Annotated in this window: 52 protein-coding genes (2 of these 52 running past the window's edge); 41 read left to right on the top strand and 11 right to left on the bottom strand. The window is 72.4% G+C overall.

Annotated elements, in window-relative coordinates; translation table 11 throughout:
* Positions 1-977, top strand: the 3' portion of a protein-coding gene (gene recN, locus IE134_RS30990) for a DNA repair protein RecN (protein ID WP_030721425.1). The gene continues 769 nt to the left of window position 1, outside the view; the window shows 977 of its 1,746 coding nt (coding positions 770-1,746); the start codon falls outside the window, past its left edge; the stop codon is at positions 975-977.
* 287 nt (positions 978-1,264) lie between these two features.
* Positions 1,265-2,362 carry a glycosyltransferase family 4 protein gene (locus IE134_RS30985; RefSeq protein ID WP_030721428.1) on the top strand — a complete coding sequence of 366 codons (1,098 nt, stop codon included), beginning with the start codon at positions 1,265-1,267 and terminating at the stop codon, positions 2,360-2,362.
* A gap of 22 nt (positions 2,363-2,384) precedes the next feature.
* Here the strand turns inward: IE134_RS30985 and IE134_RS30980 are convergent, their stop codons facing one another.
* Together IE134_RS30980 and IE134_RS30975 are read right to left on the bottom strand one after the other, a co-directional pair.
* Positions 2,385-4,010 (bottom strand): PucR family transcriptional regulator, encoded by a 1,626-nt coding sequence (locus IE134_RS30980; protein ID WP_030721430.1) that lies wholly within the window; start codon positions 4,008-4,010, stop codon positions 2,385-2,387.
* A 138-nt stretch (positions 4,011-4,148) separates the two neighbouring features.
* Positions 4,149-4,493 (bottom strand): MerR family transcriptional regulator, encoded by a 345-nt coding sequence (locus IE134_RS30975; RefSeq protein ID WP_098020261.1) that lies wholly within the window; start codon positions 4,491-4,493, stop codon positions 4,149-4,151.
* Positions 4,494-4,552: 59 nt separating this feature from the next.
* Here IE134_RS30975 and IE134_RS30970 point away from each other — a divergent pair, with 59 nt between their 5' ends.
* Positions 4,553-5,359 carry an aminotransferase class IV family protein gene (locus tag IE134_RS30970; protein ID WP_098020260.1) on the top strand — a complete coding sequence of 269 codons (807 nt, stop codon included), beginning with the start codon at positions 4,553-4,555 and terminating at the stop codon, positions 5,357-5,359.
* A 40-nt stretch (positions 5,360-5,399) separates the two neighbouring features.
* On the opposite strand, the gene IE134_RS30965 is transcribed toward IE134_RS30970, so the two are convergent.
* Positions 5,400-7,226 carry a glycoside hydrolase family 15 protein gene (locus tag IE134_RS30965; protein ID WP_030721439.1) on the bottom strand — a complete coding sequence of 609 codons (1,827 nt, stop codon included), beginning with the start codon at positions 7,224-7,226 and terminating at the stop codon, positions 5,400-5,402.
* A gap of 418 nt (positions 7,227-7,644) precedes the next feature.
* Between IE134_RS30965 and pyrG the strand changes: the two genes are divergently transcribed.
* From pyrG to IE134_RS30895, 14 genes are all read left to right on the top strand, one after another.
* Complete coding sequence (pyrG, locus tag IE134_RS30960) at positions 7,645-9,312, top strand: CTP synthase (RefSeq protein ID WP_006123524.1); 1,668 nt, start codon at positions 7,645-7,647, stop codon at positions 9,310-9,312.
* A gap of 87 nt (positions 9,313-9,399) precedes the next feature.
* Positions 9,400-10,026 carry an NUDIX domain-containing protein gene (locus IE134_RS30955; RefSeq protein WP_030721443.1) on the top strand — a complete coding sequence of 209 codons (627 nt, stop codon included), beginning with the start codon at positions 9,400-9,402 and terminating at the stop codon, positions 10,024-10,026.
* 179 nt (positions 10,027-10,205) lie between these two features.
* Positions 10,206-12,338 carry an ATP-binding protein gene (locus IE134_RS30950; RefSeq protein ID WP_098020259.1) on the top strand — a complete coding sequence of 711 codons (2,133 nt, stop codon included), beginning with the start codon at positions 10,206-10,208 and terminating at the stop codon, positions 12,336-12,338.
* Between the two features lie 148 nt (positions 12,339-12,486).
* On the top strand, positions 12,487-13,602 hold the full coding sequence (gene ald / locus IE134_RS30945) for an alanine dehydrogenase (RefSeq protein WP_030721450.1): 1,116 nt from the start codon (positions 12,487-12,489) through the stop codon (positions 13,600-13,602).
* Between the two features lie 368 nt (positions 13,603-13,970).
* Positions 13,971-15,089, top strand: coding sequence for a ParA family protein (locus IE134_RS30940; protein WP_010070292.1), 1,119 nt, complete (start codon positions 13,971-13,973; stop codon positions 15,087-15,089).
* Positions 15,086-15,643, top strand: coding sequence for a hypothetical protein (locus IE134_RS30935; protein ID WP_030721454.1), 558 nt, complete (start codon positions 15,086-15,088; stop codon positions 15,641-15,643). The genes IE134_RS30940 and IE134_RS30935 overlap by 4 nt, the downstream gene beginning before the upstream one ends.
* 77 nt (positions 15,644-15,720) lie before the next feature.
* Positions 15,721-16,794 (top strand): segregation and condensation protein A, encoded by a 1,074-nt coding sequence (locus IE134_RS30930; protein WP_189432395.1) that lies wholly within the window; start codon positions 15,721-15,723, stop codon positions 16,792-16,794.
* Positions 16,791-17,447 (top strand): SMC-Scp complex subunit ScpB, encoded by a 657-nt coding sequence (gene scpB, locus IE134_RS30925; RefSeq protein ID WP_030590389.1) that lies wholly within the window; start codon positions 16,791-16,793, stop codon positions 17,445-17,447. Before IE134_RS30930 ends, scpB begins: the two co-directional genes overlap by 4 nt.
* Complete coding sequence (locus IE134_RS30920) at positions 17,447-18,739, top strand: pseudouridine synthase (protein WP_030721459.1); 1,293 nt, start codon at positions 17,447-17,449, stop codon at positions 18,737-18,739. The genes scpB and IE134_RS30920 overlap by 1 nt, the downstream gene beginning before the upstream one ends.
* A 124-nt stretch (positions 18,740-18,863) precedes the next feature.
* Positions 18,864-19,520 carry a nicotinamide riboside transporter PnuC gene (gene pnuC / locus IE134_RS30915; RefSeq protein WP_030721462.1) on the top strand — a complete coding sequence of 219 codons (657 nt, stop codon included), beginning with the start codon at positions 18,864-18,866 and terminating at the stop codon, positions 19,518-19,520.
* Positions 19,517-20,596: an AAA family ATPase gene (locus IE134_RS30910; protein WP_189432393.1), complete on the top strand. Its 1,080-nt coding sequence runs from the start codon at positions 19,517-19,519 to the stop codon at positions 20,594-20,596. The genes pnuC and IE134_RS30910 overlap by 4 nt, the downstream gene beginning before the upstream one ends.
* On the top strand, positions 20,593-21,357 hold the full coding sequence (locus IE134_RS30905) for an NUDIX hydrolase (RefSeq protein WP_030721468.1): 765 nt from the start codon (positions 20,593-20,595) through the stop codon (positions 21,355-21,357). Before IE134_RS30910 ends, IE134_RS30905 begins: the two co-directional genes overlap by 4 nt.
* The gene (locus IE134_RS30900) at positions 21,354-22,379 is read left to right on the top strand and encodes an ADP-ribosylglycohydrolase family protein (RefSeq protein WP_189432391.1); all 1,026 of its coding nucleotides are present in this window, start codon (positions 21,354-21,356) and stop codon (positions 22,377-22,379) included. Before IE134_RS30905 ends, IE134_RS30900 begins: the two co-directional genes overlap by 4 nt.
* Before the next feature lie 62 nt (positions 22,380-22,441).
* On the top strand, positions 22,442-22,885 hold the full coding sequence (locus IE134_RS30895; protein WP_189432389.1) for an SRPBCC family protein: 444 nt from the start codon (positions 22,442-22,444) through the stop codon (positions 22,883-22,885).
* Here IE134_RS30895 and IE134_RS30890 read toward each other — a convergent pair.
* Positions 22,851-23,591 carry a nucleotidyltransferase domain-containing protein gene (locus IE134_RS30890; RefSeq protein ID WP_030721477.1) on the bottom strand — a complete coding sequence of 247 codons (741 nt, stop codon included), beginning with the start codon at positions 23,589-23,591 and terminating at the stop codon, positions 22,851-22,853. The genes IE134_RS30895 and IE134_RS30890 overlap by 35 nt on opposite strands.
* 55 nt (positions 23,592-23,646) lie before the next feature.
* Positions 23,647-24,072: a Rieske (2Fe-2S) protein gene (locus IE134_RS30885; RefSeq protein ID WP_030721480.1), complete on the bottom strand. Its 426-nt coding sequence runs from the start codon at positions 24,070-24,072 to the stop codon at positions 23,647-23,649.
* Positions 24,073-24,323: 251 nt separating this feature from the next.
* On the opposite strand from IE134_RS30885, the gene aroH reads away from it, so the two are divergent.
* The 5 genes from aroH (at position 24,324) to der (ending at position 28,798) form a co-directional block, all read left to right on the top strand.
* A complete protein-coding gene (gene aroH / locus IE134_RS30880; protein ID WP_030799581.1) occupies positions 24,324-24,686 on the top strand; it encodes a chorismate mutase in 363 nt (120 codons plus the stop codon).
* A complete protein-coding gene (locus IE134_RS30875; RefSeq protein ID WP_098020538.1) occupies positions 24,683-25,768 on the top strand; it encodes a prephenate dehydrogenase in 1,086 nt (361 codons plus the stop codon). Before aroH ends, IE134_RS30875 begins: the two co-directional genes overlap by 4 nt.
* Before the next feature lie 133 nt (positions 25,769-25,901).
* Positions 25,902-26,597, top strand: coding sequence for a (d)CMP kinase (gene cmk, locus IE134_RS30870; RefSeq protein ID WP_029181954.1), 696 nt, complete (start codon positions 25,902-25,904; stop codon positions 26,595-26,597).
* On the top strand, positions 26,594-27,250 hold the full coding sequence (locus IE134_RS30865; RefSeq protein WP_030721491.1) for a lysophospholipid acyltransferase family protein: 657 nt from the start codon (positions 26,594-26,596) through the stop codon (positions 27,248-27,250). The genes cmk and IE134_RS30865 overlap by 4 nt, the downstream gene beginning before the upstream one ends.
* Positions 27,251-27,328: 78 nt before the next feature.
* The gene (der, locus tag IE134_RS30860; protein WP_189432387.1) at positions 27,329-28,798 is read left to right on the top strand and encodes a ribosome biogenesis GTPase Der; all 1,470 of its coding nucleotides are present in this window, start codon (positions 27,329-27,331) and stop codon (positions 28,796-28,798) included.
* A gap of 70 nt (positions 28,799-28,868) precedes the next feature.
* On the opposite strand, the gene IE134_RS30855 is transcribed toward der, so the two are convergent.
* Positions 28,869-29,204, bottom strand: a complete 336-nt coding sequence (locus IE134_RS30855) for a hypothetical protein (RefSeq protein WP_030721494.1) — start codon at positions 29,202-29,204, stop codon at positions 28,869-28,871.
* A 137-nt stretch (positions 29,205-29,341) separates the two neighbouring features.
* Positions 29,342-30,124: a DUF8842 C-terminal domain-containing protein gene (locus IE134_RS30850; RefSeq protein ID WP_010056965.1), complete on the bottom strand. Its 783-nt coding sequence runs from the start codon at positions 30,122-30,124 to the stop codon at positions 29,342-29,344.
* Positions 30,125-30,652: 528 nt separating this feature from the next.
* Between IE134_RS30850 and IE134_RS30845 the strand changes: the two genes are divergently transcribed.
* From IE134_RS30845 to IE134_RS30830, 4 genes are all read left to right on the top strand, one after another.
* Positions 30,653-31,936, top strand: a complete 1,284-nt coding sequence (locus tag IE134_RS30845) for a glycosyltransferase family 4 protein (RefSeq protein WP_189432385.1) — start codon at positions 30,653-30,655, stop codon at positions 31,934-31,936.
* Positions 31,933-32,769 (top strand): hypothetical protein, encoded by an 837-nt coding sequence (locus tag IE134_RS30840; RefSeq protein WP_030721501.1) that lies wholly within the window; start codon positions 31,933-31,935, stop codon positions 32,767-32,769. The genes IE134_RS30845 and IE134_RS30840 overlap by 4 nt, the downstream gene beginning before the upstream one ends.
* Positions 32,770-32,823: 54 nt before the next feature.
* The gene (locus tag IE134_RS30835; protein WP_189432383.1) at positions 32,824-33,789 is read left to right on the top strand and encodes a helix-turn-helix transcriptional regulator; all 966 of its coding nucleotides are present in this window, start codon (positions 32,824-32,826) and stop codon (positions 33,787-33,789) included.
* Positions 33,790-34,061: 272 nt separating this feature from the next.
* Complete coding sequence (locus IE134_RS30830) at positions 34,062-34,277, top strand: I78 family peptidase inhibitor (RefSeq protein ID WP_010056972.1); 216 nt, start codon at positions 34,062-34,064, stop codon at positions 34,275-34,277.
* A gap of 80 nt (positions 34,278-34,357) precedes the next feature.
* On the opposite strand, the gene IE134_RS30825 is transcribed toward IE134_RS30830, so the two are convergent.
* Positions 34,358-35,374 (bottom strand): phosphatase PAP2 family protein, encoded by a 1,017-nt coding sequence (locus IE134_RS30825; RefSeq protein ID WP_030721504.1) that lies wholly within the window; start codon positions 35,372-35,374, stop codon positions 34,358-34,360.
* Between the two features lie 499 nt (positions 35,375-35,873).
* Here IE134_RS30825 and IE134_RS30820 point away from each other — a divergent pair, with 499 nt between their 5' ends.
* Together IE134_RS30820 and IE134_RS30815 are read left to right on the top strand one after the other, a co-directional pair.
* A complete protein-coding gene (locus IE134_RS30820; RefSeq protein WP_030721506.1) occupies positions 35,874-37,568 on the top strand; it encodes an MFS transporter in 1,695 nt (564 codons plus the stop codon).
* 102 nt (positions 37,569-37,670) lie between these two features.
* Positions 37,671-38,891 carry an acyl-CoA dehydrogenase family protein gene (locus tag IE134_RS30815; protein ID WP_189432380.1) on the top strand — a complete coding sequence of 407 codons (1,221 nt, stop codon included), beginning with the start codon at positions 37,671-37,673 and terminating at the stop codon, positions 38,889-38,891.
* A gap of 67 nt (positions 38,892-38,958) precedes the next feature.
* Here the strand turns inward: IE134_RS30815 and IE134_RS30810 are convergent, their stop codons facing one another.
* Positions 38,959-39,402 (bottom strand): cell division protein SepF, encoded by a 444-nt coding sequence (locus IE134_RS30810; protein WP_010056978.1) that lies wholly within the window; start codon positions 39,400-39,402, stop codon positions 38,959-38,961.
* A gap of 309 nt (positions 39,403-39,711) precedes the next feature.
* Between IE134_RS30810 and IE134_RS30805 the strand changes: the two genes are divergently transcribed.
* On the top strand, positions 39,712-40,926 hold the full coding sequence (locus IE134_RS30805) for a DUF5685 family protein (protein WP_126932228.1): 1,215 nt from the start codon (positions 39,712-39,714) through the stop codon (positions 40,924-40,926).
* Positions 40,927-40,960: 34 nt separating this feature from the next.
* On the opposite strand, the gene IE134_RS30800 is transcribed toward IE134_RS30805, so the two are convergent.
* Entirely contained in the window at positions 40,961-41,899 is a 939-nt protein-coding gene (locus IE134_RS30800) for an ABC transporter substrate-binding protein (protein ID WP_030721512.1), read from the bottom strand.
* Between the two features lie 501 nt (positions 41,900-42,400).
* Here IE134_RS30800 and IE134_RS30795 point away from each other — a divergent pair.
* From IE134_RS30795 to IE134_RS30750, 10 genes are all read left to right on the top strand, one after another.
* Entirely contained in the window at positions 42,401-43,279 is an 879-nt protein-coding gene (locus IE134_RS30795; protein ID WP_098894994.1) for an amino acid ABC transporter permease, read from the top strand.
* Positions 43,276-45,117 carry an FAD/NAD(P)-binding protein gene (locus IE134_RS30790; protein ID WP_098894995.1) on the top strand — a complete coding sequence of 614 codons (1,842 nt, stop codon included), beginning with the start codon at positions 43,276-43,278 and terminating at the stop codon, positions 45,115-45,117. The genes IE134_RS30795 and IE134_RS30790 overlap by 4 nt, the downstream gene beginning before the upstream one ends.
* 81 nt (positions 45,118-45,198) lie before the next feature.
* A complete protein-coding gene (locus IE134_RS30785) occupies positions 45,199-46,116 on the top strand; it encodes an amino acid ABC transporter permease (RefSeq protein ID WP_030721519.1) in 918 nt (305 codons plus the stop codon).
* Positions 46,117-46,133: 17 nt separating this feature from the next.
* Positions 46,134-46,886 carry an amino acid ABC transporter ATP-binding protein gene (locus tag IE134_RS30780; protein WP_010056984.1) on the top strand — a complete coding sequence of 251 codons (753 nt, stop codon included), beginning with the start codon at positions 46,134-46,136 and terminating at the stop codon, positions 46,884-46,886.
* Between the two features lie 35 nt (positions 46,887-46,921).
* The gene (locus IE134_RS30775) at positions 46,922-47,896 is read left to right on the top strand and encodes an ABC transporter substrate-binding protein (protein WP_030721521.1); all 975 of its coding nucleotides are present in this window, start codon (positions 46,922-46,924) and stop codon (positions 47,894-47,896) included.
* Positions 47,897-47,999: 103 nt separating this feature from the next.
* Positions 48,000-49,076: an LLM class flavin-dependent oxidoreductase gene (locus tag IE134_RS30770; protein WP_189432377.1), complete on the top strand. Its 1,077-nt coding sequence runs from the start codon at positions 48,000-48,002 to the stop codon at positions 49,074-49,076.
* A 14-nt stretch (positions 49,077-49,090) separates the two neighbouring features.
* Entirely contained in the window at positions 49,091-50,371 is a 1,281-nt protein-coding gene (locus IE134_RS30765; protein WP_030721526.1) for an NtaA/DmoA family FMN-dependent monooxygenase, read from the top strand.
* Positions 50,372-50,375: 4 nt separating this feature from the next.
* On the top strand, positions 50,376-51,197 hold the full coding sequence (locus IE134_RS30760) for a DUF1684 domain-containing protein (RefSeq protein ID WP_189432359.1): 822 nt from the start codon (positions 50,376-50,378) through the stop codon (positions 51,195-51,197).
* 230 nt (positions 51,198-51,427) lie between these two features.
* A complete protein-coding gene (locus tag IE134_RS30755; protein ID WP_030721531.1) occupies positions 51,428-52,327 on the top strand; it encodes a S1 family peptidase in 900 nt (299 codons plus the stop codon).
* 186 nt (positions 52,328-52,513) lie between these two features.
* Positions 52,514-52,993 (top strand): hypothetical protein, encoded by a 480-nt coding sequence (locus tag IE134_RS30750; RefSeq protein WP_030721533.1) that lies wholly within the window; start codon positions 52,514-52,516, stop codon positions 52,991-52,993.
* Positions 52,994-53,017: 24 nt separating this feature from the next.
* Here IE134_RS30750 and IE134_RS30745 read toward each other — a convergent pair whose 3' ends face one another.
* On the bottom strand, positions 53,018-53,914 hold the full coding sequence (locus tag IE134_RS30745; protein ID WP_030721535.1) for a DUF4231 domain-containing protein: 897 nt from the start codon (positions 53,912-53,914) through the stop codon (positions 53,018-53,020).
* A 317-nt stretch (positions 53,915-54,231) separates the two neighbouring features.
* Here IE134_RS30745 and IE134_RS30740 point away from each other — a divergent pair, with 317 nt between their 5' ends.
* Both IE134_RS30740 and fxsBH read left to right on the top strand, forming a co-directional pair.
* Positions 54,232-54,942: a hypothetical protein gene (locus tag IE134_RS30740; protein ID WP_189432357.1), complete on the top strand. Its 711-nt coding sequence runs from the start codon at positions 54,232-54,234 to the stop codon at positions 54,940-54,942.
* Positions 54,943-55,504: 562 nt separating this feature from the next.
* Positions 55,505-57,671: the 5' portion of a radical SAM/SPASM protein FxsBH, inactivated beta-hydroxylase extension form gene (gene fxsBH, locus IE134_RS30735; RefSeq protein WP_189432355.1), read on the top strand. It continues 197 nt past the right edge of the window; only the first 2,167 of its 2,364 coding nucleotides appear in the window; its start codon is at positions 55,505-55,507; the stop codon falls past the right edge of the window.

The raw sequence follows: 57,671 nt of genomic DNA, 5'->3' as shown, positions 1-57,671 counted from the left end.
CCGCCGGGCAGGCCCTGGACGGGGTCCGGGCCCACGACCCGGCACTGGCCGCGCTGGCGGACCGGGTCGGGGAGATCTCGATCCTGCTCGCCGATGTCTCCGGCGAGCTGGCCGGGTACGCCGACCAGCTCGACGCCGACCCGGTGCGGCTGGCCGTCGTGGAGGAGCGCCGGGCCGCGCTGACCGCCCTGACCCGTAAGTACGGCGAGGACATCGCGGCCGTGCTGGCCTGGGCCCAGGAGGGCGCCGGCCGGCTCACCGAGCTGGAGGGCGACGACGAGCGGATCGGCGAGCTGACCGCCGAGCGCGATGCGCTACGGGCCGAACTCTCCGTGCTCGGGCAGGCTTTGACCGACGCGCGTACGGAGGCCGCCGCCCGGTTCGCCGATGCGGTGACCGAGGAACTGGCCTCGCTCGCCATGCCGCACGCCCGGGTCTCCTTCGCCGTCCGGCAGACCGAGGCGGCGGACGAGGCGTCCGGCATCGACATCGGCGGGCGGAGCGTCCTCTACGGCCCTTCGGGCGCCGACGAGGTGGAACTGCTCCTCGCCCCGCACCCGGGCGCCCAGCCCCGGCCGATCGCCAAGGGCGCGTCGGGCGGTGAGCTGTCCCGGGTGATGCTCGCGGTCGAGGTCGTCTTCGCGGGCTCCGACCCCGTACCGACGTATCTCTTCGACGAGGTCGACGCGGGCGTCGGTGGCAAGGCGGCGGTCGAGGTCGGCCGCCGGCTCGCCAAGCTCGCCAAGTCCGCGCAGGTGGTCGTCGTGACCCACCTGCCGCAGGTCGCGGCCTTCGCCGACCGGCAGTTGCTGGTCGAGAAGACCGTGGACGGCTCGGTGACCCGCAGCGGCGTCACCGTCCTGGAGGGCGAGGACCGGGTCCGGGAGCTGTCCCGGATGCTGGCGGGCCAGGAGGACTCCGAGACGGCCCGCGCCCACGCCGAGGAGCTGCTGGCCACGGCGCGCGCCGACGGGTGAGGTCCGGGGGCGCGGTGCCGTCCGGCGCGGTGCGCTCGGGTTCGGTCCGGTGCGATGGTGCGGGTGCGGGCGGGGTTCCTTCGCCCGTGCCCGCCCCCTCCCAGGATGACGGCAACCCCGCGTCCCCTCATTCACCCGTGATTCACCCGTGAGGGTGATGCGGTGTGGTCGGTTGTCGCCGTGGAAGCGGCAGCAACGTTCCGCCAGTGCCGGAACGTGCGTACGGGCTGGCATCCTTGGCGCTGTCCTTGTTCCGCCGACTCCGGAGCCCCGGGGAGCCAATCAACGTGTCACAGCTGCGTACGGTCCAAGTCCTGGGCGGCGGCAGTGCGGGCAGCAGCGCGCACGTCGGTTCGCTGGCCGCCGGGCTGGTGGCGCGCGGGGTGCAGGTGACCGTCTGCGCGCCGGCCGCCGTGGACCGCGCCTACGACTTCACGGCGACCGGAGCCCGCTTCCTGCCGGTGCCCCGCCGTAGCGACCCGGCCGCCGTCGCCGCGTTGCGCGCCGCCTGCACGGGGGCGGACGTCGTCCACGCCCACGGACTCCACGCGGCCGCCCGCACCGCCCTCGCGCTGAGCGGACGCACCGTGCCCCTCGTGACGACCTGGCACACCCGCCGGTACGCGGAAGGCGCCCGCCGCCAGATCCTGCACCTGCTGGAACGGCGTGCCGCACGGGCGGCGGCCGTGGTCCTCGCCCCCTCCTCCGACCTGGTGGACCTGGCCCGGGAGCGGGGCGCCCGCGATGCCCGGCTCGCCCCCGCCGCCGTCCCGCCCGCGCACCCGGACGGGGCCGTCGACGCGGGCAAGGTGCGGGCCGAACTGGGAGCGGTGGACCGGCCGTTGCTGATGGCCGTCGGCAGTCTCGTACCGCATCACGGGTTCGACGCCCTGCTGGACGCGGCCCGTGCCTGGCGGCGGCTGGACCCCGTGCCGCTGCTCGTCATCGCGGGGGAGGGGCGTGATCGGGAGGCCCTGCAACGACGGATCAGGGAAGAGGAGTTGCCCGTCTCCCTCATCGGGTCGCGGGAGGGGGTGGGGGAGTTGGTCGCCGCCGCCGATCTGGCCCTGCTGCCGAGCCGGTGGGAGGGCCGCTCCCTGCTGGCGCAGGAGGCGCTGCGGTCCGGGGTGCCGCTGGTGGCCACCGCGGTCGGTGGTGTGCCGGAACTGGTCGGTGAGGCAGCTGAGTTGGTGCCGTACGGCAACGCCGAGGCCCTCGCCCGTACGGTCGTGCGGCTGCTCGGGGACCCGGCGGCCCGGACCCGGCTCGCCGAGGCCGGGCGGGTGCAGGCGGCGGGCTGGCCCACCGAGGACGACACGATCGCCCATGTGCTCAGCGTCTACGACGAGTTGGCGCAGCCGCTGGCGACGGGGCGGGGCCGCTGAGCCTGTGCGTACCCCGGCCCTTTCAGGTCGTGTGGCGGCGGGCCCGTAGCGCCAGGCTCAGCGCCAGCACCGTCTGCGGGTCGTCCAGGTCCGTGCCCAGCAGCTCGCCGATCCGGGCCAGCCGGTTGTAGAGGGTCTGGCGGTTGAGGTGCAGCTCGCGGGCGGTCTCCGCCTTGCGGCCCGCGTGCGCCAGATACGCCTGGAGCGTCGGCAGCAGCGGCGGGCGCGAGGTGCGGTCGTGCTCGCGCAGCGGGCCGATCGCCCGGTTCACGAACGCCGCCAGGTCCGGATGGTCCCGCAGCCGCCACAGCAGCAGATCGATGTCGAGCCGCCGGGCGTCGTACCAGGGCCGGTCGTCCAGGCCCTGCGCGGCCGTCGCCGTCTCCGACGCGTGCCGCAGCCCGGCGCCCGCCGCCGCCCAGCCGCCCGCGACGCCGACCACGACCACCGGGTGCTGGGCTCCGGCCCGGTCGAGACCGGCCCGCTCCACGCCCGCCCGCAGCGCCGCCGCCACCCGGTCCGCGACCGCCGTGCGCTCGCCCTCCGACCGCAGCCCCAGCAGCAGCGGAACCCGCCCCTCCACGGGCCGTACGCCGAGCAGCACCGGCACCCCGACCGAGGCCAGCTCCTCCAGCACCGCACGGGCCAGCAGCGCCCAGTTGCCCGACGGGGACAGCTCGGGCGCCAGCCGCATCACGACCGGGAGCAGCGGTGTCCCGCCGGGGCGGAAGCCGAGCACCCGGGCCTGGGCGGGGGCGTCCTCCGGGGCGATCCGGCCCTCCGCCAGGTCGGTCAGGAAGTCGCCCCGGCCCCGGGCGGCCAGCTCCTCCTCCTGCCGGGCCTGCATCAGCACGACCGCCAGGAGGCCCGCCGCACGCTCCGCCGCCATCCGGTGCACGGTCGCCAGCGGCCCGGCCACCGCGAGCAGCACCAGCCGCGCCCGCACCGAACCGGTCTCCGGCCCGCCGCCGGGCACGTCCACGAGCAGCGCACCGGTCGGCGGGGACTCCCGGGCCGCCCGGTCGCCGCGCATGCCCTCCCAGACCTGGAGCGGGTCCGCGCCGACCGGCCCTGTCCCGGTGGACGCCGCGTACAGGAGCTGGCCGTCGGGCGTCTCCAGGAAGACCGGGTTGGCGGTGAAGTCGGCGAGGATCCCGAGGACCTGCGGCACCCCGCCGCCGTCCAGGAGCGCCCGGGTGGCGCGCCGGTGCACCTCCTCCGCCTGCTGGAGCAGCGCGTAGTGCCCGTTGACGATCTCGGTGTGCACCTCCTCCGTCACCGCGACGAACGGCACCTCGCGGTGCAGCTGGACCAGCGGAAGACCGGCCGCGCGGGCGGCGTCCACGATGGAGGCGGGCAGTCGGCCGAAGCGCGGGCCCAGCTCCACCACCAGGGCCGCGATGCCCCGGTCGGCGAGACGGCGGACGAAGGCGCGCTGTTCGGCGGGGCGGGCACCCAGGCCGAGACCGGTCGTCAGGAGCAGCTCGCCGCCCTTGAGGAGCGAGGCGATGTTCGGGACCTCGCCCGCGTGCACCCAGCGCACCGTACGGTTCAGCCGGTCGGCGCCGGCCACCACCTCCGGGAGCCCGGCGCGCAGCCCCGGCAGCTCCAGCGCCCGCTGCACGGTGATTCCGCTGTGGCTTTCCACGTACCCGGCCCGCTTTCCCCTGGTGCCCTGCCCGCTTCCCGGGCGGTCGTCCTGATCCGGACTGTCCTGTTCAGGACGCTACCGCCCGGGAGGCCGGGTGCGCATGGCAGGGGAGGCGTGGATGCCGTGGTCGGGCCGTCACCGCTCGGCCAGCAACCCCACCAACGCCCCCCGGCTCCGCCGCAACGCCTCGATCTGCTCGTCCAGGTCCGCCAGCTCCCCGTCCAGGATCGCCCGCAGCTCCGCACACCAGTCGAAGTCCGCCTGCTCGCCCCTGGCACACGGCAGCACCTGACGGATCACCTCGGTGGAGAGCCCGGCCCGCAGCAGCGCCCGGATCTTCCGTACGGAGGCGACCGCGTCCTCGTCGTAGGCGCGATAGCCGTTCGTCCCGCGCCGCGCCTCCAGCAGCTCCTGCGCCTCGTAATACCGCAACGACCGTGCGCTGACGCCCGTCCGCCGCGACAACTCCCCGATCAGCATGCCTGCCCCGCCCTCGACGCTTGACCTTGACACCGGTGTCAAGCCCTAACGTCCGTGCCATGAACGAAGATTCCCCGCACATCGCGCACCTCGACGGCCGTCCGGCGACCACCGACGACCTGGGACCGCTCGCCTTCTCGGGCCATGCCCACTTCACCGCCGCACAGATCCGCGACGGGCGGATCCGGGGCCTGGACCTCCATCTGGAGCGGCTGCGGTCCGCGTCGGTGGAGCTGTTCGGCCGGGCCCTGCCCGAGGACGTGGTCCGCGCCCGTCTGCGTACGGCGCTTGACGAAGGACCGGCCGACATGTCGCTGACGGCCACGGTCTCCTCCACGGCCGGCGAGTTCTCCGCGGCCGAGGGGGAACCGACGCTGCTGGTGCGGACCGGCCCGCCGTCCTCCGGCCCCGACGGCCCGCTCGCCCTGGCAGCGATGGAACACGAACGGTTCCTGCCGCACATCAAGCACGTCGGCGAGGTGGCCAAGACGCACCTGCTCCGGCAGGCCGTCGCCGACGGCTTCGACGACGCCGCCTTCCTGGACCGGGAGGGCCGGTTCAGCGAGGCGACCATCTGGAACCTGGTGTTCTGGGACGGCGAGTCGGTGGTGTGGCCCGAGGCCCGGATCCTGACCGGTACGACCCTGGGCATCGTCCGCAGACAACTGGACGCACTCGGCATCGGCCAGCGGGTCGCCCCGGTCACCCCCGACGACCTGCCCGCCCTCGCCGGTGCGGCCGTCATGAACTCCTGGACCCCGGGGATCCCCGTCCACCGCATCGGCTCCACCGACCTGCCCGCGGCGCCCCGGTTCCTTCAGACGCTGCACCGGGCGTACACAGCCGAACCGCCCACCGCGCCCTGAGGAGCGCGATGGGCGGTTCGGTCACGCCTCAGCCTCAGCCTCAGCCCACGTACGCGCCGCTGGCCGTCAGCCGCAGGGCCGTGTCGATCAGCGGGACGTGGCTGAACGCCTGCGGGAAGTTCCCCACCTGGCGCTGGAGGTTCGAGTCCCACTCCTCGGCCAGCAGGCCCAGGTCGTTGCGGAGCGACAGCAGCTTCTCGAACAGCTGGCGCGCCTCGTCGACCCGGCCGATCATCGCGAGGTCGTCGGCCATCCAGAACGAGCAGGCCAGGAACGCGCCCTCGTCGCCCTCCAGACCGTCGACGCCCGCGTCCTCGCCCTCGGTCGGGTAGCGCAGGATGAAGCCGTCCTCCGTGGACAGCTCCCGCTGGATCGCCTCGATCGTGCCGATGACGCGCTTGTCGTCCGGCGGCAGGAAGCCCATCTGCGGGATGAGCAGCAGGGAGGCGTCCAGCTCCTTCGACCCGTAGGACTGGGTGAAGGTGTTGCGCTCCTTGTCGTAGCCGCGCTCGCAGACGTCCCGGTGGATGTCGTCGCGGAGCTCGTACCACCGCTCCAGCGGGCCCTCGACGTCACCGGACTCGACCAGCTTGATCGTCCGGTCGACCGCGACCCACGCCATCACCTTCGAGTGCACGAAGTGGCGGCGCGGGCCGCGCACCTCCCAGATGCCCTCGTCGGGCTCCTCCCAGTGCTTCTCCAGATACTCGATCAGCTTCAGCTGGAGGCCCATGGCGTAGTCGTTGCGGGTGAGACCCGTCATGTGCGCCAGGTGCAGTGCCTCGGTCACCTCGCCGTACACGTCCAGCTGGAGCTGGTTGGCGGCGCCGTTGCCGACGCGGACCGGGGTGGAGTTCTCGTAACCGGGCAGCCAGTCCAGCTCCGCCTCGCCGAGCTCACGCTCGCCGGCGATGCCGTACATGATCTGGAGGTTCTCCGGGTCGCCCGCCACCGCCCGCAGCAACCACTCACGCCACGCGCGGGCCTCTTCCCGGTAGCCGGTGCGCAGCAGCGAGGAGAGGGTGATCGCGGCGTCCCGCAGCCAGGTGTAGCGGTAGTCCCAGTTCCGTACGCCCCCGATCTCCTCGGGCAGCGACGTCGTCGGCGCTGCGACGATGCCGCCGGTCGGCGCGTACGTGAGGGCCTTGAGCGTGATCAGGGAGCGGACGACCGCCTCCCGGTAGGGCCCGTGGTACGTACACTGCTCGACCCATTCGCGCCAGAAGTTCTCCGTCGCCTCCAGCGAGTTCTCCGGCTCGGGGAGGGCGGGCGGCTCGTGGTGCGAGGGCTGCCAGCTGATCGTGAACGCCACCCGGTCGCCGGGGCCCACCGTGAAGTCGGAGTACGTGGTCAGATTCTGGCCATACGTTTCCGCTTCGGTGTCCAGCCAGACCGAGTCGGGCCCGGCGACCGCGACCGTACGGTTGTCGACCTTGTGCACCCACGGCGTCACCCGGCCGTAGCTGAACCGCATCCGCAGCTCCGAGCGCATCGGCACCCGGCCGCTGACACCCTCCACGATCCGGATGAGCTGGGGCGCGCCGTCACGCGGGGGCATGAAATCGGTCACCCGTACGGTGCCGCGCGGTGTGTCCCACTCCGATTCCAGGATGAGGGAGTCACCGCGGTAGCGCCGCCGGTCGGCGGAGGCTGGTTCCGTTCCCTCCGCTCTCGCGGGGCTCAGGCGCCAGAAGCCGTGCTCCTCGGTGCCCAGCAGCCCCGCGAAGACGGCGTGCGAGTCGAAGCGGGGGAGGCACAGCCAGTCCGCTGTGCCGTCCCGGCAGACCAGGGCTGCGGTCTGCATGTCTCCGATGAGTGCGTAATCCTCGATGCGCCCGGCCACGTGCGTCTCCAGTCGAACGGCCATGTCGCCCCGTCAAAGGGCGCTTACTGCGGGTCAAGGGGGTCGTAGGGTCTTTCACCCGGGAAGATCCGACGAGTTCCTGTACCGGTGGGCGGCCTGGGTGGTGCCGCCGCCCGGCCGTCTCGGCAGCGAGTGTTTGAGCAGGATACGACGCACCACGAAGATCCGCGCGACGGTGCCCGCAAGATCTCTGAGCTGATCGGGTGGGACGTGAAATGACTGGGGTGATGGTGTGACGCCTCTGTGCAGGGTGTGGCCGGAAGCAGCCTCCCGCCGTCGCTGTTACCCTGGTAGCCCGTGGACGGTGGTCGTCTCTGACAGCGGACGAGGCCCCCGAACCGCAGCGACGGCACCCCCCGGAATCCCCGGTTCGGCTGCCGTTCGCACCTCAGAATCGCGACCACGGGAGCCCCCTTTGGCTATGCAGCCCACATCCACGACGACCAAGCACATCTTCGTCACCGGGGGTGTCGCCTCCTCCCTCGGCAAGGGTCTGACTGCCTCCAGCCTGGGTGCCCTGCTCAAGGCACGGGGCCTGCGGGTCACCATGCAGAAGCTCGACCCCTACCTCAACGTCGACCCCGGCACGATGAACCCGTTCCAGCACGGTGAGGTGTTCGTCACCAACGACGGCGCCGAGACCGACCTGGACATCGGCCACTACGAGCGCTTCCTCGACGTCGACCTCGACGGCTCCGCCAACGTGACGACCGGCCAGGTCTACTCCCAGGTCATCGCCAAGGAGCGGCGCGGCGAGTACCTGGGCGACACCGTCCAGGTCATCCCGCACATCACCAACGAGATCAAGCACCGCATCCGCCGCATGGCCACCGACGACGTGGACGTCGTCATCACCGAGGTCGGCGGCACGGTCGGCGACATCGAGTCGCTGCCGTTCCTGGAGACCGTCCGCCAGGTCCGCCACGAGGTCGGCCGGGACAACGTCTTCGTCGTGCACATCTCGCTGCTGCCCTACATCGGCCCCTCCGGCGAGCTGAAGACCAAGCCCACCCAGCACTCGGTCGCCGCCCTGCGCAACATCGGTATCCAGCCGGACGCCATCGTGCTGCGCGCCGACCGCGAGGTCCCCACCGCCATCAAGCGCAAGATCTCGCTGATGTGCGACGTCGACGAGGCCGCCGTGGTCGCCGCCATCGACGCCAAGTCGATCTACGACATCCCCAAGGTGCTGCACACCGAGGGCCTGGACGCCTACGTCGTGCGCAAGCTCGACCTGCCCTTCCGCGACGTCGACTGGACCACCTGGGACGACCTGCTGGACCGGGTCCACAACCCCGACCACGAGGTCACCGTCGCCCTGGTCGGCAAGTACATCGACCTGCCCGACGCCTACCTCTCCGTCACCGAGGCGATCCGCGCCGGCGGCTTCGCCAACAAGGCCCGGGTCAAGGTCAAGTGGGTCACCTCCGACGACTGCCGCACCGCCGCCGGAGCGGCCGAGCACCTCGGTGACGTGGACGCGATCTGCATCCCGGGCGGCTTCGGCGAGCGCGGCGTCGACGGCAAGGTCGGCGCCATCCGCTACGCCCGTGAGAACAAGGTCCCGCTGCTCGGCCTCTGCCTCGGCCTCCAGTGCATCGTGATCGAGGCGGCGCGCAACCTCGCCGAGATCCCCGACGCCAACTCCACCGAGTTCGACGCCGCCACCTCCCACCCCGTCATCTCGACGATGGAGGAGCAGCTCGCCTACGTCGAGGGCGCGGGCGACCTCGGCGGCACCATGCGGCTCGGCCTCTACCCGGCCAAGCTCGCCGAGGGCTCCGTCGTGCGGGAGGCCTACGCGGGCGAGCCGTACGTCGAGGAGCGGCACCGCCACCGCTACGAGGTCAACAACGGCTACCGCGCCGAGCTGGAGAAGAAGGCCGGACTGGTCTTCTCCGGCACCTCCCCGGACAACAAGCTCGTCGAGTACGTCGAGTACCCGCGCGAGGTCCACCCCTACCTGGTCGCCACCCAGGCGCACCCGGAGCTGCGCTCGCGCCCGACCCGCCCGCACCCGCTCTTCGCGGGTCTGGTGAAGGCCGCCGTCGCGCGCCAGGTCGCCGCCGCGAAGGGCGCGGACGCGTAACACCGAGGCATTACGGTTGACCGGGGTACGGATCCGCTACGGATCGGTGCCCCGGTTTCCTTTTGGTTCGTGGGAGGACGTAGGCACATGGGTATCCAGGACACGCCCGAGGAGTGGCAGGTCACCGCGACGGTGACCCCCTTCACCGGCAACAAGACCAGCGTCCGCACCGACCAGGTGGTGATGCCCGACGGCTCCGTCCACGGCCGTGACTACCAGGTCCACCCGGGCTCCGTCGCCGTCCTCGCGATCGACGACGAGGACCGGGTCCTCGTACTGCGCCAGTACCGCCACCCGGTACGCCACCGGCTCTGGGAGATCCCGGCCGGACTGCTCGACATCCCCGGCGAGAACCCCCTGCACGCCGCCCAGCGCGAGCTGTACGAGGAGGCGCACGTCAAGGCCGAGAACTGGCGGGTGCTGACCGACGTCTACACCACGCCCGGCGGCTGCGACGAGGCCGTGCGGATCTTCCTGGCCCGCGATCTCTCCGAGGCGGAGGGCGAGCGGTACGCGGTCGCCGAGGAGGAGGCCGACATGGAGCAGGCCCGGGTGCCGCTGGACGAGCTGGTCCGCTCGGTCGTCGCGGGGGACCTGCACAACAACTGCCTGGTCGTCGGGGTGCTCGCGCTCACCGCCGTCCGCGCGGGCGACGGCGTCGACTCGCTGCGCCCGGCCGAAGCGCCGTGGCCGGCCCGGCCCTTCGAGGCCTGACAGTCCGTCCGGCCGCGCTCCGCCCCTGATCGGTCATACGAGATGCTGATCCGATCGGGGGATATCGGGGGCGGTCCCGCCTCGCTCCGCAGTGATCGTCCCCGCCGCTGAACTACGCTCGAACCGCGCCCGACCGGAGTTCCGGCGGGCATCGCGTGCAGCGAAGTGGAGCGTGGCTCGTGACCGATCAGGCGGTGGACACCAGCGGTCCGGCGAAGGCCCCGGGGGCCGAGGAGCAGTCCGGCGCCGCCCCACCCCGATTCTTCGGCCGCGAACGGGAGTTGAAGGATCTGCGCGCGGACATCGAGCGCGCGGGACTGGACACCCTGGCCGGCCGCAAGGCCCCCCGCGCCCGGGTCCTGCTCATCGCGGGCCGCCCCGGCTCCGGCCGCAGCGCGCTCGCCGAGGAGCTGGCCGGGGCGCTCACCGGAACCGACGCCGCCGGGGCCGCCCGGGCCGCCACGGGCGCCCTGCCCTGGGCCGTCGCGGGCACGGGCTCCGGCGACTATCCCGACGGGGTGCTCCGGGTCGGCCTCACCGACCCCGACGGCGAGCGGGTCCCCACCGAACGCACCGCAGGCGAGATCCTCGGCCTCCTCGGGATCGCGGTCCCGCCCGGCGCCGACGAGGACGAACTGTCCGAGCTGGTCCGCGAGGCCCTGGCCGGGCGCCGCCCGGTCCTGGTCCTCGACGACGCGGCCGACGCCGAACAGGTCGACCCGCTGCTCCCGGAGAACCCCGACTGTCTGGTCCTCGCCACCGCGACCGGGCCGCTGACCGGTATCCCCGACGTACGGCCCTGCACCCTCGGCGGACTGGAGAAGGGGGCGGCGGTGCGGCTGCTGGCCCGCGCCATCGGGCAGGTCCGCATCACCGTCGACCCCCGCACCGCGGAGCGGCTGGCCGAGGAGTGCGGGGGGCAGCCCGCGGCGCTCGCCCTGGTGGGCGGCCTGCTCGCCGCGAACCCCATGGCCTCGGTCGCCGATGTCGCGGGGCAGTTGCACGAGCTGCCCGACCCCGATGAGCAGCAGCCCGTCGGCGCCCGTCCGCTGGCCCGCGCCTTCCGGCTCGTCCACGACTCGCTGCCGCAGACCGCCGCCCGGATACTGCGTCTGCTGGCCCTCGCCCCCGCCGGACTCGCCGACGCCCACACCGCCTCCGCGCTGGCCGGCTGCTCGGTCTCCGCCGCCCGCGCCACCCTCGACGACTTCGTGAAGCTCGGGCTGCTGCGGACGGACGGCGCGGCCCACCCCCAGTACGCGGTGCCCGGCTGCCTCGCCCCGATGCTGCGGGCGCTGTTGGAGGACCGGGACCGCCCGGCCGAGATCCAGCTCGCCCGCGCCCGGATGCTGGAGCGGACCGTGCGCCGGCTCCAGGCCTGCCGTGCGATCGCCGAGCCCGAGGGGTCCGCCGCCCGCGGCAAGGTCGCCGGACTGCCCCGCTCGCTGCGCTTCCCGAACGCCGAGGAGGCGGGCGCCTGGCTGCGGGTCCGCCAGCCCGCCCTGCTCGCATCGGCCCGGCTCGCCGTGGCCGACGGCGAGCTGGACACCCTGGCGCGACGCCTGGTGGCGGCCCTGGTGCGGGCGCTGGCCGCGCACCGGGGGACGGAGGAGGCCGCCCCCGAGCTGTACGGGCTGCACGGTCTCGTCCTGGACGTGGCGCTCCGCCGCGAGCTGCCCCGCGAACAGGCGGCCGCCCTGCTCAACCTCGCCGACCTGGACGCCCGCACCGGCCGCACCCGGGAGGCGCTGACCCGCTACCGGGCCGCGCTGGACGCCGGAAAGGCCGCGAAGGACCTGTACGCCACCGGCCGCGCCATGGAATCCGTGGGCGGCGCGTACGAGGAGCTGGGGGACTACCACCGGGCCGCCGACTGGTACGGCCGGGCGCTCTCCCAGCGGCTCACCCAGGGGGAGCGGGCCGACGAGGCCCGGCTCTACGGACGGCTCGGAGCGGTCCACACGTACGCCGGGAGGTACGGCGAAGCCCTGCGGAACTGGCGCGCCGCCGCCTCCGGCCACCGCAGGCTCGGCGATCCGGCGGCCCAGGCGCGCTCGCTCAGTGAGGCCGCTCGGGTCCAGGAGTACGCGGGCCGGCCGCACGACTCGCTCCAGACCTGCCGGGAGGCCGTCGAGCTGGCCCGGAGCGCCGGTGACGTGCGGCTTCAGGCCGCGCTCCAGCTGCGGCTGGCGGACACGCTGGACCGGCTCGGGGATCCCGCGGCGGCCCGGTTGCACCGGGGCGCTGCCGACAGATTGCTGGGCGAGGAGGCCTCAGCCTACGAAATCCGTAGTGCTTCGACAGAAAATTAAGGCTTTGTAAGGCTAGACAGCGCGAAGTCCTTCATTAGACTGGCTCTGCCGCGTTCCTTCGTGGCGTCTCCATTTATGCTGTATATGTCCGGGTGTGCACCGCTGTGCCCGGATAACCCTCCGAGCCAAGCCAAGGACCGTGATCGACGTGAAGGTCGGCATCCCCCGCGAAGTCAAGAACAACGAGTTCCGGGTGGCGATCACCCCCGCCGGAGTGCATGAGCTCGTCCGCCACGGCCACCAGGTCGTCATCGAGCACGACGCCGGCGTCGGCTCGTCCATCCCCGACGCGGAGTACGTCGCCGCCGGTGCGCAGATCCTGGCCACCGCCGACGAGGTCTGGGCCGCCGCCGACCTGCTGCTCAAGGTCAAGGAGCCGGTCGCCGAGGAGTACCACCGCCTCCGCAAGGACCAGACGCTCTTCACCTACCTGCACCTCGCCGCCTCCCGCGAGTGCACCGACGCGCTGCTGGCCTCCGGCACCACCGCCATCGCCTACGAGACGGTCGAGACCGCCAACCGCGCGCTCCCGCTGCTCGCCCCGATGTCCGAGGTCGCGGGCCGCCTCGCCCCGCAGGTCGGCGCGTACCACCTGATGCGCTCGGTCGGCGGCCGCGGCGTGCTCCCCGGCGGTGTCCCCGGCACCCACGCCGGCGAGGCCGTCGTCATCGGCGGCGGCGTCTCCGGCTGGAACGCCACCCAGATCGCCGTGGGCCTCGGCTTCCACGTCACGTTGCTCGACCGCGACATCAACAAGCTCCGCGAGGCCGACAAGATCTTCGGCACCAAGGTGAAGACCGTCGTCTCCAACGCCTTCGAACTGGAGAAGGCCGTCGTCGAGGCCGACCTCGTCATCGGCGCCGTGCTGATCCCCGGAGCCAAGGCCCCGAAGCTGGTCACCAACGAGCTCGTCGCCAAGATGAAGCCCGGAAGTGTACTTGTCGACATTGCAATCGATCAGGGCGGCTGCTTCGAGGACTCGCGTCCGACGACCCACGCGGAGCCGACCTTCCTGGTCCACGACTCGGTCTTCTACTGCGTCGCCAACATGCCCGGCGCGGTCCCGAACACCTCCACCTACGCGCTCACCAACGCGACGCTTCCCTACATCGTGGAGCTCGCCAACCGTGGCTGGGCCGACGCCCTGCGCCGCGACGCCGCGCTGGCCAAGGGCCTCAACACCCATGAGGGACAGGTGGTTTACCGCGAGGTGGCCGAGGCGCACGGTCTCCCGCACGTCGAGCTGAGCACGCTCCTCGGCTGACGGGTCAACCGACTTCGTCAACATCGGGACTCCGGCCGGACCTTGCCGCGCAAGGTCCGGCCGGACGTGTATCGGGACTTGTGAGGCCCTTGCGCAACTCGCGCCGAACGTAACCCTTTACCCGTTTCGTGCAGCGGTGAAATGTGCGGCTTGGTCGCTGTGCACCCTTGACAGCGAGGCGTTCGATTGCCGACACATCGGGCCGGGTCCGGCGGATTGTGTTGCTGCGGACCGGTGACACGCCATAGAGTCGCCAATCGTCGGCATGGTGCCACGCTGACCTATCGATAAGTTTCCTGGTCACGTCCAAGGAGGTAAGACGACTTGTGAATGAGTCGACAATTACTCCTGGGGGTGGTCAACCAGGGATGCCTGTACGGGGTCTGAGCCCGATCGGGCTCGAAGCTGTCGGCTCCGTCGCGGTCCGCACCTTCGCCACCCAACAGCACATGACGACAGCCCCCCAGATGATGGACGGCCCACACGTGAACGCCACGGCCGGCAACGAGAGCAGCCGGGACACCGACCGCTTCGCCGACTTCGCCGAGGTGCCCGAGGGGCACTTCTACGACCCCGACGCCGAGTACGAGCCCGATCCGGAGTACGCGGCCACCCTCGCGCCCGACGCCGCGCGTCAGCGCCGCGAGCGCATCGGCCCGACCGGACGGCCCCTGCCGTACTTCCCGATCCCGGGTCCCCTGACCGACCACGGCCCCGCGAAGATCATCGCGATGTGCAACCAGAAGGGCGGCGTCGGCAAGACCACGTCGACCATCAATCTGGGTGCCGCCCTCGCGGAGTACGGACGCCGGGTCCTGCTCGTCGACTTCGACCCGCAGGGCGCGCTCTCCGTCGGCCTCGGGGTCAACCCGATGGAGCTGGACCTCACCGTCTACAACCTGCTCATGGAGCGGGGCATGGCGGCCGACGACGTCCTGCTCAAGACCGCGGTCCCCAACATGGACCTGCTGCCCAGCAACATCGACCTCTCCGCGGCCGAGGTGCAGCTCGTCAGCGAGGTGGCCCGCGAGTCCACGCTCCAGCGCGCCCTGAAGCCGCTGATGGCCGACTACGACTACATCGTGATCGACTGTCAGCCCTCGCTCGGTCTGCTCACCGTGAACGCCCTGACGGCCGCTCACAAGGTCATAGTGCCGCTGGAGTGCGAGTTCTTCGCGCTGCGCGGGGTGGCGCTGCTCACCGAGACCATCGAGAAGGTCCAGGAGCGGCTCAACCCGGAGCTGGAGCTCGACGGCATCCTCGCCACCATGTACGACTCCCGTACGGTGCACAGCCGCGAGGTCCTGGCGCGCGTCGTCGAGGCCTTCGACGAGCACGTCTACCACACGGTCATCGGGCGCACGGTCCGCTTCCCGGAGACCACGGTCGCCGGTGAGCCCATCACCACCTACGCCTCCAACTCGGTCGGCGCCGCCGCCTATCGCCAGCTCGCCAGGGAGGTGCTCGCCCGGTGTCACGCCGAGTGAGTCTGCCGGGGGCCGACGAACTGTTCCGTACCACCGGAGGCGGGATGGGCCTCCAGCCGTCCTCCCCCGCGGAGCGGCGGCGCAAGGCGAACGGCGAACCGCGGGTGCCCGCGCCCGCCGGGGAGAGCGATCCCTCCGGCCAGGTACCGTCGTCCGCCGACCGTGAGGAGCACACCGCGGCCGACGCCGACGGCGGCGACTCGCGCGGCCGCGGCGGCGAGGGCGAGCGAGCCCCCTCAGCCAAGGCCACCGGTGAGCGTCCCTCCGCCCCGGCCGAGCAGCAGCCGGCGGTCCAGCCCCAGCGCCGGCGCGGCGGCGCACGCGGCGCGAACCGCCGCCCCAGCGGCCGGGAACGCCACGACGAGAAGATCACGGTCTACGTCTCCGCCGAGGAGCTGATGGACCTCGAACACGCCCGGCTCGTCCTGCGCGGCGAACACGGCCTCGCCGTCGACCGGGGCCGTATCGTCCGCGAGGCGGTGGCGGTGGTCCTCGCCGACCTGGAGTCCCGGGGCGACGCGAGCATCCTCGTACGGCGGCTGCGCGGCCGCTGAACGGCACGGCGCGGGTAGCCTGCCCTAGGGCCTGTCGCCCTGGACCCCGACCGCCGCCGCCCCACCCCTGGACCCCCATGCCCACGCCCGACGACCCCGCCGCCCCGCGCCGCCGCGCCCTGGGCCGGGGACCGGGCGTGGCGGCGTTCCCGGAGCCGGAGGCCGTACGGGAACCCGTACCCGAGCCGGAGCCCGTACCGGACGCTGAGCCCGAGCCCGAGCCCGAGCCGGAGCCCGTACCGGAGGCCGAGCCGGAGCCCGTACCCGAGCCGGAGGCCGCGGCCGAGCCGGAGCCCACGGAAACGGCCGCGCCGGAGCGCGCGCCCGAGCCCGACGACAAGCGGTTCACCGTCCGCCTCGTGAACTTCGAGGGCCCCTTCGACCTCCTCCTCCAGCTCATCTCCAAGCACAAGCTGGACGTGACCGAGGTCGCCCTCTCCAAGGTCACCGACGAGTTCATGGCGTACATCCGCGCCATGGGCCCCGACTGGGACCTCGACCAGACCACCGAGTTCCTCGTCGTCGCCGCCACCCTCCTCGACCTGAAGGCCGCCCGGCTGCTGCCCGCCGCTGAGGTCGAGGACGAGGCGGACCTCGCGCTCCTGGAGGCGCGGGACCTGCTCTTCGCGCGGCTGCTCCAGTACCGCGCGTACAAGCAGATCGCCGAGATCTTCCAGGGCCGCCTGGAGTCGGAGGCCCGCCGCCACCCGCGTACGGTCGGCCTGGAGGACCAGCACGCCGAGCTGCTGCCCGAGGTGGTCATCAGCATCGGGCCCGAGGGCTTCGCGAAGCTCGCGGTGAAGGCGATGCAGCCGAAGCCGAAGCCCCAGGTGTACGTGGACCACATCCACGCCCCCCTGGTCAGCGTCCGGGAGCAGGCGGGCCTGGTGGTGGAGCGGCTGCGCGCGGCCGGGGCGGCGGTCAGCTTCAGGACGCTGACCGAGGACGCCCCGGACACCCTGACGGTGGTGGCCCGGTTCCTGGCCCTGCTGGAGCTGTACCGCGAGAAGGCCGTCACCCTGGACCAGGACGAGGCGCTGGGCGACCTGCTGGTGGCCTGGTGCGGCGGGGAGGGCGCGGAGCCGGTGGTGACGGACGAGTTCGACCAGGAGCTGAACGGCGGCACGGACGAGGAGGGCGTACGGGAATGAGCGAGCAGCCGGATCAGGAGCGGGACGAGGGCGCGGTCGCCTCGCTCGACCTCAAGCCCGCCCTGGAGGCGGTCCTCATGGTCGTCGACGAGCCCGCGACCGTCGACCACCTCGCCAAGGTGCTCCAGCGCCCCCGCAGGGCCGTGGCGGACGCGCTGCGGGAGCTGGCCGACGAGTACACCGTGCAGCGCCGGGGCTTCGACCTGCGGCTCGTCGCGGGCGGCTGGCGGTTCTACACCCGGCCCGAGTACGCGGCGGCCGTGGAGGGCTTCGTCCTGGACGGCCAGCACGCCCGGCTCACCCAGGCCGCGCTGGAGACCCTGGCGGTCGTCGCGTACCGGCAGCCGGTGAGCCGCTCGCGGGTCTCGGCGGTGCGCGGAGTGAACTGCGACGGGGTCATGCGGACCCTCCTCCAGAGGGGCCTGGTGGCCGAGGCGGGCGCGGAACCCGAAACAGGTGCGATCCTGTACAGGACGACGAACTACTTTCTGGAGCGAATGGGCCTGCGCGGCCTGGACGAGCTCCCGGAGCTCGCGCCCTTCCTCCCGGAGGCGGACGCGATCGAGGCTGAGACGCTAGAGGGTGTGCCGTCGTTCGATCCGGACGCACCGGACACCCCGGATACTCACGCAGACGACAAGACGGAATTTTGATGCGAAGCAGTGGCAGGAACAGCGGAAGCGGCAGTGGCGGTCAGGGCGGCCGGAGCGGCGGCCAGGGCGGTCGCCCCGGCGGTCAGGGCGGCGGCGGTCGCGGCCAGGGCGGCCGCAGCGGCGGCGGATCCTTCCGCCAGGGCCAGGGCCAGGGCGGCGGCCAGGGCGGACGCTCCGGCGGTCAGGGTGGCGGCGGTCGCGGCGGCAGCGGCCAGGGCGGGCGTTCCGGCGGCCAGGGCGGCCGTCAGGGCTTCCAGGGCGGGCGTGACGAGCAGCAGGACCAGCGCCCCCGCCGTCCCCGCCCGGAGGAGCGCCGCTACGACGTCGGCAACGACGCCCCCGGCGCCCGGGGCGGCCAGGACGGCCCCCGCAAGGGGCGTGGCACGGCGGCCCGCGGCGGCGCCAAGGGCGGCCCGAAGCCCGCGCAGGGCGGCAGCGGCGGCGGCTTCCGGCGCGGCGGCTCCCCCTCGCGCCCCCGTGAGCTGGACGCCAAGATCGAGCAGCGCAACCGCGACCGGTACGCGAACAAGCCCGACATCAAGCTGCCCAAGACCCACCCGGGCGCCGAGCAGGAGGGTGAGCGGCTGCAGAAGGTCCTCGCCCGGGCCGGCATGGGCTCGCGCCGCGCGTGCGAGGAGCTGATCGAGCAGTCCCGCGTCGAGGTCAACGGCGAGATCGTCGTCGAGCAGGGCATGCGCGTCGACGTGCACAAGGACGAGATCAAGGTCGACGGCCTCACCGTCGCCGCCCAGTCGTATCTCTTCTTCGCGCTGAACAAGCCCGCCGGGGTCGTCTCCTCGATGGAGGACCCGGACGGCCGCCAGTGCCTCGGCGACTACGTGACCAACCGCGAGACGCGGCTGTTCCACGTCGGCCGGCTCGACACCGAGACGGAGGGCATCATCATGCTCACCAACCACGGTGAGCTGGCCCACCGCCTCACGCACCCGAAGTACGGCGTGAAGAAGACCTACCTGGCCGCGATCCAGGGCCCGCTGCCGCGCGACCTCGGCAAGCGGCTGAAGGACGGCATTCAGCTGGAGGACGGCTACGCCCGCGCCGACCACTTCCGCGTCGTCGAGAACACCGGCAAGAACTACCTCGTCGAGGTGACCCTCCACGAGGGCCGCAAGCACATCGTGCGCCGGATGCTGGCCGAGGCCGGCTTCCCGGTCGAGCGGCTCGTGCGGACGTCCTTCGGGCCGATCCCGCTGGGCGACCAGAAGTCCGGCTGGCTGCGCCGCCTCACCAACACCGAGGTCGGCATGCTGATGCGCGAGGTCGGTCTCTAGAGCTCCCCGTCAAGGCCCGCGGCCGGTAGCTGTTCGGAAAGTTCGAACAGAACCGGCCGCGGGCCTTTTGCTGCCCCCGCCCAGCCTTTATAGTCAGAGTGACCATAAAGAAGGAGGCGGGCCCGTGAGCCTCGCGGAGATACTCGATCCCCTGCAGCAGCCCCTGGTGACGGTCCTGGACACCCCGGTCAGCTGGACCGAGGTGCTGGGCTTCGGCAGCGGGGCGCTCTGCGTCTGGCTCGTGGCCCGCCAGCACCTCGCCAACTGGCCGATCGGCATCGCCAACAACCTCTTCTTCATCCTGCTGTTCACCCAGGCCGGCCTGTACGCCGACGCCGGCCTCCAGATCGTCTTCATCACCCTCGCCGCGTACGGCTGGTGGACCTGGACCCACGGGGGTGGACCAGGGACCTCGGTCCTGCCGGTGCGCAGGACGACCCGCACCGAATGGGCCTGGCTGCTCGCGGCGGGGGTGGTGGGGACCGCAGCGATCACGCTGCTGCTGTCCCGGGCCACCGACTCCACCGTCCCGTTCTGGGACGCCCTGACAACCTCGCTCTCGCTGATGGCGACGTACGGGCAGTGCCGGAAGCGGCTGGAGTCCTGGTGGCTGTGGATCGCCGCCGACGTGGTCTACATCCCGCTCTACGCCCACAAGGGGCTGTATCTGACCTCGCTGCTGTACGCCGGGTTCCTCGCGCTCTGCATCCTCGGCCTGCGCAACTGGCACCGCGACCTGACCGCACGCACCGCACGGACCCCGGAGGCGGCCGTCGTATGAAGCGCTACGAACACGGCCTGGTCCTCGGCAAGTTCTACCCGCCGCACGCCGGCCACCACCACCTCGTCCGGACCGCCCAGGACCGCTGCGAGCGGCTGACCGTGCTCGTCTGCGCCGCCTCCGTCGAGTCCGTCCCCCTCGCCGACCGGGTCGCCTGGATGCGCGAGATCCACCCGGACGTCACGGTGGTCGGCGCGGTCGACGACACGCACATGGACGTGCACGATCCGGCGGTCTGGGACGCGCACATGGCCGTCTTCAGGGCGGCCGTGCCCGAGCGCGTGGACGCGGTCTTCACCTCGGAGGCGTACGGGGAGGAGCTGGGCCGCCGCTTCGGTGCGGACTCCGTGCTCGTCGACCCCGACCGCACCCTCTTCCCGGTCTCCGGCACCGCCGTGCGCAAGGACCCCGTCGGCTGCTGGGACTTCCTCCGGCCGCCCGTACGGGCTGCCCTCGCCCGCCGCGTCGTCGTCCTCGGCGCGGAGTCCACCGGTACCACCACCCTCGCCCGGGCGCTCGCCGCCCACTACCGGGCGCGCGGCGGGGTGTGGGCGCGTACGGGGTACGTCGCCGAGTACGGGCGCGAGTACAGCGAGGACAAGCTCGCCGACCTGCGCGGACGGTGGCCCGGGGCCGCCTGGGAGGACGTCACCTTCACCACCGACGACTTCCCGCTCATCGCGAAGACCCAGAACAACCGCGAGGAGGCCGCCGCCCGCGCCGGGTCCCCGGTGCTCTTCTGCGACACCGACTCCTTCGCCACCACCGTCTGGCACGAGCGGTACGTCGGCGGCCGCAACCCCCTCGTCGAGGAGATCGCCGACCGGGCCGGCCACCACCTGTGGCTGCTCACCGACCACGAGGGCGTCGCCTTCGAGGACGACGGACTGCGCGACGGCGAGGAGCTGCGCCCCTGGATGACCGACCGCTTCCGCGCCGAACTCACCCGTACCGGAAGGCGGTTCATCGAGATGACCGGACCGCCCGAGACGCGGCTCGCCGCAGCCGTCGCCGCCGTCGACGAACTCCTCGCCACCGGCTGGGACTTCGCCGCACCCCTCCCGGAGAAACGATGACCACCCCCGCCCCCGAGGGCTACGACCCGCACGCCTACGCCCCGTTCGCGGTCACCGTCGACCTCGCCGTCTTCACCGTCCGCGAGGCCCGGCTGCACGTCCTGCTCGTCGAACGCGGCCAGGAGCCCTTCCGGGGCCGATGGGCGCTGCCCGGCGGCTTCCTGCTGCCCCGCGAGTCCGCGGGCGACGCCGCCCGCCGCGAACTGGCCGAGGAGACCGGCCTCGGTCCGGACACGGTCGGCGCCCTCCACCTCGAACAGCTGCGCACCTACACCGACCCGGACCGCGACCCGAGGATGCGGGTCGTCTCCGTCGCCTACGCCGCCCTCCTGCCGGACCTCCCCGAACCGCGCGGCGGCGGCGACGCGGCGAGCGCCCGGTGGTGGGACGCGGATGCGGCCGGGCCCCTCGCCTTCGACCACGACACAATCCTTACCGACGCCCGCGACCGGATCGGCGCCAAGCTCGAATACAGCTGCCTGGCCACCGCGTTCTGCCCCGCCGAGTTCACCCTCGGCGAGCTCCAGCAGGTCTACGAGACCGTCTGGGGCGTCGAGCTGGACCGCCCCAACTTCCGGCGCAAGGTGCTGAGCGCGCCGGGCTTCGTCCAGCCGGTCGACGGCCCGCCGCGCCGCACCGGCGGCCGGGGCAAACCCGCCGCCCTCTACCGGGCGGGCGACGCCACCGCCCTGCACCCGCCGCTCCTGCGCCCGCCGCGCACCGACGCCTCCCCCTCCGCCACGGAAGGACACGACCGATGACTCTCGCCATCCCGCCCCTCACCAAGCAGGCCGCGACCGGCGTCCTGACCGGGCTCGCCCTCGGCGACGCGCTCGGCTTCCCCACCGAGTTCAACGACGTGCCCTCCATCCTCGCCAAATTCGGCCCCTGGCGGCAGATGCCCCTCCTGGATCCCGCCGTCGTCTCCGACGACACCCAGATGACGATCGCGCTGGGCCGGGGCATCCGTACCGCCATGGACAGCGGACTGCTCACCCCCGAACGGATGGTGGGCCCGGTCAGCGCCGAGTTCATCGCCTGGTACCACGCGCCGGACAACAACCGCGCCCCCGGCAACACCTGCCTCACCGCCTGCCGCCTGCTCGAACACACCCGGATCTGGCAGGAGGCCAGCCAGACGCACTCCAAGGGCTGCGGCGCCAACATGCGGGTCGCCCCCGTCGGCCTGGTCCCCGGCCTCAGCGAGGAGCAGCGGGCCGGCGCCGCCCAGCTCCAGGCCGCCCTCACCCACGGCCACCCCACCGCCCTGGCCGCCTCCGACCTGCTGGCCCGCGCGGTGTTCCTGCTCGCCCAGGGCGCCGAACCCCTCGGGCTGATCGGCCAGTTGCGCAGCTACGCCCTGGAGAACCGGGGCCGCTACCACACCCGCTGGCTCGGCAACCTCTGGCACCACGCGGGCGACGCCACCCCGCAGGCGTACATCCAGCGCGGCTGGGACGAGTGCCTGGCGGCCCTGGAGACCGTCCGGGACGCGCTGCGCGACCCGTCGCCGGAGACCGACCCGTGCGAGCGGACCGGCGACGGCTGGATCGCCGAGGAGGCCCTCGCCACCGCCCTGCACTGCTTCCTGCTCTTCCCCGAGGAGCCCGTCACCGCCCTGCGCCGGGCCGCCTGCACCCGGGGCGACTCCGACTCCATCGCCTGCCTGACCGGCGCGCTGGCCGGGGCCCGCCTGGGCGCGGCGGCCTGGCCCAAGGAGTGGTCCGAGCGCATCGAGTACCGCAGCGACCTGCTGTCCCTGGCGGCACTCTGGGACGCCTGACCGGCGGGGGAGGGGGTACGAGAGGGCGGAACCCGTTCCCGTACGAAGGCCTGGTGGTATCCGTGTCCTCCTCACTCGTCGAGACCGTCGACATCAAGGCTCCGGTGGCCGTCACCTGGTCCCTGTGGAGCGACGTCACCCAGTGGCCGCGGTTCCTCAGCCACGTCCAGCGCGTCGATCCGATCGACGAGCGGCGTTTCGCCTGGCAGCTCTCGCTGCCCGGCGCGGACAAGAACTTCGTCGCCGAACTCACCGAAGTGGTCCGCGAGGACCGCATCGCCTGGAAGACGGTCGAAGGCGTCCACCACGCGGGGGTGGTCACCTTCCACCGGCTCGACGACACGTCGAGCCGCGTCGCCCTGCAGATCGAGTACGACCCCCAGGGCTTCATCGAGCGCCTCGGGGCGCTGACCAACCTCGACTCCACGCTGGCCAACTACGACCTGGGCGAGTTCCAGAAGCTGGCCGAGCTCACGGCCGGGGCGGGCGGTCCCCGGACGCTCTGAGCCCATCGGGGGCCTCGGCGCGCGCCGAGGCCCGCCGGGTCCGGACGAGGAAGTCCTCCACGGCCGCCCGGTCCGGCTCCGCCGGCAGCGGGGACCGGGCCGCCGCCTCGTCGTTCTCCTCGCCGAGCCGGTCCATCCGGCGCTCCACCTCCGCCCAGGACACCTCGCCCCGCTTCACCGCCAGCAGCTCCTCCCGGGCATCGCCGACGTCGATGCGCAGCTCGCCCGTACGCAGCAGGTTCCGGCTGCTCGCCAGCAGCCGCAGCAGATGCATCGCGTGCTTCCAGCGCGGCGCGCCGTGCACCCGTACGTCGGCCTCCAGCTTTCGCCGCTGGCCCAGCGCGTACCGGACGAACGTGCCGTGCGCGAGCCGCGACAGGAACGCCCCGCGCAGCGCCAGCAGCTCCCGCCCGGTGCCGTCCACGGACTCCACCAGCGGGGAGTGCAGGCACTCCAGCACGTTCGGGTTGGCCCGGAGCGCCAGCTCGCAGAAGCGCTCCAGCTCCCAGGAGAACTGCTCCGGCGCGGGCCCGTCGACATGCGTCGGTGGCTTCTCGAACCGCCAGAACAGCTCCGTGGGCGCGAGGAACACGCCGCGCCGGTCCGTGTCGCTGTCCTCCGTGGCCAGTCCGAACGCGCGCGAACCCATCACGCAGGCGTAGACCGTGTGGTCGCGTACGAGTGCCTCGCCGGTGGCGGTGATCATGGCCGCGAGCGTACGGGGGAGCGGGCCGCGGCGCCCCGGGATTTCGGGTCCGCCCTCAGCCCAGGCGGATCGCCCCGCCCGAGACACTGATCTGCTCGGCGGGCAGCGGCCGGGTCGCCGGGCCTGCCTCGACCGCCGCGTCCGTGATGCTGAACTTGCTTCCGTGGCATGGGCAGTTGATGGTGCCGTCGCTCACCGTCGAGACGAGACAGCTCGCATGGGTGCAGACGGCGGAGAACGCCTTGAAGTCGCCCTCCGTCGGCTGCGTCACCACGATCTTCTGCTCCTTGAAGATCGTGCCGCCGCCGACCGGGATGTCCCCGGTCCGGGCCAGCTCCGCCCCGCCCGTGGCGTCCCCCGGCGCGCTCGGCGTCGGGCTCGTGTCGTCGCCGCCGTCCCCGTCCGAGGATCCGCAGCCGGTGGCCAGGGCGGCGGCGCCCGCCGCACCCGCGGCCAGCACCGTCCTTCGCCGTGCGTTCATCGGGGCTCTCCTTCGGTGACGGTGGGTGGGGGCCATCGTGGCGGCGGCGGGCCCCCGGGCGAAGCAACCGGGCGGGCCGTGCCCCCGACCGGGTGGCGGACGGTGCTCCGACGGCTGCGGTCCGCCCGTCTCACGGACGGAACACCGTGATCACGTCCGGCGCGGCCGATCTAGGCTGAGGGGAGCAGCGGGCCGCGCCGGAAGGCGCCGGGCCCGGGCACCGAAGAGCAGCGAAGAACGAGGAGTGCGACGTGGCGGTACGAGCGGTCCGGGGCGCCGTCCAGCTGGAGCGGGACGAGGCCGGGCACATGGACGAGCGGGTCGGCGAGCTGCTGACGGCCGTCCTGGAACGCAACGAGCTCGTCGCCGACGACCTGATCAGCATCTGGTTCACCGCCACCCCGGACCTGCACAGCGACTTCCCGGCCGCCGCCGCGCGCGGCCTCGGGATCGTCGACGTACCCCTGATCTGCGCCCAGGAGCTGGACATCGACGGGGCGATGCCCCGCGTCGTCCGTATCCTCGTGCATGTCGAGACCTACCTCTCGCGCGCCGAGATCAGCCACGTCTACCTCGGCGCCACCGCCGCCCTGCGCAAGGACATCGCCCAGTGAGAACCGCCCTCGTCATCGGAACCGGGCTCGTCGGCACCTCCGCCGCCCTCGCACTGGCCGGCCGCGGCATCCAGGTGCACCTCGTCGACCACGACCCCGAGTCGGCCCGCACCGCCGCGGCGCTCGGCGCCGGGACCGTGGAGTCACCCGACGGCCCGGTCGACCTCGCCGTCGTCGCCGTGCCGCCCGCGCACACCGCCGCCGTCCTCGCCACCGCCATGCGCGACGGGGTGGCCCGCGGCTACCTGGACGTCGCCAGCGTCAAGGGCGGCCCGCGCCGCGAGCTGGAGGCGCTCGGCCTCGACCTCACCCCGTACATCGGTACGCATCCGATGGCGGGCAAGGAGCGGTCCGGTCCGCTGGCCGCCACCGCCGACCTCTTCGAGGGGCGCCCCTGGGTCCTCACCCCGACCCGGGAGACCGACACCGAGGTGCTCAACCTCGCGCTGGAGCTGGTCGCCCTATGCCGGGCCGTCCCCGTCGTCATGGACGCCGACGCCCACGACCGGGCCGTCGCCCTGGTCTCGCACACCCCGCAGCTGATCTCCTCGATGGTCGCCGCCCGGCTGGAGGAGGCCGACGAGACCGCCGTACGCCTGTGCGGCCAGGGCATCCGCGACGTCACCCGGATCGCCGCCTCCGACCCCCGGATGTGGGTGGAGATCCTCTCCGCCAACCCCGGCCCGGTCGCCGACGTGCTCGCCGGGGTCGCCGCCGACCTGGAGGAGACCGTGACCGCGCTGCGCGGGCTCGGCTCCGCCGACGCGGACCGGCGGAGCGCGGGCACCCACGCCATCGAGGACGTCCTGCGGCGCGGCAACGCCGGCCGCGTCCGGGTCCCCGGCAAGCACGGCGCCGCCCCCACCGCGTACGAGACCGTCGCCGTCCTCATCGGCGACAAGCCGGGCGAGCTGGCCGCGATCTTCGCCGACGCCGGGCGGGCCGGGGTCAACATCGAGGACGTCCGCATCGAGCACGCCACCGGCCAGCAGGCGGGCCTCGTCCAGATCATGGTCGAACCCAGCGCCGCCCCGGTCCTCGGCGCGGCCCTCCAGGAACGGGGCTGGTCGATCCGCGGCTGAGCCCGGCGCCCGCGGCCCGTGCGAGGGTGGCGGGCGCCTCCCCCGTACGGGGTACAAGGGCACGCCCCGCACTCGGTAACCTGGTACGAGGCCGTTCCCTGGCCCGTCCGTCCCCACCCCGTGTACCAGGAAGGTGTCCACCACCGTGGAAACCGCACGCTCCTCCGTGATCGTCGCCATCGACGGGCCCTCGGGCACCGGCAAGTCGAGCACCTCCAAGGCCGTCGCCGCCGCGCTCGGCCTGAGCTACCTGGACACGGGCGCGCAGTACCGGGCCATCACCTGGTGGATGCTGACCAACGGCATCGACGTGAGCAACCCGGAGGAGATCGCCACCGCCGCCGCCAAGCCCGTGATCGTCTCCGGCACCGACCCCGCCGCCCCGACGATCACCGTCGACGGCGAGGACGCCTCCGGGCCGATCCGCACCCAGGAGGTCACCTCCAAGGTCAGTGCCGTCAGCGCGGTCCCCGAGGTGCGCACGCTCATCACCGCGCTCCAGCGCTCCATCGCCGCGGCCGCCACCGGCGGCATCGTCGTCGAGGGCCGGGACATCGGCACCACCGTGCTGCCCGACGCCGACCTCAAGATCTTCCTCACCGCCTCCCCGGAGGCCCGTGCCGCCCGCCGCAGCGGTGAGGTCAAGGGCTCCGACCTGACCGCCACGCGTGAGGCCCTGATCAAGCGGGACGCGGCCGACTCCGGCCGTAAGACCTCCCCGCTCGCCAAGGCGGACGACGCCGTCGAGGTGGACACCACCGAGCTGACCCTCCAGCAGGTCATCGAGTGCGTCGTCACCCTCGTCGAGGGGAAGCGGGTCGCCGCGTGAGCGATGCCACCGGCGCGCCCACGCTGCGCGGAGCGGCCGTCGGGCGCACCATCGGCATCGGCCTGATGTACGGGCTGTGGAAGCCCCGGGTCCTCGGCGCCTGGCGCGTGCCCGCCGCCGGACCCGTCATCCTGGCGGTGAACCACTCCCACAACATCGACGGGCCGATGCTGATGGGTACCGCACCCCGGCCGGTGCACTTCCTGATCAAGAAGGAGGCGTTCGTCGGCCCCCTCGACCCGTTCCTGCACGGAATCGGGCAGATCGAGGTGGACCGTACGACCGTCGACCGCACCGCGATCGGCCACGCCCTCGGCGTACTGGCGGACGGCGGCGCCCTCGGGATCTTCCCGGAGGGCACCCGGGGCGAAGGAGACTTCGCCTCGCTCCGCGCCGGGCTCGCCTATTTCGCGGTACGGGGCGGGGCCCCGATCGTCCCCGTGGCGGTCCTGGGAAGCACGGAGCGCCGCGGACGGTTGATACGGGGGCTGCCCCCGCTGCGCAGCCGGGTCGACGTCGTCTTCGGCGACGCGTTCGACGCGAGCGCTGGCGACGGGCGGCGTACGCGCAAGGCGCTGGACGAGGCGACCCTGCGGATCCAGGCGAAGCTGACCGCCCACCTGGAAAGCGCCAAGCGCCTCACGGGGCGATAGGCGAGACTTGACCTGACTTGAGTAGTGGACCGCGCTGATCGTGGTCCATCGATGATGATGCAAAGAGGAACGGACTTCATGAACGACCAGATTCACTCCGAGGGCTCGGGCCACGAGCACGGAGAACTTGGCGATGCCGAGTACGCGGAGTTCATGGAGCTCGCCGCGCAGGAGGGCTTCGACCCCGAGGAGGTCGAGGGCGCCCTCGGCGAGGCCGGTCACGGCCCGCTCCCCGTGCTCGCCGTCGTCGGCCGCCCCAATGTCGGCAAGTCGACCCTGGTGAACCGGATCATCGGCCGCCGCGAGGCCGTCGTGCAGGACAAGCCCGGCGTCACCCGCGACCGCGTCAGCTACGAGGCCGAATGGGCCGGCCGCCGCTTCAAGGTCGTCGACACCGGCGGCTGGGAGCAGGACGTGCTGGGCCTCGACGCCTCCGTCGCCGCCCAGGCCGAGTACGCCATCGAGACGGCCGACGCGGTCGTCTTCGTCGTCGACTCCACCGTCGGCGCCACCGACACCGACGAGGCCGTCGTCAAGCTGCTGCGCCGGGCCGGCAAGCCCGTCGTCCTCTGCGCCAACAAGGTCGACGGCCAGAGCGGCGAGGCCGACGCCACCGCCCTGTGGTCCCTCGGTCTCGGTGAGCCCTACCCGGTCTCCTCGCTGCACGGCCGCGGCACCGGCGACATGCTCGACGCGGTCCTGGAGGCCCTGCCGGACGCCCCGGCCCAGAAGTTCGGCACCGCGCTCGGCGGGCCCCGCCGGATCGCCCTGATCGGCCGCCCGAACGTCGGCAAGTCCTCCCTGCTGAACAAGGTCGCGGGCGAGGACCGGGTCGTCGTCAACGAGCTGGCGGGCACCACCCGCGACCCGGTCGACGAGCTGATCAACCTCGGCGGCATCACCTGGAAGTTCATCGACACGGCCGGTATCCGCCGCCGCGTCCACCTCCAGGAAGGCGCGGACTACTACGCCTCGCTGCGGACGGCCGCCGCCGTCGAGAAGGCCGAGGTCGCCGTCGTCCTGATCGACTCCAGCGAGTCCATCAGCGTCCAGGACCAGCGCATCATCACCATGGCCGTGGAGGCCGGACGCGCCATCGTCATCGCCTTCAACAAGTGGGACACCCTCGACGAGGAGCGCCGCTACTACCTGGAGCGCGAGATCGAGACGGAGCTCGCGCAGATCGCCTGGGCCCCGCGCGTCAACGTCTCCGCCGTCACCGGCCGCCACATGGAGAAGCTGGTCCCGGCCATCGAGACCGCGCTGGAGGGCTGGGAGACCCGCGTCCCCACCGGCCGGCTCAACGCCTTCCTCGGTGAGATCGTCGCCTCCAACCCGCACCCGATCCGCGGCGGCAAGCAGCCGCGCATCCTCTTCGGCACCCAGGCTGGCACCAAGCCCCCGCGCTTCGTGCTCTTCGCCTCCGGCTTCCTGGAGCACGGCTACCGCCGCTTCGTCGAGCGCCGGCTGCGTGAGGAGTTCGGATTCGAGGGCACCCCGATCCACATCTCCGTCCGGGTCCGCGAGAAGCGCGGCCGCAACAAGTAACACCTGGTGTACGACGAAGCCCTGGGCCGCACTCGCGAGTGCGGCCCAGGGCTTCGTCGTACACCAGATTTCAGGAGTCCCGTGACCCCGGCGGCAGCGCCGCGGGACGGGGGCGTCCCGCATGCCGCCCGACCCGCTGCCAGGAGCCGAGACCGCCGGTCGTGTGCTGGCTCTGCCCGCCGCTCCCGCCGTGGCCGTGGTGTCCGCCGTGCGAGCCGGGGGCGGAGTGACCGCTCAGCGGGGCCCTGGAGGCGAAGAGGCCGGCGCCGAAGGCCGAGAAGGAGAGATTCTCCTCGCCGCTCCGGTCGCCCGGCAACGCCCGGAACGAGCGCCGGTACTCGGAGTACAGCGCGTCGTAGATCGGGGTGGGGGACAGGCCCCCCGACGGATCCTGCGAAGGACGCATGGCAGGGATCTGACTCTGATGCTGGCGGGGGGAGTCGTATGAGTGCACGTAGGTGCCAACGACCTCACGGCCCGTCGGATGCGGCCCCGCCGGAGAAATCGCTGTTCGGCGGGGGTGGCCGGGCCGGCCGGACATGATCAGGTCCCGGCCAGCGGCATCGAGGCGGCGACCAGCAGCCCGTTGACCGCGGCCTTCTCCAGGGCGTCCCGCAGCAGGTCCTCGCGCGGCTGCTGGCCGATGGTGCCGGCCGGGGCGGCGAAGACGAGGACCGTCTGCGACTTGTTGACCGCCGCCCGCCAGCCCTCGGTCACCTGGAGCGGCTGGTGGGCCTGCCACCAGGCGACCGGGTTTCCGCCGCCGGCGCTCGGCTGCAGCACGGCGTGCAGCTGACCCACCGCCAGCAGCACGGACCAGCCCGCGAGGACCTCCGGCAGCCGGTTCATGTCGGGGGCCGGGCGGAAACCCTGCTCCAGCAGCAGCTGGAGGAACTCGTCGCCCCCGCTGCCGTCGGTGCCGGGCCGGGCGACCGGGCCGGTCGGTTCGACGACCAGGGCCGGGCGCAGATCGTCCTCGATGAGGACGAGTCCGCTGGTGATGCCGAGGACGGCCTGTTCGGGCATGAGCCCCTCCGTGTCCTTCTGCTCGCTTCCGGTGATACTGCGCACCGCGCCCTGGAGCTGGTCCTCCGCGACCCTGACGACCTGCGAGGGGATGCACGTCGCGTGGGCGAACGCGAGGACGGCGGTCTCGTCGCCGATGAACAGCACCGTGCTGGTGCGTTCCTGGTCGGAGTCGCCGGGGGTCCGGCAGGAGGTGCAGTCGTAACTGCCCGGGGCGTTGTCGCCGACGAGCAGCCGGTCGGCTTCGTCGTCGCCGATCTCGGCGCGTACGTCCTGGCTGACGTCGAGCATGCGCGGCACGGGGGCTCCTCGAACTCGGTGCGTGGGCCGGGTGGTTCCCGGCTCATGAAGAGACAACGCGGGATCCGTGGCCGGGGTCACGCACCTGGGCGGACGGAAGTGCGGCCAGGTCGACACATCGGTACATCGACTGTTCGGCGTACGGCCCCCGCGTGTCCGGTGAACGGCTCCCATGCGATCGGCGAACGACTTCCGCGCCCCGCCCGGAATGTTTTGCCGGGACACGGGCAACCTCCCGGCATTTTCCTTCGTCAGGCTGGGAGGAAAGCATCGGCGAACGGGTGGCGGGTAGGCGCCGGTTTACCGCACCGGTGGGCCCGCGGTCATGGTCCCGTCACTTCCGGGCCCGCAGGAAAACGGATGGACAGCTTCCGGAAGCAGCAGGTCAGCGGGGGTCCGGTGGCGGAACCGGGGACCCCGTGCGCCATGTCGCGGATGCTCCGGGATTTCCCGGCGTATTTCGGGCAGAAATCCGCCGGGAAGTTACAGTCTTGACAAGGTCGGGTCGACAGGGGAAACAGCGACACCATGCATATTTCTTTTCTTCTGCACAATGCCTACGGAATCGGAGGAACGATCCGGACGACGTTCACGCTCGCCCGTACGCTCGCCGAGCAGCACGACGTCGAGATCGTGTCCGTCTTCCGGCACCGTGACGCCCCCGTCCTCGGCGCACCCGAGGGCGTGACGCTGCGCCACCTCGTCGACCTGCGGAAGAAGAGCGCGACCTACGACGGCGAGAGCGCCGAACACGCCCGGCCCGCCACCGTGTTCCCGCGCGGCGACAGCCGGCACAAGCAGTACAGCCGCCTCACCGACGCCCGGATCGCCGCCCACCTCCAGGGCATCGAGGCGGACGTCGTCGTCGGCACCCGACCCGGACTCAACGTGCACCTCAGCCGGCAGGCCCGCCGAGGACCGGTGCGCGTCGGGCAGGAGCACCTGACGCTCGACAGCCACGGCTACCGGCTGCGCCGCGAGATCGCCCACCGCTACACGCTGCTCGACGCGCTCACCACCGTCACCCGCGCCGACGCGGACGACTACCGCAGCCGGCTGAAGCTCCCGGGCGTACGGATCGAGGCCATCCCCAACGCCGTCCCCGAGCCCTCCTGCCCGCCCGCGGACGGCGACCTGAAGTGGGTCGTCGCGGCGGGCCGGCTGCACCGGGTCAAGCGCTACGACCACCTGGTGCGGGCCTTCGCCCAGGTGTCCGAGGCCCGCCCCGACTGGCGGCTGCGCATCTACGGCGGCGGCGACGCTACCGGGAACGAGGAGGCGGCGCTGCGCGCCCTCGTCGACGAACTCGGCCTGCACAACCATGTGTTCCTGATGGGCTCGGCCAACCCGATGGAGGCCGAGTGGCCCAAGGGGTCGATCGCCGCCGTCACATCGGAGCGCGAGTCCTTCGGCATGACGATCGTCGAGGCGATGCGCGGCGGACTGCCGGTCGTCGCCACCGACTGCCCGCACGGACCGGCCGAGATCATCGAGGACGGCGTCGACGGCCGCCTGGTGCCGGTCGGCGACCCGGACGCGATCGCCGCGGCGCTGCTCCAGCTGATCGAGGACGACGGACTGCGCCACCGGATGGGCGGGGCCGCGCTGAAGGCATCGGCCCGCTTCGACCCCGCCCGGATCGCCGAACAGCACGAGAGCCTGTTCACCGAACTCGTCGCGCGCGGCTCCCAGGGGCACGGGCACGGCGCCCTGCGCACCGCGCTGCACCGCACCCGGGGCAGCGTTCTCGACGGGGCCTACGCCCTGCGCTACAAGGCCGCCGACGTGCTCCGCAAGGGGAGGACCTCATGAACTCCACCGCCGTACGGGCCGACTGCGCCGCCGATCGCGCCGGAACGCTCACCTTCGACCTGACCGCCCCGGCCCCCGCCCCCGACTCCGTGCTGCTCCTGCGACGCCGGGGCGCGGCGGGCGGAAAGCCCGGCGGCACGGTGCGCATACCGCTCAGCAGGCCGGGGCCCGGGCGGCTGCGCGCGGTCCTCCCGGCCGCCGCCGAACTGGCCGAGGGACGGTGGGACGCGTATGTCGAGGAGCCCGGGGACGAGCCCGCCGAGGCGGTCGTCGAACCGGGGCTGCGCGATCTGCGGGCCCTCCTCGACCGCTGCCCGGACACCGGAGCCGCGAGCGTCAGCGCCCGGGTCCCGTACCCCACCCTCGACGGCCGGCTCGCCGTGCGCTCCTGGGTCCGCGCCCCGCACGCCGAGGCGGGCCACGTCCTCGCGGGCCCGGCCGGCATGACCGTCCGGGGCGTGCTGTACGGCGTCGAGGCGGGGGAGGGGGCCGCGGTGGAGGCCCGGCTGCCGGGGGAGCCGGACCGGACGCACAGCGTCCCGCTCACCGCCCCGGACCCGGACGGACCTGCCGGATCCTTCGCCTTCACCCTGCCCTACGCCCCGCCGGCCGCAGGACCGGTGCCCGAGGCGCAGCTCTGGCAGCTGTGGCTGGTCCCGGCGGCGGGCGCGGACGGGGTCAGGATCTCCCGGATCCTCGACGACGTCTGGTCCCGGAACAAGTCCTTCGTCTACCCGGGCCACCCGGCGGCCCCCGGGGTGCTCGCCACCCCCTGCTACACCGCCGACAACGACCTCTGCCTGCGCCTGGAGCCGGCACCGGCCGACCGCTGAGGCAGGGGGAGATTGCGGACGGGGGCTGTCCGCAAGCCCTGGCAGACTCGCCCCATGTTGGAGACCTCGGCACGACTGCTGCGCCTGCTCTCACTGCTCCAGACCCACCGCGACTGGTCCGGCGCCGATCTGGCCGACCGGCTCGGCGTCACCCCGCGCACCGTCCGCCGGGACGTCGACAAGCTGCGCGAACTGGGCTACCCGGTGAACGCCGCCCGGGGCACCGGCGGCGGCTACCAGCTCGGGGCGGGCGCCGAGCTGCCGCCGCTGCTGCTGGACGACGAGGAGGCCGTCGCGGTCGCCGTCGGCCTGCGCACGGCCGCCGGAAACGGCGTCGAGGGCATCGGCGAGTCCTCCGTACGCGCGCTGGCCAAGCTGGAACAGGTGCTGCCGAACCGGCTGCGCCGCAGGGTGGGCGCGCTCGGCGCGTTCACGGTGCCGATGCTGCGCGGCCAGGACGCCTCCGCGGTCGACCCCGCTCTGCTCACCGAGCTGGCCGGGGCCTGCCGGGACGCCGAACGGCTCCGGTTCGCCTACCGGACCCACGGCGGGGAGGTCTCGCGCCGTACGGTCGAGCCGCACCGGCTGGTCTGCGCCGAGCGCCGCTGGTATCTGGTGGCCTGGGACCTGGAGCGGGAGGACTGGCGCACTTTCCGGGCGGACCGGATCACCCCCACCCCGCCCCACGGCCCCCGCTTCGTCCCGCGCCCCCCGCCCGCCGGGGATCTGGCGGCGTACGTCTCACGGGGCGTCGCGGTCTCCGTCTACGCGCGACGCGCCGTGGTCCGGCTGAAGGCGCCCCTGGCGGAGGCGGCGCGGCTGGTCCCGCCCTCGGCCGGGGTCCTGGAGGCCGAGAGCGCGGAATCCTGCCGGCTCACCGCGGGGGCGTCGAGCCTCGACGAGTTGTCGGTGCACGTCCTGATGATGGGGATCGATTTCGAGGTGATCGAACCGCCCGGGCTGACCGAGGTCCTGAGGGAAGCGAGGGACCGGCTCACACGGGCGCTCGACGGACCGTGAGTCCGCGGGGTGATAAGGAAATGAAGGTTTACGGGGGAGGGAAATTCCGGTGCCCCGGACATTCTGAAGATCTGCCGCTCCGATCGTAAAAGAAGCAGGTCACCCCATGATTTCGCGATGCTTCCCACCGGTCCGTTCGGGTGAATGGAAGCGTGTATAAGCGTGTGGGGATCTTGTGACACAAGCGTGACCGCCCCGGCATGTGGAGATGCGACGGAACGCCCTGGCGGCCCCGCCTTCCGTCACGGTCCGGGGCCGCCTACGGTGAGGGCATGGCATCTCTACCGACCCCTCCAGCACAGCCGGACGACGACGCCGACGCGTATGTCGGCCTCGACTCCGACGCGGCCGATCGGCAGGCCAGAAGCCGTGGCTGGGACACCGTCCGGGCCGTTCCCCCGGGCACGTTCCTGACCATGGAGTTCCGCCACGGCCGCATCAACTTCCAGGTCGAGGACGGCACCGTGACGCGCTGCTGGGTGGGCTGACCCGCTCGCCCCGCCCGACACTCCGCAACGTCGAAGGCCCCGACCGTGGTCGGGGCCTTCGACATCTCCACGGGCTTGTGTCAGCCGCCGGTCATCGGGCGGGCCGGGCTGCCCGCGCGCGGGCCCCGCTCCGTGTGCGGCGGCGGGCGGCGGACGCCCGCCGGGGCCACCGGCATGCCGCCCGGGCGCGCGGGGTGCCCGCCGTGGGCCCGCGCCCTGGCGGCCGCCGCCGGATGCCCGGCGGGAAGCACCGGTTCGGCCGGGGCCGTCACGGCCTCGGCGGTGAGGCCGTCGGTGGCCATCGACTGCGGCAGCAGCACCGGCTGCGGCCCGGCATCGGCCACGGGCGCCGGACGGGCCCCGCCGCGACGCTCCCGCCACCGCTCGCGCATCGCGAAGATCCACTCCTCGGTCCGGGCGATCAGCGGCTCGAACCACGGCAGCGCCAGCAGGATGAGCAGCCCGGCCGCCCACCCCAGCAGGACATCGCTGAGCCAGTGCGTACCGATGTAGACGGTGGTGAGGCCGACCCCCAGCGAGACCGTCGCGGAGACCGCCGACAGATAGCGCCTGGCCCGTGGCGTGGTGGCCAGATAGGCGAGGATTCCCCAGGTCACGACGGCGTTCGCGGTGTGCCCGGAAGGAAATATATCGCCGCCGGCGAACATCTCGGCCGAGCCGATCTGCGTCGCGTAGTGCGGGCCCAGCCGCCCGAGCCCCAGCTTGACCGCGCCCACCGTCACATTGAGCAGCAGCAGGGACGTGCCGAGGACCAGCAGTGGCCGGAGCGTGTGCTGACGCCAGGAGCGCCAGCCCAGCCAGCAGGCGACCATCACCGCCGTGGGGCCGCGCTGGCCGAGCACGACGTAGTAGTCCAGGAAGGGGTGCAGCTCGGGCCACTGCTGGTAGGGCCGGAACAGCATGACCTTCCAGTCCAGGGCCACGAGCCAGGACGTGATCAGCACCGCCCAGACGATGGCGAGATAGAACGCCAACGTCCCGCCGAAGAGGGCGATGCGGTGACGACTCATCCGCGGTGCCTCTATCTTCGGCGGTTCCGGCTCCCGGTCCAGCCGGGCAAAGATGTCGGTACGCACCCAATCGACGTTACAGCGAGTGAGTGTGTGAGCAGGCCAATCCGGCCGCTTTGTGATGACGATGTGATGTGGACTTTGTCTCGGAGCGGCGTCTTTTCCGGACGTCGGGAAGAATCCTCGTGATCTTGGCCCCAAAAGCGCGCGCGTTCCGTTCGTAAACGTGTTTGATCTCTCGCAAAATGCTGCCCACCGGAATCAGCGGTATTCGATCCCGCCATTCGGGGGAGCCGCGCGCCGCCCCGCCGCCTCCGCGCCGGCCGCCCGCGGCCCCGCCGCGACGGCCCTGCCGGGCCCTCCGGCGGGAGCCCTCCGACCGGGCCCGGAATGGCGTACGCCACACTGTGCGACGGACCGGGGTATGACCTGGACCACGTGTGACCACCCCGAACTCGCGTACGCTGGCGAATCACTCGCCCGTCGATGCCGGGCCCGAGGGACGCGCACCCCACACGTCACCGTCGGTCCGCCGAGCGCGAGGGACTCATCGGGAGGTACGTAGATGTCCGGGACGACCACGGCCGGGGTCCGGCTGCGCAAAGCCGCCGACGACGCCAACCGCTGGGTCGTCCTCGTCGTCCTCTGTCTCAGTCTTCTGGTCGTCGCCCTCGACGCGACCGTGCTCCATGTCGCGGTTCCGTCCCTCACCGAGGACCTGCGCCCGAGCGGTACGGCTCTCCTGTGGATCGTCGACGCCTACCCCCTCGTCTGCGCCTCGCTGCTCATCCTCTTCGGCACGCTGGGTGACCGGATCGGCAGACGGCGTGTGCTCCTGATCGGTTACGCGCTGTTCGGCGTGGCCTCCGTGCTCGCCGCGACGGCCGACTCCTCCGGCGTCCTGATAGCCGCCCGGGCCCTCCTCGGCGTCGGCGGCGCGATGATCATGCCCGCCACGCTGTCGATCCTGCGCCAGGTCTTCCCCGACCGCCGGGAGCGGGCGCTCGCCATCGGCGTGTGGACCGCGGTCGCCGCGGTCGGCGCCGCCACCGGGCCGGTCGTCGGCGGCTTCCTGGTCGAGCACTTCTGGTGGGGCTCGGTCTTCCTGATCAACATCCCGCTGATGGCCGTGATCCTGCCGCTCGGCCGCTGGCTGCTGCCCGAGTCGCGCGGCGGCGACGACGGCCCGTGGGACGTGCTGGGCGCGCTCATGGCCGCGGCCGGAGTGCTCGGCGTCGTCCTGGGTGTCAAGCGACTGGGCGGCGGCGCGGGGCTCCTGGATCCGGTGGCACTCGGCCCGCTGGCTCTGGGTCTCGCTCTTCTGATCCTCTTCGTCCGCCGGCAGAAGCGCCGCAGGCATCCGCTGATCGACGTCGCGATGTTCGCCCGCCCGGCCTTCTCCACCGCCGTCGGCTGCATCGTGCTCGCCATGCTGGCGCTGGTCGGCCTCCAGCTGATCGCCGTCCAGTACCTCCAGCTGGTGCTGGGGCTCACCCCGCTGGAGACCGGGCTGCGCCTGCTGCCGCTGACCTTCGCGGCGATGGCCGCGGGCGCCACCGGCTCGTACACCCTGCGCCGCTTCGGCCCCCGGCGCATGGTCGGCTGGGGCTTCGTCCTCACCGCGTCCTCCGTCCTGGTGCTGACCGCGATGGGCCAGCACGACCGGCCCGCCCTGCTGACCACCGCGTTCGTCCTGCTCGGCTTCGGACTGCAGACCACGCTCTTCGGGGCGTACGAGTCGATGCTCAGCGACGCCCCGCCGGAGCGGGCGGGCGGCGCGGCGGCGATCGGCGAGACCTCCTACCAACTGGGCGCGGGCCTCGGCATCGCCCTGCTCGGCAGTGTCATGAACGCCGCCTACGCCCCCGGCCTCGCCTCCCTCGGCGACAAGGGCGTCCCGGCCCGCGCCGGGGCCGAAGCCTCGCACTCGCTGGGCGAGGCCTACCAGGTGGCCGCGCAGCTCGGCGGCCCGATGGGTGACCTGCTGCGCTCCACGGCCCGGCACGCCTTCATCGACGGACTCCACATCACGCTCTTCGTCAGCGCCGGGCTCCTGCTGCTCGGGGCGCTGGCCGCCCTGCGGCTGCCGAAGGTCATGGACTGCCCGCCGAAGGAGCCCTGCCGCCGGAACGAGGCCGAAGCCGCGGAAGCCGCCGACACCGTCCGGCCGGCCGCGCGGAACCGCCCGGTCCCGCGCCCGATGGTGCCCGCGCGGCGCGAACCGGCCGAGGCGGCCGGCTCTGGACGAGCGGCACACTGACCCGTAACGTCAGCACGACGCCCTGACTACCACTGCTAGTTTTCGGAGGGCGGGCGTCTCCCGGTCCCTCCGAGCACCGTGCGAGCCGCCGGAGGCACCCTCATGTCCAGCACCGAGTCCGCGAAGCCGTCGAAGCTCCCGCCGTTCGACGCCGCCGATCCCCTCGGCATCGACGACCTGCTCGGCCCGGACGACCTCGCGATCCGTGACACCGTCCGCACCTGGGCCGCCGACCGCGTCCTGCCGCACATCGCCGAGTGGTACGAGAAGGGCGAGCTGCCCGGCATCCGGGAGCTGGCCCGAGAGCTCGGCGCCCTGGGTGCGCTCGGCATGTCGCTGGACGGCTACGGCTGCGCCGGGGCGAGTGCCGTCCAGTACGGGCTGGCCTGCCTGGAGCTGGAGGCCGCCGACTCCGGGATCCGCTCGCTCGTCTCCGTACAGGGGTCGCTCGCCATGTACGCGATCCACCGCTTCGGCTCCGAGGAGCAGAAGCAGCGGTGGCTGCCCGGCATGGCGGCCGGCGAGATCATCGGCTGCTTCGGCCTGACCGAGCCCGACCACGGCTCGGACCCGGCCGGGATGCGGACGTACGCCAAGCGCGACGGCGAGGACTGGATCCTCACCGGCCGCAAGATGTGGATCACCAACGGCTCGGTCGCCGGGGTCGCCGTCGTCTGGGCGCAGACCGACGAGGGCGATGACGGCCGGGGCATCCGCGGGTTCGTCGTGCCGACCGGCGCCCCCGGCTTCTCCGCGCCGGAGATCCACCACAAGTGGTCGCTGCGCGCCTCCGTCACCAGCGAGCTGGTCATGGACGAGGTGCGGCTGCCGGCCGACGCGGTGCTGCCGGACGCGAAGGGGCTGCGCGGCCCGCTCAGCTGTCTGAGCCACGCGCGCTACGGCATCGTCTGGGGGTCCATGGGCGCGGCGCGGGCCAGCTTCGAGTCGGCCCTCGACTACGCGAGGAGCCGGGAGCAGTTCGGCCGCCCGATCGGCGGTTTCCAGCTCACCCAGGCCAAGCTGGCGGACATGGCGCTGGAGCTGCACAAGGGCATCCTGCTCGCCCACCACCTGGGCCGCCGGATGGACGCGGGCGGGCTCCGGCCGGAGCAGGTCAGTTTCGGCAAGCTCAACAACGTGCGGGAGGCGATCGAGATCTGCCGGACCTCGCGCACGATCCTCGGGGCCAACGGAATCTCGCTGGAGTACCCGGTGATGCGGCACGCGACGAACCTGGAGTCGGTGCTCACCTACGAGGGAACCGTGGAGATGCACCAGCTGGTACTGGGCAAGGCGCTCACCGGTCTCGACGCCTTCCGGTGACGGAGGTGCGCCGTGACGCACACGCCGACCGGATGCGTTGACCGGAACTTTCCGGCGAGCGCCCTGCTCAGCTCTGGTTGAAGAAGCCGTCGGTCTTCCGGCCGGCGGCTTCGCCCGCCACCACCTGGGTGTCGGCGGGGGAGAGCAGGAAGACCCGGGTGGCCACCCGGTCGATCGAGCCGCGCAGACCGAAGATCAGCCCGGCGGCGAAGTCCACCACGCGCTTGGCGTCGGCGGGGTCCATGGCCGTGAGGTTGACGATCACCGGGACACCGTCCCGGAAGAGCTCGCCGATGGCCCGGGCGTCCCGGAAGCTGTCCGGGGTCACCGTCGCGATCCGGCGGTCCCGCTCCTCGGCGGCCTCGGCGGCCACCTGCACCCGCGGGTCGGTGACCCAGGCCGCCTGGTGGCCCGTACCGGTCTCCGTGCCCTCGTTGTACTCGTCGTCGTAGTACCGCTCGTTGTCCTCCACGAGGCCCAGCCAGGCACTCGCCTTGCGCACCGATCCCATGGACGCCTCCTCTCACCGCGGTTCTGTGGCGTTCCGCATCTCTTTCGTATCCCTATGGTCGTCCATGATGCGGATAGCGCGCCAAGTAGATAGTCGGCTCGCAGGCGATTCGTGACGCTACTGGTGCAGAGGATGTGGCGATTCGTCAGGGTTCGTCCCGCATAAGGGGGGTTGCGAAAAGAAAATATGATGCGTCGAGCCGTACGGGTGATGCTGCCGACGGACGGGTGAACGGATGGCTGGATACGATGCACGACGCCCCGGTGCGCGAGCGTCGCGCGCCGGCTGAACGGCTCCCGGGGGATCGTCGTGTTCGGAATCGTCAGGCCCTGCACCCACCGCCTCTCCGAAGGTCTCAGAGTCGAGTGGATGGCCCATCTCTGCGGTCTCTGCCTGGCCCTGAGGGCGGATCACGGACAGTTCGCCCGTATCGTCACGAACTATGACGGCCTCATCGTCTCCGTCCTGACGGAGGCTCAGACGGGCCTCGCCCCCGGCGGACGGCGCACCGCGGGCCCCTGCCCGCTGCGCGCCATGCGCACCGCGCCCGTCGCCCAGGGCGAGGGGGCCCGGCTCGCCGCGGCCGTCTCGCTCGTCCTCGCCTCGGCCAAGGTCCGCGACCACGTCGCCGACCGCGACGGGCTGTTGGCCCGCCGCCCGGTCGCCGCCGCCGCGCGCCGCGTGGCCGCCGGATGGGACCGGGCGGGCGCCCGGACAGGGGCGGCCCTCGGCTTCGACACCGCCCTCCTGGTCGACGCGGTCGACCGGCAGACCGGGATCGAGACGCTCGCCGGGATCGGCACCCCGCTGCTGACGGTCACCGAACCCACCGAGACCGCCACCGCCGCCGCCTTCGCCCACACCGCCCACCTCGCCGGGAAGCCCCAGAACGCCGCGCCCCTCGCGGAGGCCGGCCGGCTCTTCGGGCGGCTCGCCCATCTGCTCGACGCGGTCGAGGACCGGGAGGCGGACGCCGCGTCGGGCGCCTGGAACCCGCTGACGGCCACCGGCACCCCGCTCGCCGAGGCGCGCCGGCTCTGCGACGACGCGCTGCACGGCGTACGGCTCGCCCTGCGCGAGGTGGAGTTCACCGACGGCAAGCTCGTCCACGTCCTGCTCGCCCACGAGCTGCGGCGCTCGGTCGACCGGGCGTTCGGCACCTCCTCCTGCTCGCACCAGGAGGGTCAGGGGCTGCTGACCCCGGACGGCTCCTTCGGGCCCCCGCCCGGCAATCCGTACGGTGCGCCGCCCGGCGGACCGTACGCCCCCGGCGGTCCCGGCTCCCCGCCCCCTCCGCCGCAGCCGCCCCGCGACCGGCGCGGGCTGATCGCCGGCTGCCTGGTCTGGGCCGGGCTCGCCTGCACCTGCCAGATGTGCTGCGGGAGCTTCGAGGACCCCTGGAGCAGGGAGCAGCGGCAGTCGCCGTGCCAGAGCTGCGGCGACTGCTGCGAAGCGTGCAACTGCTGCGGTCAGTGCGGCGAGGGCTGCTGCTGTTGCGGCGATTCCTGCGGCTGCGACTGCTGAGGCCCGCCTGCCTCCCCGCCTCGCTGACGCCGGGTCACTTCAGCTCGGGCGGGGAGATCTCGGAGGTCTCGATCGCGGACTCTGTTGTGCCCCACTTCTCCAGGATGCGGTCGTAGGTCCCGTCCGCCTTGAGCCGGTTGACGGCGGCCTGGAAGGCGGGGGTCAGCGGGCTGCCCTTCTTGAAGGCGAAGCCGACGTCGAGCCGCTTGAACTCGTTGAGGAAGCGCAGCCCCTCCTGCTGGCTCACCGCGTAGCGCAGCCCGTTGATGGTCGACATGACGACATCGGAGCGGTTCTGCTGGAGCGAGATCCAGACCGCCGCCTGGTCGGCGTAGGTCTTGACCTTGTACGGCTTCTTGCCCGCCTCCGCGCACCGGGGCAGATTCTCCTGGAGCGTCACCTCGAAGGTGGTGCCCGCCCCGGTCGCCACGTCCAGGCCGCACAGCTGGATGAGGTCGTCGACCTTCTTCAGCTCGCTGTCCTCGCGGACCGCGAAGCCCTGGCCGTCGTTGATGTAGGTCACGAAGTCGATGGTCCTGCGGCGTTCGTCGGTGACGCCGAAGTTCCCCGTGCCCAGGTCGTACTTGCCGCTGCCGAGCGCCGGCAGGATCGCCTCGAAGGACGCCACCTCGCGCGTCAGCTTCAGCCCCAGCACCCGGGCCACCGCGTCCGCGAAGTCGATGTCGGCGCCGGCCGCCGTGGAGCCGTCCTCCTCGTAGAAGGCGCCGGGCGGCGCGCCGACGGACGAGGCGATCCGCAGTGTGCCCGCCTCCCGCACCCCGGCGGGCAGCAGCTTCGCGGCGGTCTCGTCCTTGCGGACCTTCGACACGACATCGGTCGTCGGGGTCTTCCCCTGGGCGGCGGCCCGGTCGGATCCGCCGCCCGCCGCGTCCGTGGGCTCCGCGCAGCCGGCGAGCGTCAGGGCGGCCACGGTGAGCAGGGCGAACAGGCCGGTATGCCGGGATCGGGACATGGGGGTGCTTCTCCGGGTTCGTCGGGGTATGCCGACCGCCCGGGCCGCGGCGGCACGGAGCCAGGGCGGCGCGGGGGACGGCCAAAGTCTTCAGCGGTGCGGAAGAGCGTTCAGCAAGGCGAGGGGAGGGTGGAGCGGTGTGGCGAAGGTGAGGGTGAAGTCACGCGGGGAACGGGGCTCGAACGCCGGAAAAGCGGCGTGAGCAGGGAAAACCGGACAGCAGAGGGTCAGCTCAACAGGAAGAGGACCACACACGACCGAAGTCGATGTGGGAGCGGGTGACCAGCCACTGCTGCGGATGCATGGGCCAAGTGGAACAGGCATCCGAGTGCGCGTCAACCGAGGTGAGATCTACAGCTCACAGTGTGGACAGGCTTGACAACTCCCCGCGCACGCCGTTTATCTCGGAGCAGGACCGGCGCTGAGGGGCCCGGTCCACGTGTGGTTTTCCGGTGTGAAGGCACGCCCCGTGTTCGATCTGAGCATCCACGGAGCTCCCGCATGCCCCCGCAGACCGTCTCGCTGCCCTCGTCCTCGCCTCCCCCCGCCTCGCCGTCGCTCGCCAAGGACGCTGCCGATGCGGTGCCGCGCATCGTCCCCGTCCGCCGAACGGGCCGCTGGGCAGCGGCTGTCGCCGTGCTCGTGCTGCTCGCGCTCGCGCTGAACTCCGTCATCCGCAACGACGCCTTCCAGTGGGACGTCGTGCTCGCCTACTTCGCCACCGTGCCCGTCCTGCGCGGGCTCTGGCTCACCCTCTGGCTCACCGCGGTGGTCATGGTGCTCGGATTCGCGCTGGGCGCGCTGCTCGCCGTCCTGCGGCTCTCCGGCAACCCGGTTCTCCAGGCGGTCAGTTGGGGATACGTCTGGCTCTTCCGGTCCACCCCGATCCTGGTCCAGCTGCTGTTCTGGTTCAACATCGGCGCCCTGTACCCGCAGATCCTCGGCGTCTCCACGGTCAGCCTCCTGGGCCCCGTCACCATCGCCGTCATCGGGCTCACCCTGCACGAGGCCGCGTACGCCGCCGAGGTGGTGCGCGGCGGCATCCTCTCCGTCGAACGCGGACAGATCGAGGCCGCCCAGTCCCTCGGCCTCGGCCCCTGGCGGCGGTTCCGGCGCATCGTGCTGCCGCAGGCCATGCGCTCCATCGTGCCGCCCGCCGGGAACATGCTGATCGGCACCCTCAAGGGCACCTCCATCGTCAGCATCATCGCCGTGCAGGACCTGCTGTACTCCGTCCAGCTCGTCTACCACCGCACCTACCAGGTCATCCCGCTGCTCCTCGTCGCCACCATCTGGTACGCGGCCGTCACCACGCTGCTGAGCATCGGCCAGCGTTACGTCGAGCGGTACTACGCCCGTGGCACGGCGGGTGCGCGATGACCGCCGCACCCAGCATCGTGGTGATCGGCGGCGGCCCCCGCGGCACCGGCGTGGTCGAGCGCATCGCCGCCAACGCCGTCGAGCTGTACGGGGACCGGCCCCTGGACCTCCACGTCGTCGACCCCCACCCGGCGGGCGGCGGCCGGATCTGGCGGCCCGACCAGTCGCCGCTGCTGTGGATGAACTCCATGGCCGAGGACGTCACCATGTTCACCGACGAGACGGTGGAGCTGGCCGGCCCCGTCGTGGCGGGACCGGCCCTGGACGCCTGGGCCGAGGACGTCCGCGCGGGGCGCATCACCCCGGACGCGGACCCCGCCGTGCTGGCCGAGATCCACGGCCTCGCCGGAGCGGACTTCCCCACCCGGCGCCTCCAGAGCGCCTATCTGCGCTGGACCTACGAGCGCGCCCTCGCGGCCCTGCCGCCCGGCATCACCGTGCACGAGCACCGCACCACCGCCCTCGCGGTCACCGGACCGCGCGGCGGCCGCCAGCGCGTCCGGCTCCAGGACCGCCCCGAACCCCTGCTCGCCGACCTCGTCGTCCTCACCGTGGGCCACCTCGACGCCGAACAGGACCCCGAGCAGAAGGGACTGGCCGACTTCGCCCGACGGCACGCCCTGGTCCACCTGCCGCCCGACTTCACCGCCGACAGCGACCTCGACGCCCTCCGCCCCGGGGAACCGGTCATCGTCCGGGGCTTCGGCCTCGCCTTCGTCGACCTGATGGTCCTGCTCACCGAAGGACGCGGCGGACGGCACGAGAACGGGGAGTACCTGCCGTCCGGCCGCGAGCCCGTGCTGTACGTCGGATCGCGGCGCGGCGTCCCGTACCACGCGAAGATCGGCTACCCCTGGACCGGTGAACGCCCGCCCCTGCCGCAGCACTTGGGGCCCGCGTGGACCGAGGAGCTGGTCGGCAGGACCGGGCCGCTCGACTTCCGGCGCGACATCTGGCCGGCGGTCGCGAAGGAGCTGGGCCACGCCCACTACCACCGGCTGTTCACCGCCCACCCCGAACGCACCGCCCTGGCCCACGATGTCTTCGCCGAGAAGTACGCCGCCTCCGACCCGGGCAGCCCCGAGCTGGCCGGGCTGATCGCCGAGGCCGTGCCCGACCCCGCCGACCGGCTCGACCTCGACGCACTGGACCGCCCTCTGGACGGCGTCCGCCACGACTCGCCCGAAGCCCTCCAGGAAGCCCTGCGCGCCTACATCAGCGCCGACCTGACCCGCCGTCACGACCCGGAACACAGCGAGGACCTCGCGGTCTTCCTCGGGCTGCTCTCCGCCTACGCGCAGATCGTCCGGCTCGGCGACATCGGCTCCTGGTGGCACGGCTTCTTCAGCTATCTGGCCTCCGGCCCGCCGGGCCCCCGACTCCAGCAGCTCCTCGCCCTCTCCCGGGCCGGCGTGGTCCGCTTCCTCGGCGCCGACCTCACCGTGGAGAGTGACGAGGAGAAGGGCCTCTTCCGGGCCCGCAGCGCCACCGTCCCCGGTGCCCGCACCGAGGCCCGCGCGCTGGTCGAGGCCCGGCTCCCCGCCCCCTCGCTCCGGCACACCGCGAGCCCCCTGCTCCGCGCCCTGCGCGACGGCGGTGCCGCCATCACCGACGACGGGCTGCTCGCCGTGGACCCGGGCGACAGCCGGGTCCTGGACGACGAGGGCCGCCCGCACCCGCGCCGCCTCGCGCTGGGCCCGTTCACCACCGCCCGCTCCAGCGGGGCCTTCACCCGGCCCCGTACCGGCGGACCCGCGTTCCGGCAGAACGACGCCGCCGCCCGCGCCGCGCTCACCTTCCTGCGCGACCTCTCCTGTCGCGGCCGCCTCGCCTCCTGAGCCGGCCCGGCCCGCTTCCGTACCGCCGGACCCCCGAACCCCCCTTCCGTACCACCGCTTCAGCGCCCAAGGACCTCTCTCATGTCACTGACCAGCGACCCACCCATCGATCCGCCCGTCGAGCCGCCCGCGGACCCGCCCGCCGCGAAGGAGGCCGGAAGCGGGGCGGGCCCCGACGAGCTGACCGTCGTGCCCGTACGCCACCCCTGGCGGTGGGTCGCCATCGCCGCGACGGCCGTCCTGCTCGCCCAGTTCCTCAACGGGCTGATCACCAACCCCGGCTGGGAATGGGACGTCTTCGCGCAGTTCTTCACCGCGCCGACCATCCTCAAGGCCGTCTGGATCACCCTCCAACTGACCTTCTACGGAACGGCGATCGGCTTCGCCCTCGGGATCGTCCTGGCCTTCATGCGGCTGTCGGCGAGCGGGTTCCTGAGGACCGTCGCGTACGGCTACATCTGGGCGTTCCGCTCGATCCCGCTCATCGTGCAGCTGCTGTTCTGGTTCAACCTCGCCTACCTCTACAAGGAGTTGACCTTCGGCATCCCGTTCGGTCCGGGGTTCTTCGCCTTCGAGACGATGAACCTGGTCGGGGCGATGAGCGCCGCCGTCCTCGGTCTCGCGCTGCACCAGGCGGCCTACGCGGCGGAGATCGTACGAGGCGGCGTCCTGGCCGTCGGAAGCGGCCAGTTGGAGGCGGCGGCCGCGCTCGGCATCCCCAAGTTCCGGCAGCTGCGGCGGATCGTCCTCCCGCAGGCCATGCGCTCGATCCTGCCCAACGCCGCCAACGAGATCATCTCGCTGTTCAAGGGCACCTCGATCGTCTCCGTCATGGCGATCGGCGAACTCTTCTACCAGGTGCAGGTGGTCTACGGCCGCAACGGCCGGGTGGTGCCGCTGCTGATGGTCGCCACCGTCTGGTACATCCTCCTCACCACCGCGCTCTCCGTCCTCCAGCACTACGTCGAACGCCACTACGCCAAGGGGGCCGTGCGATGAGCGCACCCAGCGATGCCATGGTCGAAATCCGCTCCGTGCACAAGAAGTTCGGCTCCCTGGAGGTGCTGAGAGGGATCGACCTGTCGGTCCGCCCCGGCGAGGTCACCGTCGTCCTCGGCCCCTCCGGCTCCGGCAAGTCCACGCTCCTGCGCACCATCAACCACCTGGAGAAGGTCGACCAGGGCTGGATCAGCGTGGACGGCACCCTGGTCGGCTACCGCAGGGACGGCAACAAGCTCTACGAGCTGCGCGAACGCGAGGTGCTGCGCCAGCGCACCAAGATCGGCTTCGTCTTCCAGAACTTCAATCTCTTCCCGCACCTCACCGTCCTGGAGAACATCACCGAGGCCCCGGTCTCGGCGCTGGGCCGCCCCCGCAAGGCGGCCGTGGCGGCGGCGGAGAAGCTGCTCGAACGGGTCGGCCTCTCCGACAAGGCGACGGCCTACCCCGCCCAGCTCTCCGGCGGCCAGCAGCAGCGCGTCGCCATCGCCCGCGCCCTGGCCCTGGAACCCCGGCTCCTGCTCTTCGACGAGCCGACCTCCGCGCTCGACCCCGAACTCGTCGGCGAGGTCCTCGACGTCATGAAGGACCTGGCCCACGGCGGCACCACGATGATCGTCGTCACCCACGAGATCGGCTTCGCCCGCGAGGTCGCCGACACCGTCGTGTTCATGGACGAGGGCCGCATCGTCGAACAGGGCCCACCCGCCGACGTACTCGACCACCCCACCCAGGAGCGCACCCGCGCGTTCCTCTCCAAGGTCCTCTGAAAACCCCGCCTCTCTTCCACGCAAGGAGCACGTACGTGTCCGTCCGCCGCAGCATCACCCTCGCTCTCGCCACCCTCACCGCCACCGGTCTGCTCGCCGCCTGCGGCACCTCCGACCCCGCGGCCGACCTGGCGGCCCCGAAGGGCCACAAGGACGGCGGGGTCAACATCGGGCCCGACCAGGACCGGATCAGAGGCAAGAAGGTGGCGGCCGCCGCCGATCTCGTCCCCGAGGCGATCCGCAAGCGCGGCACGCTCCGGATCGGGGCCAGCGCCGACGCCTCGCCGCCGCTCGGCTTCTACGCCACCGACGACAAGACCCGGATCGGCTCCGAGATCGACATCGCCACCCTCGTCGCCGACACCCTCGGCCTGAAGCCCCAGTTCGAGGAGGTCTCCTGGGAGAACCTCTTCGTCGGCCTGGACAGCTCCAAGTTCGACGCCGTCCTCTCCAACGTCACCGTGACCGAGGAGCGCAAGGAGAAGTACGACTTCGCCACCTACCGGCTCGACAACATCGCCTTCGAGGCCAAGAAGGGCTCCGGTTGGACGGTGAAGGAGCCCGCCGACGTCGCCGGGAAGACGATCTCGGTCTCCTCCGGCACCAACCAGGAGAAGATCCTCGTCGAGTGGAGCGAGGAGAACGTCAAGGCCGGGCGCAAGCCGGTGGACATCAAGTACTTCCAGAAGGACACCGACTACTACCTGGCCCTCCAGTCCGGCCGTATCGACGCCCACCTCGGCCCGAGCCCCACCGCCGCCTACCACGTCGCCACGGCCGGCCAGTCCGAGATCATCGGCCAGCTCTCCGGCGCGGGGGGCGACCTCCAGGGCAAGATCGCCGCCACCACCAAGAAGGACAGCGGTCTGGTGAAGGCGTACGCCGCCGCGATCGACCACATCGTGCAGGACGGCTCCTACGGCAAGGTCCTCAAGCGCTGGGGACTCAGCGGCGAGGCCGTCGAGAAGTCGGAGATCAACCCGCCCGGCCTCCCCAAGACCAAGAGCTGACTCCCGGGCCGTGCAGGGCTCGTCGTGGCCGGGCTCCGTCCGGCCCGGCCACGACGGCCCCCGCGAGGCCCCCGACCGACCGCAGACCCGAGAGGTCCCCGATATGTCCGCCCGTACATCCCTCCATCTGGCCGCCGAGATCGGCGGCCCGCCGCACTACGACGCCGGGCACTACCTCCGCCTTGCGCGGCTCGCCGAGGACGGCGCGCTCGACTACGTCACCCTCGGCGACTCCTTCGCCCGCCCCGGGCTCGACGCGCTCGCCGTCCTCGCCCGCGTCGCGCCCGCCACCGACCGCATCGGCCTCGTCCCGACCGTCACCACCACCCACACCGAGCCCTTCCACGTCTCCTCGGCCGTCGCCACCCTGGACTGGGTGAGCCGGGGCCGCGCGGGCTGGCAGGCCGACGTCTCCACCACCGAGGCGGAGGCCCGGCTCTTCGGCCGCCGCCCGGCCGCGCCGCCCGCCGCGCTGTGGCGGGAGGCCGGGGAGGTCGCCGACGTCTCCGGGCGGCTCTGGGACAGCTGGGAGGACGACGCAGAGATCCGGGACGCCGCCACCGGCCGCTTCATCGACCGGGACAAGCTGCACTACGTCGACTTCGAAGGCTCCACCTTCACGGTGAAGGGCCCGGCGATCGTCCCGCGTCCGCCGCAGGGCCGCCCGGTCACCGTCATCGACGCCACCACCGCCCCGGCCCGCGAGGCGGCCGCCCGGCACGCCGATGTCGTCCACATCCGGGCCACCACCCCCGAACAGGCCGCCGCCGTCCGCGACGAGGTGCTCCGCAAGGCCGCCGCCCACGGACGCGACCCCGGGTCCCTGCGCGTCCTGGTCGCGCTCACCGTCGACCTCGGGGACGTGGAGACCGCGCCGGAACCCGGTCTGGAGAGCGGACCGCAGCTCGCCGGGCGCGGCACCTACTTCCGGGGCGGCCCGGTCGACCTCGCCGACCTCATCGCCCAGTGGCACCGGGCGGGCGCGGCCGACGGCTTCCACCTCACGCCCATCACCCCCGAACGCGACCTCGAAAGGATCGTCAACGGCACCGTGGCCCTCCTCCAGCACCGCAGCCTCTTCCGTACCTTCCACCCCGGCGGCACCCTGCGCGAACACCTGGGGCTCGTGCGCCCCGCGAGCCGCCACGCCGCCGCCAGGACCGCCGCGAAGGAGGCCTGACCGTGCCCCGTCCGATGCATCTCGCCGCCCACTTCCCGGGCGTCAACAACACCACGGTGTGGGCCGATCCACGCTCCCGCAGCCAGATCGACTTCTCCTCCTTCGAGCAGCTGGCGAGGACGGCGGAGCGGGGGAAGTTCGACTTCTTCTTCCTCGCCGAGGGGCTGCGGCTGCGCGAGCACAACGGCCGCATCCACGACCTCGACGTGGTCGGCCGGCCCGAGTCGCTGACCGTGCTGAACGCGCTGGCCGCCGTCACCGAACGGCTCGGCCTCGCCGCCACCGTGAACGCCACCTTCAACGAGCCCTACGAGCTGGCCCGCCGGATCGCCACCCTCGACCACCTCAGCGGGGGCCGCGCCGCCTGGAACGTGGTGACCTCCTCCGACGCCTTCACCGGGGAGAACTTCCGCCGGGGCGGCTATCTGGACCGGGCCGACCGGTACACCCGGGCGGCCGAGTTCGTCGCCACCACCCGGGAACTGTGGGACTCCTGGACGCCCGACGGCGTCTCGCGGCCGTTCGCCCACGAGGGGCCGCAGTTCACGGTCTCCGGGGAGTTCACCGTCCCGCGTTCGCCGCAGGGCCACCCCGTCGTCATACAGGCCGGGGACTCCTCCGAGGGCCGGGAGTTCGCCGCCTCGGCCGCCGACATCATCTTCACCCGGCACGGCACCCTGGAGGCGGGCCGCGACTTCTACGCCGACGTCAAGGGCCGGCTCGCGGCGTACGGCAGGGAGGCCGACAGCCTCAAGATCATGCCCGGGGTCACCGTGGTCGTCGGCGACAACGATGCCGAGGCCCAGGAGAAGGCCGCCGAGATCCGCCGTCAGCAGGTCTCGCCGCAGAACGCGATCCTCGCCGCCGAGCAGATCTGGGGCACCGACCTCTCCGCGTACGACCCCGACGGGCCGCTCCCCGACATCGACCCGGTCCCCGACTCCGAGATCACCCAGGGCCGGGTCCGGCACGGCGATCCCTTCGCGGTCGTCGCCCGCTGGCGCGCGCTCGCCGAGGCCAAGGGGCTCTCCCTGCGCGGGACCGTCATCGAGACGACCACCCGGCAGTCGTTCATCGGCTCGCCCGGCACCGTCGCGGCGGAGCTGACGGCCTTCGTCGACCAGCGGGCCGCCGACGGCTTCATCCTCGTCCCCCATCTCACCCCCGGCGGCCTGGACGACGTCGTCGACCGGGTCGTCCCGCTCCTCCAGGAGAGCGGGGCGTTCCGCTCCGAGTACACCGGCTCCACGCTGCGGTCGCACCTCGGCCTCCCGGAGCCGGTGTGGAAAGGTTGACCGCATGAGCACGGACGCACAGCAGCAGGAACAGGGCGGCGGCGGGCCGGACGCCGCGCGGGACTGGCAGCGGTGGCACGAGGGGCGCGTCGTCGCCGTCGCCGCCCCGTGCGGCCCGCTGTCCCTGACCGGAACCCACTGGCTCTCCGACTACCCGGAAGGGCGAATTCCGGCCGTCCCCGGTCATTGGCGCGAGGACGGCGACGAGGTGGTCCTCACGGCAGCCCCCGAGGACGGCATCGTCGTCGACGGCAAGCCCCTGACCGGCGAGGTCCGGCTCGGCGCGGACCGCGGACCCATCGACGACTCCCGGGTCGCGCAGGGGGAGCGGCGACTGGTGCTCCTCCGTCGTGAAGGGCTGTGGGCGGTACGGGACTTCGACCCGGGATCACCGGCCCGGCACGCCTTCTCGACCATCGAGGCCACCCCGTACGACCCCCGCTGGACGCTGTCCGGGACCTTCCGCCCGTACACCGACCGGACCGTACGGGTGGCCAACGCGGACGGGGTCGAGCGCGGCCTCGGGCTCGGCGGGGAGATCGCCTTCACGGTGGAAGGACAGGAGCACACGCTCCAGGTCGCGGTCGAGCCCGACGGCTCGCTGTGGGCCGTCTTCGCCGACGGGACCAGCGGGAACAGCAGCTACCGCTTCCGTTTCCTGCGGCCCGGCCCGCCCGCCGCCGACGGCAGGGTGAGCGTCGACTTCAACCGCGCGCTGCTGCCGCCGTGCGCGTTCGCCGATCACTTCATCTGCCCCTTCCCGCCCCCGGGCAACACGCTCACCGTGGCGGTCGCGGCGGGGGAGCGGAACCGCATCGACGCCTGACCCGCGAGCGGTCACTCCGGCCCCGGCAGCCCCACGGCTCCCGGGGCCGGAGACATGTGGGACCCGCGTGGCCGAAAGGCATTCTTGCGCCTCCCGTCCGGACCCCTCGATACTCCGGTCAGCGATTGTCAGGGGCACGGCAACTCCGGAATCCGGACAGGCCCCCGACTGCGCCTCACGGGCCCGCCACCCCACAGGAGGGCCCCCGATTCCCCTCGGAGGAACCCGACGTGAGGATCAAGCGCACCAACAACCGCTCCAACGCGGCGAGACGCGTCCGTACCACGGCCGTCCTCGCGGGGCTCGCCGCCGTCGCGGCGATGGCCATCCCCACCGCGAACGCCGAAACCCCCCGGACGTTCAGCGCCAACCAGCTGACCGCGGCGAGCGACGCCGTGCTCGGCGCCGACATCGCGGGCACCGCCTGGAACATCGACCCGCAGACCAAACGCCTCGTCGTCACCGTGGACAGCACGGTCACACAGGCGGAGATCAACACCATCAAGAAGTCGGCGGGCGCCCACGCCGACGCGCTGCGCATCGAACGCACCCCCGGCAAGTTCACCAAGCTGATCTCCGGCGGCGACGCGATCTACTCCAGCACCGGCCGCTGCTCGCTGGGCTTCAACGTCCGCAGCGGCAGCACCTATTACTTCCTCACCGCCGGTCACTGCACCGACGGTGCGACCACCTGGTACGCCAACTCCGCCCGCACCACCGTGCTCGGGACGACCTCCGGGTCCAGCTTCCCGAACAACGACTACGGCATCGTGCGCTACACCAACACCACGATCCCGAAGGACGGCACGGTCGGCGGCCAGGACATCACCAGCGCCGCCAACGCCACCGTCGGCATGGCCGTCACCCGCCGCGGCTCCACCACCGGCACCCGCAGCGGTTCGGTCACCGGACTCAACGCCACCGTCAACTACGGGGGCGGCGACGTCGTCTACGGCATGATCCGCACCAACGTGTGCGCCGAGCCCGGCGACTCCGGCGGCCCGCTCTACTCCGGCACCCGGGCGATCGGTCTCACCTCCGGCGGCAGCGGCAACTGCTCCTCCGGCGGCACGACCTTCTTCCAGCCGGTCGTGGAAGCCCTGAACGCGTACGGCGTCAGCGTGTACTGACCGGCCCCGCCGATCAGGTACGGAGCTGTCCGTACATACGTGCCCCCGTCCGGAATTCCGGACGGGGGCTCCCGCTCGCCGGGGGCTCTTGAGAGGATGTCGCCACGACGGATCGTCGTGACGGGGCGGCAGGGGGCGGGGGCGCTCCCGGGGTGCGCTCCGCTGGCATCAGGGGGTAGCAGGTCCGTGTATCGCATCGGAGTGACCGGTCACCGCTCCATCCCCGCCGAGGCGGAGGCCCACGTGCTCGCCGGAATGCGGGCCGCCCTCTGCGGACTCGACCGCCCCAGCCAGGCCCTCTCCAGTCTCGCGGTCGGCGCCGACCAGCTCTTCGCCGACCTCGCCCTCACCTGCGGCGCCGAACTGACCGCCGTGATCCCCAGCGGCGACTACGAGGCCTGCTTCGACAACGCCGCCGACCTCGCCCGCTACCGGACGCTCAAGGCGCGCGCGGCACGGGAGGTCCGGCTCGACTTCCCGCACTCCACCGACGAGGCGTACTACGCGGCGGGCGCCTACATCGCCGACCACTGCGACCGGTTGCTCGCGGTCTGGGACGGCCTACCCGCCCGGGGCCTCGGCGGTACGGGCGACATCGTCACGTACGCCCGCACGCTCGGCCGCCCGGTCACCGTGATCTGGCGCGACGGGGTGCTGCGCGGCTGACCCGATCCGGGGCGGGGGAGCGGGTCACACGCGGTGTCTGACCAGCCAGTCGGTGTGCTCGGGCGACACGATCCGCTCGGTCTCGAACACCGCCGCCGGCCAGTGCCGTTCGGTGAGGGTGGTCTCCATGGCGGCCTGCATCGACTCCAGGTCCTGCTCCACCAGTGAGTGCGCCGAGATCAGCGGATGGTGCCGGCGCATCTCGTTCCAGGCGAGACAGGCCGCCGCCGCCGCGGACAGCGCCCCCGTCAGCCCGAACGACCGGCCCACCCCGAAGGTCTGCAGCACGCTCAGTGCCAGCGCCGGGAGCGTCAGCGCGACAATGGCGCCCGACCACATGAGCGCCCCGCGCCGGGAGGCCTGCTGACGCCGGCGGTACCAACGGCGCTGTTCGATGAGCCGATCCCGTACGTACGTCTCCTTGCGGACCGTGTACGCCTTGTTCCGCAACGCGCGCATGGACTCCGTGATGAGCCCGCCGGAATCCGGCAGCTCCTCGCGCGGGTCGGCCCAGCCCACCTTCCTCAGCTCCTGGAGACCGTCCTCCAGACGATTCGCGAACAGCGCCTCCGGATGCTCGGACGCACTGTCGAACGGGGCGCCGTGCACCGCGTAGCGCCAGCAGTTCGATTTGATGAACTCCGCTGCGGAGCGGTTGAGTTGCCAATGCGACTTTGCTTTGCGCTGGGAGGCGAGGAAGGTCGTGAAGAGCACGCCCAGATAGGCCAGCACCGCCGCGCCGTACAGCGCCCGGGCCGCGGGCCCGTCGTCGGCGTGCCAGGGCAGCGCCGCGGGCACCGTGCCGGCCACGAGCAGCGCCAGCTGCACCCGGGTGGTGTTCACGGCCTCGCGCTGGCGGGCCACGGCGACCCTGTCCGTGTGATGGAACAGCTCAGGCAGGTCATCGTTCCTGAAGACCATGGATCTCAGCGGCTCGGGCAGCGCCGTCACGGTCGCCTCCGTCTGCAGTTGTCGTATGACCCGGCCGGCCGTCACGCCTGACCCGCCCGGGGCCACGAGAGTAGGTGGGAGGCCGGGGCCGGGCAAGAGCGTCCCGGCTGCCCGGAGGGCCCGTACGGCTGGGTTCGGCCACTGTGTCCAGGTGTTCTTCCGCGCGCGGTGGCACTATGGCAAGGTTGCCCAACTGAGGTGAACCACAGGCGAGTTGTCGCCGTCTTTGACGGCCGCGTTCGCTTCCGGGCGGGGGAGGGGTCATCGAGCGGGATCCGGACGGAGGGGTGGCTGACGGCACGCCGCTCCCGGACAGCCAGCGCAGGGTGCGCCGCAGCCCGTTGCTCTTCACCGCTCCCCTGGTTCTGCTCGCGATCCTGACGCTGGTCCTGCTGTGGGAGGCCGTCCGGGCCAATGTCTCGCCCGGTGTCCGGGGCGACTGGCCCTGGCGGCTGCAACTGCTGGACATGGAGGCGCTCGGAAGTCTGCTGGCCGTGGCGACCGGTGCCGTACTGGCCAGGGCGCAGTACGCCCGCACGGTCCGGCCCTACCTCGGATGGAGTGGCTCCTGGCGCACAGGACTGCTCGTCGAGGGGGAACCCGCCTGGCGTGTCGGGATACTGAACGGCGGTCAGCACATCGCCGTGATCGAGAGCTGGGAGTGCCGCGTGGTGCCGAGCGGTGGGTCCGGAACGGGGACCGCGGTCTGGGTCGCCGTCCCGGACGTCGTGGCCACCCTGACGGCGGACGGACTCTCGGCCGGGCGGGACTACCTGCTCACCGCCTTCGGAACCGGCTTTCCGCTGGTCGGCACCGGGGCCTACGACACGGTGCCGGTGGGGGTGTTCTTGCGGCGGTTCGTCGAACGGATCGACGTGCTCCAGGTCCGGGTGCGGGTCACGGACGTCGTGGGGGACAGCCACGAACGGGTCCTGGACTGCATGCGTGGCTCCCGGGAGGAGTACAACGTGCCCGGCGCGGAACCGGTGAACGAGTGAACTGCTGTCCCCGTCGGGAAGCCCCGGCGTGTACGGACCGGGCCGGGCCTGCCGCGCCGGGATGCGTCCGGCCGCCATCTGTGCCTCCCGCTCTCACAGTGGCGGAAAGCCTCTCACCTGCAGGGGCCGGCAGAGGCGCGGCGGGCGCCCCGGACCGCCGCATCGGCAGAGCGTCCTCCGCTCACCTGAGCGGTCGCACGGCAGGCATGTCGCGACGCGAGAAAACCGATGTGAAGGCTGGTCCGCCGGCATGTGCGGGGGCCTCGGCGGTAGTAAAGTGCGCGTGCCGGGCCGTGTGGTGACACGGAATCCCTGCTGCCTTTCATTGTCCGGAAACAGACCCCTTCAGGATCCCCCTAGGACGGCCGTGAAGACCTACGGAACCACCCCCGACTTCGCCTCTGCGAAGACCCGCGCGACCCTTGCCGCGACCGATGTCCGCAGCGCCGAGGCCGCCAGGAAGCTCGACCGCGCAATCGGTGCGACAACGGCCCGGTCCACCCGGATCTCCACTTTCAGTTCAGCTCTCTGAGCAGACGTCAGAAGTGGATAGAATGGCGGAATGACAGGACCCCTGGTCCCCTTCCGTGAATTCGTGCTCAAAGTGCACAGCAGGTGTGATCTTGCTTGTGATCACTGCTATGTCTACGAACATGCGGATCAGAGCTGGCTCACCCGCCCCAGGACCATCTCTGACGAGGCGATTTCCTGGACTGCCCGGCGCCTTGCCGAGCACGCGGCGACTCATGCGCTTTTCTCCGTCACAGTGATCCTGCACGGCGGGGAACCGCTCCTGGCAGGACCCGCGCGACTGCGACGGGTCTGCGAGGAGCTCGGCTCGGCCCTGAACGGCATCGCTGAGCTGGACCTCAGGATCCACACCAACGGAGTCCAGCTCAGCCCCCGTTACCTCGACCTCTTCGACGAGTTCCACGTCCGCGTCGGGATCTCGCTCGACGGCGACCGCGCGGCCAACGACCGCCACCGCCGGTTCGCCAACGGGCGCAGCAGCCACCCGATGGTGCTGCGAGCGGTCGAGCTGCTCCGCGAGGAGCGCTACCGCCACCTGGACCTCGGCCTGCTCTGCACGGTCGACATCCACAACGACCCGGTGGCCGTGCACGACGCCCTCGCCGAGCTGGAACCCCCGCTCGTCGACTTCCTGCTGCCGCACGCCACCTGGGACGACCCGCCGCCACGGCCGGACGGCTCGCCCACCGCGTACGCCGCATGGCTCCTGTCGGTCTTCGACCGCTGGACGGAACAGGGCCGCCCCATGCCCGTCCGGATGTTCGCCTCGGTGCTCTCCAGCCTGAGCGGCGGCCCCAGCCTCACCGAGTCACTCGGTCTCGCCCCCACCGACCTCGTCGTCATCGAGACCGACGGGACCCTGGAACAGGTCGATTCGCTCAAGAGCGCCTACGAGGGCGCCGCCGCCACCGGGTTCGACGTCTTCCGCAACACCTTCGACGAGGTCGCCGCCCACCCCGGGGTCCGGGCGCGCCAGCTCGGCCTGGCCGGAGTCAGCGAGACCTGCCGTCGCTGCCCGGTCGTGCGCTCGTGCGGCGGCGGGCTCTACACCCACCGGTACCGCTCCGGGCACGGCGCCGGGGGCGGCTTCGACAACCCCTCGGTCTACTGCGCCGACCTGGCCGCCTTGATCCGCGGAATCGAGGACCGGACCGCCGCCGCGACCGAGTCACCCGCCGTCCGGGCGCCGGGCGCCCTGCTCGCCGCCCAGCTGGACCTGACCCGCACTCTGCTCGCGGTGCTCCACGACACCCTGGACGGACGGGGCGGAGAGCTCTGGGACGAGGCCTGGCGGCTCGCGGCGAGAGTGGAGGCCGACACTCCGGGCGCGGATGCGCTCGACACGGTGCTCGCCCACCCCTCCACCCGCACCTGGCTGATCGGTGCCCTGGAGGACGTCCACGCCGGCCGGCCTCTGACGGAACCCGCCGCCGAACGGCTCGGCGCCTGCGTGGCCGCGGCCGCCGTCCGGGCCGGACTCGACCTGCCGGTGCCGGTGGCGTACCGCGACGGCAGCCTGCATCTGCCCACCCTCGGCACCGCGGTCGTCGGCGGGCCAGGGGCGCGGGGCGTGTGCCTCGTGCTCGCCACCGACGACGGATTCCTCGTCCGCCGGCCGGACGCGGGGCTCGCCGCCGAGCCCGGCGCTCCCGTCTTGCCCGGCCCGGAGCTGCGTATCGCGCGCGAGGAACCGGAAGGCCCGCACTGGCTCCCCGTTCGCACCCTGCGACAAGCTCCCGCTCCGGTCCTCCTGCTGGACGACCTCGACCCCTTCCGCGACGCCTTCGGGACCCCTCCGGCCGACCGGCTCACCGCGGAGCGGGCCGAGACCTGGGCGCACCGGATCGCCGGTGCCTGGGCGCTGCTGGCCGACGCCGTTCCCGAGCAGGCGGCCGAGGCGGCCCGTACGCTCACCACGGTGACCCCGCTGACCACCGGTACGGCCGAGCCGGGGCGCCACGGCCACGGTGCGCTCGGCGTCGGGGAAGCGGCCGACGGCGACGAACTGGCGCTCGCGATGCTGAGCGCATTCCGGCGGGCGAAACTGCGGGCACTCGGTGAAGTGACGGATCTTTACGCCCTGGACGGTACCTGGGACCATCGAACGCCTTGGGGGAGCGAACACGTGACGTTCTCCCGACTGCTGGCCGAGACATTCGAACGGGCGGGCCTCGGACTCTACGATCCGCACTTCCTCA

Source organism: Streptomyces rubiginosohelvolus, from assembly GCF_014649875.1.
GTDB classification, from domain to species: domain Bacteria; phylum Actinomycetota; class Actinomycetes; order Streptomycetales; family Streptomycetaceae; genus Streptomyces; species Streptomyces rubiginosohelvolus.
This window is presented reverse-complemented; position numbering and strand designations above follow the sequence as displayed.

Bases quoted from the DNA above. Each gene is read 5' to 3' on its own strand.
- IE134_RS30745 (WP_030721535.1), bottom strand. From the start codon at position 53,914: ATGGTCTTCAGGAACGATGACCTGCCTGAGCTGTTCCATCACACGGAC.
- IE134_RS30835 (WP_189432383.1), top strand. From the start codon at position 32,824: ATGTTGGAGACCTCGGCACGACTGCTGCGCCTGCTCTCACTGCTCCAG.
- IE134_RS30905 (WP_030721468.1), top strand. From the start codon at position 20,593: ATGACCACCCCCGCCCCCGAGGGCTACGACCCGCACGCCTACGCCCCG.
- IE134_RS30955 (WP_030721443.1), top strand. From the start codon at position 9,400: ATGGGTATCCAGGACACGCCCGAGGAGTGGCAGGTCACCGCGACGGTG.
- IE134_RS30785 (WP_030721519.1), top strand. From the start codon at position 45,199: ATGTCACTGACCAGCGACCCACCCATCGATCCGCCCGTCGAGCCGCCC.
- IE134_RS30815 (WP_189432380.1), top strand. From the start codon at position 37,671: ATGTCCAGCACCGAGTCCGCGAAGCCGTCGAAGCTCCCGCCGTTCGAC.
- IE134_RS30940 (WP_010070292.1), top strand. From the start codon at position 13,971: ATGCCTGTACGGGGTCTGAGCCCGATCGGGCTCGAAGCTGTCGGCTCC.
- IE134_RS30900 (WP_189432391.1), top strand. From the start codon at position 21,354: ATGACTCTCGCCATCCCGCCCCTCACCAAGCAGGCCGCGACCGGCGTC.
- IE134_RS30910 (WP_189432393.1), top strand. From the start codon at position 19,517: ATGAAGCGCTACGAACACGGCCTGGTCCTCGGCAAGTTCTACCCGCCG.
- IE134_RS30885 (WP_030721480.1), bottom strand. From the start codon at position 24,072: ATGAACGCACGGCGAAGGACGGTGCTGGCCGCGGGTGCGGCGGGCGCC.
- der (WP_189432387.1), top strand. From the start codon at position 27,329: ATGAACGACCAGATTCACTCCGAGGGCTCGGGCCACGAGCACGGAGAA.
- IE134_RS30920 (WP_030721459.1), top strand. From the start codon at position 17,447: ATGCGAAGCAGTGGCAGGAACAGCGGAAGCGGCAGTGGCGGTCAGGGC.
- IE134_RS30790 (WP_098894995.1), top strand. From the start codon at position 43,276: ATGACCGCCGCACCCAGCATCGTGGTGATCGGCGGCGGCCCCCGCGGC.
- IE134_RS30890 (WP_030721477.1), bottom strand. From the start codon at position 23,591: ATGATCACCGCCACCGGCGAGGCACTCGTACGCGACCACACGGTCTAC.
- IE134_RS30930 (WP_189432395.1), top strand. From the start codon at position 15,721: ATGCCCACGCCCGACGACCCCGCCGCCCCGCGCCGCCGCGCCCTGGGC.
- IE134_RS30795 (WP_098894994.1), top strand. From the start codon at position 42,401: ATGCCCCCGCAGACCGTCTCGCTGCCCTCGTCCTCGCCTCCCCCCGCC.
- pyrG (WP_006123524.1), top strand. From the start codon at position 7,645: ATGCAGCCCACATCCACGACGACCAAGCACATCTTCGTCACCGGGGGT.
- IE134_RS30855 (WP_030721494.1), bottom strand. From the start codon at position 29,204: ATGCGTCCTTCGCAGGATCCGTCGGGGGGCCTGTCCCCCACCCCGATC.
- scpB (WP_030590389.1), top strand. From the start codon at position 16,791: ATGAGCGAGCAGCCGGATCAGGAGCGGGACGAGGGCGCGGTCGCCTCG.
- IE134_RS30810 (WP_010056978.1), bottom strand. From the start codon at position 39,402: ATGGGATCGGTGCGCAAGGCGAGTGCCTGGCTGGGCCTCGTGGAGGAC.
- IE134_RS30965 (WP_030721439.1), bottom strand. From the start codon at position 7,226: ATGGCCGTTCGACTGGAGACGCACGTGGCCGGGCGCATCGAGGATTAC.
- IE134_RS30765 (WP_030721526.1), top strand. From the start codon at position 49,091: ATGCATCTCGCCGCCCACTTCCCGGGCGTCAACAACACCACGGTGTGG.
- IE134_RS30975 (WP_098020261.1), bottom strand. From the start codon at position 4,493: ATGCTGATCGGGGAGTTGTCGCGGCGGACGGGCGTCAGCGCACGGTCG.
- IE134_RS30800 (WP_030721512.1), bottom strand. From the start codon at position 41,899: ATGTCCCGATCCCGGCATACCGGCCTGTTCGCCCTGCTCACCGTGGCC.
- IE134_RS30845 (WP_189432385.1), top strand. From the start codon at position 30,653: ATGCATATTTCTTTTCTTCTGCACAATGCCTACGGAATCGGAGGAACG.
- IE134_RS30820 (WP_030721506.1), top strand. From the start codon at position 35,874: ATGTCCGGGACGACCACGGCCGGGGTCCGGCTGCGCAAAGCCGCCGAC.
- IE134_RS30770 (WP_189432377.1), top strand. From the start codon at position 48,000: ATGTCCGCCCGTACATCCCTCCATCTGGCCGCCGAGATCGGCGGCCCG.
- IE134_RS30840 (WP_030721501.1), top strand. From the start codon at position 31,933: ATGAACTCCACCGCCGTACGGGCCGACTGCGCCGCCGATCGCGCCGGA.
- IE134_RS30780 (WP_010056984.1), top strand. From the start codon at position 46,134: ATGGTCGAAATCCGCTCCGTGCACAAGAAGTTCGGCTCCCTGGAGGTG.
- IE134_RS30760 (WP_189432359.1), top strand. From the start codon at position 50,376: ATGAGCACGGACGCACAGCAGCAGGAACAGGGCGGCGGCGGGCCGGAC.
- IE134_RS30830 (WP_010056972.1), top strand. From the start codon at position 34,062: ATGGCATCTCTACCGACCCCTCCAGCACAGCCGGACGACGACGCCGAC.
- IE134_RS30970 (WP_098020260.1), top strand. From the start codon at position 4,553: ATGAACGAAGATTCCCCGCACATCGCGCACCTCGACGGCCGTCCGGCG.